At 54.4% G+C, this 56,184-nt stretch carries 54 protein-coding genes, 1 tRNA gene and 1 pseudogene (1 of these 56 only partly in view); 26 read left to right on the top strand and 30 right to left on the bottom strand.

Annotation, left to right across the window (positions count from 1 at the left end):
- Positions 1-135, top strand: partial view of a phosphoadenylyl-sulfate reductase gene (locus ON072_RS14200; protein ID WP_208180849.1) — the final stretch only. It extends 627 nt beyond the left edge of the window; 135 of the gene's 762 nt are visible here — the last part of the coding sequence; its start codon lies off the left edge, out of view; its stop codon occupies positions 133-135.
- 506 nt (positions 136-641) lie between these two features.
- On the opposite strand, the gene ON072_RS14195 is transcribed toward ON072_RS14200, so the two are convergent.
- Both ON072_RS14195 and ON072_RS14190 read right to left on the bottom strand, forming a co-directional pair.
- Complete coding sequence (locus ON072_RS14195) at positions 642-2,117, bottom strand: S41 family peptidase (protein WP_261752922.1); 1,476 nt, start codon at positions 2,115-2,117, stop codon at positions 642-644.
- Between the two features lie 71 nt (positions 2,118-2,188).
- Positions 2,189-3,100, bottom strand: coding sequence for a phospholipase A (locus ON072_RS14190; RefSeq protein WP_037474669.1), 912 nt, complete (start codon positions 3,098-3,100; stop codon positions 2,189-2,191).
- A 384-nt stretch (positions 3,101-3,484) separates the two neighbouring features.
- Here ON072_RS14190 and cobA point away from each other — a divergent pair, with 384 nt between their 5' ends.
- The 5 genes from cobA to cysC are packed head-to-tail and all read left to right on the top strand — an operon-like array spanning position 3,485 to position 9,034.
- Complete coding sequence (gene cobA / locus ON072_RS14185; RefSeq protein WP_025009975.1) at positions 3,485-4,306, top strand: uroporphyrinogen-III C-methyltransferase; 822 nt, start codon at positions 3,485-3,487, stop codon at positions 4,304-4,306.
- 18 nt (positions 4,307-4,324) lie between these two features.
- Entirely contained in the window at positions 4,325-5,233 is a 909-nt protein-coding gene (gene cysD, locus ON072_RS14180) for a sulfate adenylyltransferase subunit CysD (protein WP_208170630.1), read from the top strand.
- The gene (cysN, locus tag ON072_RS14175; protein WP_261752923.1) at positions 5,233-6,648 is read left to right on the top strand and encodes a sulfate adenylyltransferase subunit CysN; all 1,416 of its coding nucleotides are present in this window, start codon (positions 5,233-5,235) and stop codon (positions 6,646-6,648) included. The genes cysD and cysN overlap by 1 nt, the downstream gene beginning before the upstream one ends.
- A gap of 1 nt (position 6,649) precedes the next feature.
- Positions 6,650-8,386, top strand: a complete 1,737-nt coding sequence (locus tag ON072_RS14170; protein ID WP_025009978.1) for an SLC13 family permease — start codon at positions 6,650-6,652, stop codon at positions 8,384-8,386.
- Positions 8,387-8,395: 9 nt separating this feature from the next.
- Positions 8,396-9,034, top strand: a complete 639-nt coding sequence (gene cysC, locus ON072_RS14165) for an adenylyl-sulfate kinase (protein WP_025009979.1) — start codon at positions 8,396-8,398, stop codon at positions 9,032-9,034.
- Positions 9,035-9,048: 14 nt separating this feature from the next.
- On the opposite strand, the gene ON072_RS14160 is transcribed toward cysC, so the two are convergent.
- Both ON072_RS14160 and ON072_RS14155 read right to left on the bottom strand, forming a co-directional pair.
- On the bottom strand, positions 9,049-9,879 hold the full coding sequence (locus tag ON072_RS14160; RefSeq protein ID WP_037436752.1) for a TIGR03899 family protein: 831 nt from the start codon (positions 9,877-9,879) through the stop codon (positions 9,049-9,051).
- 65 nt (positions 9,880-9,944) lie between these two features.
- Positions 9,945-11,147, bottom strand: coding sequence for an MFS transporter (locus tag ON072_RS14155; RefSeq protein WP_025009981.1), 1,203 nt, complete (start codon positions 11,145-11,147; stop codon positions 9,945-9,947).
- A 309-nt stretch (positions 11,148-11,456) separates the two neighbouring features.
- Here ON072_RS14155 and hemG point away from each other — a divergent pair, with 309 nt between their 5' ends.
- Complete coding sequence (hemG, locus tag ON072_RS14150) at positions 11,457-11,999, top strand: menaquinone-dependent protoporphyrinogen IX dehydrogenase (protein WP_025009982.1); 543 nt, start codon at positions 11,457-11,459, stop codon at positions 11,997-11,999.
- 12 nt (positions 12,000-12,011) lie between these two features.
- Positions 12,012-12,536: a cytochrome b/b6 domain-containing protein gene (locus ON072_RS14145; RefSeq protein WP_045283083.1), complete on the top strand. Its 525-nt coding sequence runs from the start codon at positions 12,012-12,014 to the stop codon at positions 12,534-12,536.
- 63 nt (positions 12,537-12,599) lie between these two features.
- Here ON072_RS14145 and ON072_RS14140 read toward each other — a convergent pair whose 3' ends face one another.
- A complete protein-coding gene (locus tag ON072_RS14140) occupies positions 12,600-14,216 on the bottom strand; it encodes an AMP-binding protein (RefSeq protein ID WP_096142370.1) in 1,617 nt (538 codons plus the stop codon).
- Positions 14,217-14,451: 235 nt separating this feature from the next.
- On the opposite strand from ON072_RS14140, the gene ON072_RS14135 reads away from it, so the two are divergent.
- Positions 14,452-15,021, top strand: coding sequence for an NADPH-dependent FMN reductase (locus ON072_RS14135; protein ID WP_107006100.1), 570 nt, complete (start codon positions 14,452-14,454; stop codon positions 15,019-15,021).
- A 48-nt stretch (positions 15,022-15,069) separates the two neighbouring features.
- Here the strand turns inward: ON072_RS14135 and ccoG are convergent, their stop codons facing one another.
- The 3 genes from ccoG to ON072_RS14120 all read right to left on the bottom strand — a co-directional run bounded on the left by ccoG (position 15,070) and on the right by ON072_RS14120 (position 18,709).
- Complete coding sequence (gene ccoG, locus ON072_RS14130) at positions 15,070-16,476, bottom strand: cytochrome c oxidase accessory protein CcoG (RefSeq protein ID WP_071238589.1); 1,407 nt, start codon at positions 16,474-16,476, stop codon at positions 15,070-15,072.
- A 184-nt stretch (positions 16,477-16,660) separates the two neighbouring features.
- Complete coding sequence (locus ON072_RS14125; RefSeq protein WP_446741084.1) at positions 16,661-18,115, bottom strand: sigma-54 interaction domain-containing protein; 1,455 nt, start codon at positions 18,113-18,115, stop codon at positions 16,661-16,663.
- A gap of 51 nt (positions 18,116-18,166) precedes the next feature.
- Positions 18,167-18,709 (bottom strand): thioredoxin family protein, encoded by a 543-nt coding sequence (locus tag ON072_RS14120; protein ID WP_144379921.1) that lies wholly within the window; start codon positions 18,707-18,709, stop codon positions 18,167-18,169.
- A 199-nt stretch (positions 18,710-18,908) separates the two neighbouring features.
- On the opposite strand from ON072_RS14120, the gene ON072_RS14115 reads away from it, so the two are divergent.
- Entirely contained in the window at positions 18,909-19,526 is a 618-nt protein-coding gene (locus ON072_RS14115) for a LysE family translocator (protein WP_144379922.1), read from the top strand.
- Here the strand turns inward: ON072_RS14115 and ON072_RS14110 are convergent.
- Both ON072_RS14110 and ON072_RS14105 read right to left on the bottom strand, forming a co-directional pair.
- Positions 19,515-20,414, bottom strand: coding sequence for a LysR family transcriptional regulator (locus ON072_RS14110; RefSeq protein ID WP_243888456.1), 900 nt, complete (start codon positions 20,412-20,414; stop codon positions 19,515-19,517). The two genes, ON072_RS14115 and ON072_RS14110, sit on opposite strands and share 12 nt — an antisense overlap.
- Positions 20,415-20,614: 200 nt before the next feature.
- On the bottom strand, positions 20,615-20,941 hold the full coding sequence (locus ON072_RS14105) for a DUF3144 domain-containing protein (RefSeq protein ID WP_025009990.1): 327 nt from the start codon (positions 20,939-20,941) through the stop codon (positions 20,615-20,617).
- A gap of 332 nt (positions 20,942-21,273) precedes the next feature.
- Between ON072_RS14105 and ung the strand changes: the two genes are divergently transcribed.
- A complete protein-coding gene (gene ung / locus ON072_RS14100; protein ID WP_025009991.1) occupies positions 21,274-21,942 on the top strand; it encodes a uracil-DNA glycosylase in 669 nt (222 codons plus the stop codon).
- Positions 21,943-22,056: 114 nt separating this feature from the next.
- Here ung and ON072_RS21125 read toward each other — a convergent pair.
- Positions 22,057-24,012, bottom strand: a pseudogene (locus tag ON072_RS21125) (methyl-accepting chemotaxis protein).
- Positions 24,013-24,313: 301 nt separating this feature from the next.
- Here ON072_RS21125 and ON072_RS14080 point away from each other — a divergent pair.
- The 5 genes from ON072_RS14080 (at position 24,314) to ON072_RS14060 (ending at position 30,056) form a co-directional block, all read left to right on the top strand.
- Positions 24,314-25,354 carry an ABC transporter substrate-binding protein gene (locus tag ON072_RS14080; RefSeq protein WP_144379923.1) on the top strand — a complete coding sequence of 347 codons (1,041 nt, stop codon included), beginning with the start codon at positions 24,314-24,316 and terminating at the stop codon, positions 25,352-25,354.
- A complete protein-coding gene (locus ON072_RS14075) occupies positions 25,351-26,358 on the top strand; it encodes a FecCD family ABC transporter permease (protein ID WP_144379924.1) in 1,008 nt (335 codons plus the stop codon). The genes ON072_RS14080 and ON072_RS14075 overlap by 4 nt, the downstream gene beginning before the upstream one ends.
- Complete coding sequence (locus ON072_RS14070; protein WP_037436757.1) at positions 26,355-27,095, top strand: ABC transporter ATP-binding protein; 741 nt, start codon at positions 26,355-26,357, stop codon at positions 27,093-27,095. The genes ON072_RS14075 and ON072_RS14070 overlap by 4 nt, the downstream gene beginning before the upstream one ends.
- 39 nt (positions 27,096-27,134) lie before the next feature.
- On the top strand, positions 27,135-27,944 hold the full coding sequence (locus tag ON072_RS14065) for a class I SAM-dependent methyltransferase (RefSeq protein WP_028780215.1): 810 nt from the start codon (positions 27,135-27,137) through the stop codon (positions 27,942-27,944).
- Positions 27,945-28,052: 108 nt separating this feature from the next.
- Positions 28,053-30,056 carry a TonB-dependent receptor plug domain-containing protein gene (locus ON072_RS14060; RefSeq protein ID WP_221054773.1) on the top strand — a complete coding sequence of 668 codons (2,004 nt, stop codon included), beginning with the start codon at positions 28,053-28,055 and terminating at the stop codon, positions 30,054-30,056.
- A gap of 82 nt (positions 30,057-30,138) precedes the next feature.
- On the opposite strand, the gene ON072_RS14055 is transcribed toward ON072_RS14060, so the two are convergent.
- Together ON072_RS14055 and ON072_RS14050 are read right to left on the bottom strand one after the other, a co-directional pair.
- On the bottom strand, positions 30,139-30,699 hold the full coding sequence (locus ON072_RS14055) for a PepSY-associated TM helix domain-containing protein (protein ID WP_243892328.1): 561 nt from the start codon (positions 30,697-30,699) through the stop codon (positions 30,139-30,141).
- Positions 30,689-31,156 (bottom strand): DUF4920 domain-containing protein, encoded by a 468-nt coding sequence (locus ON072_RS14050; RefSeq protein WP_025009997.1) that lies wholly within the window; start codon positions 31,154-31,156, stop codon positions 30,689-30,691. Before ON072_RS14050 ends, ON072_RS14055 begins: the two co-directional genes overlap by 11 nt.
- A 275-nt stretch (positions 31,157-31,431) precedes the next feature.
- Here ON072_RS14050 and folM point away from each other — a divergent pair, with 275 nt between their 5' ends.
- Entirely contained in the window at positions 31,432-32,139 is a 708-nt protein-coding gene (gene folM / locus ON072_RS14045; RefSeq protein ID WP_261752925.1) for a dihydromonapterin reductase, read from the top strand.
- Between the two features lies 1 nt (position 32,140).
- On the opposite strand, the gene ON072_RS14040 is transcribed toward folM, so the two are convergent.
- From ON072_RS14040 to ON072_RS14030, 3 genes are all read right to left on the bottom strand, one after another.
- Positions 32,141-33,028 carry a universal stress protein gene (locus ON072_RS14040; RefSeq protein ID WP_115389165.1) on the bottom strand — a complete coding sequence of 296 codons (888 nt, stop codon included), beginning with the start codon at positions 33,026-33,028 and terminating at the stop codon, positions 32,141-32,143.
- Between the two features lie 265 nt (positions 33,029-33,293).
- Positions 33,294-33,713 carry a VOC family protein gene (locus ON072_RS14035; protein ID WP_039033140.1) on the bottom strand — a complete coding sequence of 140 codons (420 nt, stop codon included), beginning with the start codon at positions 33,711-33,713 and terminating at the stop codon, positions 33,294-33,296.
- Positions 33,714-33,763: 50 nt separating this feature from the next.
- The gene (locus tag ON072_RS14030) at positions 33,764-34,366 is read right to left on the bottom strand and encodes an NADPH-dependent FMN reductase (protein ID WP_028780205.1); all 603 of its coding nucleotides are present in this window, start codon (positions 34,364-34,366) and stop codon (positions 33,764-33,766) included.
- 139 nt (positions 34,367-34,505) lie between these two features.
- On the opposite strand from ON072_RS14030, the gene ON072_RS14025 reads away from it, so the two are divergent.
- Together ON072_RS14025 and ON072_RS14020 are read left to right on the top strand one after the other, a co-directional pair.
- Positions 34,506-35,144: a helix-turn-helix transcriptional regulator gene (locus ON072_RS14025; protein ID WP_117200354.1), complete on the top strand. Its 639-nt coding sequence runs from the start codon at positions 34,506-34,508 to the stop codon at positions 35,142-35,144.
- Positions 35,134-35,847: a 16S rRNA pseudouridine(516) synthase gene (locus ON072_RS14020; protein WP_261752926.1), complete on the top strand. Its 714-nt coding sequence runs from the start codon at positions 35,134-35,136 to the stop codon at positions 35,845-35,847. The genes ON072_RS14025 and ON072_RS14020 overlap by 11 nt, the downstream gene beginning before the upstream one ends.
- A 15-nt stretch (positions 35,848-35,862) precedes the next feature.
- On the opposite strand, the gene ON072_RS14015 is transcribed toward ON072_RS14020, so the two are convergent.
- Both ON072_RS14015 and ON072_RS14010 read right to left on the bottom strand, forming a co-directional pair.
- Entirely contained in the window at positions 35,863-36,945 is a 1,083-nt protein-coding gene (locus ON072_RS14015) for a methyl-accepting chemotaxis protein (RefSeq protein WP_025886925.1), read from the bottom strand.
- A gap of 137 nt (positions 36,946-37,082) precedes the next feature.
- Positions 37,083-38,618, bottom strand: a complete 1,536-nt coding sequence (locus tag ON072_RS14010) for an MFS transporter (protein ID WP_144135327.1) — start codon at positions 38,616-38,618, stop codon at positions 37,083-37,085.
- A 336-nt stretch (positions 38,619-38,954) separates the two neighbouring features.
- On the opposite strand from ON072_RS14010, the gene ON072_RS14005 reads away from it, so the two are divergent.
- Positions 38,955-39,212, top strand: coding sequence for a putative hemolysin (locus tag ON072_RS14005; RefSeq protein WP_025886927.1), 258 nt, complete (start codon positions 38,955-38,957; stop codon positions 39,210-39,212).
- A 25-nt stretch (positions 39,213-39,237) separates the two neighbouring features.
- On the opposite strand, the gene ON072_RS14000 is transcribed toward ON072_RS14005, so the two are convergent.
- Together ON072_RS14000 and trpS are read right to left on the bottom strand one after the other, a co-directional pair.
- Positions 39,238-39,810: an acyloxyacyl hydrolase gene (locus ON072_RS14000; RefSeq protein ID WP_261752927.1), complete on the bottom strand. Its 573-nt coding sequence runs from the start codon at positions 39,808-39,810 to the stop codon at positions 39,238-39,240.
- Between the two features lie 412 nt (positions 39,811-40,222).
- Positions 40,223-41,224 (bottom strand): tryptophan--tRNA ligase, encoded by a 1,002-nt coding sequence (gene trpS, locus ON072_RS13995; RefSeq protein WP_261752928.1) that lies wholly within the window; start codon positions 41,222-41,224, stop codon positions 40,223-40,225.
- Positions 41,225-41,559: 335 nt separating this feature from the next.
- On the opposite strand from trpS, the gene ON072_RS13990 reads away from it, so the two are divergent.
- A complete protein-coding gene (locus tag ON072_RS13990) occupies positions 41,560-42,159 on the top strand; it encodes a HupE/UreJ family protein (RefSeq protein WP_261752929.1) in 600 nt (199 codons plus the stop codon).
- 74 nt (positions 42,160-42,233) lie between these two features.
- Here ON072_RS13990 and ON072_RS13985 read toward each other — a convergent pair.
- The 6 genes from ON072_RS13985 to yjjX all read right to left on the bottom strand — a co-directional run bounded on the left by ON072_RS13985 (position 42,234) and on the right by yjjX (position 47,306).
- A tRNA-Pro gene (locus tag ON072_RS13985) sits at positions 42,234-42,310 on the bottom strand.
- Positions 42,311-42,422: 112 nt separating this feature from the next.
- Positions 42,423-42,872: a SufE family protein gene (locus tag ON072_RS13980; RefSeq protein WP_025886931.1), complete on the bottom strand. Its 450-nt coding sequence runs from the start codon at positions 42,870-42,872 to the stop codon at positions 42,423-42,425.
- A gap of 3 nt (positions 42,873-42,875) precedes the next feature.
- Positions 42,876-44,090: an aminotransferase class V-fold PLP-dependent enzyme gene (locus tag ON072_RS13975; protein ID WP_096142349.1), complete on the bottom strand. Its 1,215-nt coding sequence runs from the start codon at positions 44,088-44,090 to the stop codon at positions 42,876-42,878.
- Between the two features lie 78 nt (positions 44,091-44,168).
- The gene (locus tag ON072_RS13970) at positions 44,169-45,209 is read right to left on the bottom strand and encodes an NADP(H)-dependent aldo-keto reductase (protein ID WP_096142348.1); all 1,041 of its coding nucleotides are present in this window, start codon (positions 45,207-45,209) and stop codon (positions 44,169-44,171) included.
- Between the two features lie 366 nt (positions 45,210-45,575).
- Positions 45,576-46,577, bottom strand: a complete 1,002-nt coding sequence (locus tag ON072_RS13965; protein ID WP_144379931.1) for a bifunctional helix-turn-helix transcriptional regulator/GNAT family N-acetyltransferase — start codon at positions 46,575-46,577, stop codon at positions 45,576-45,578.
- Positions 46,578-46,769: 192 nt separating this feature from the next.
- Positions 46,770-47,306: an inosine/xanthosine triphosphatase gene (yjjX, locus tag ON072_RS13960; RefSeq protein ID WP_071238566.1), complete on the bottom strand. Its 537-nt coding sequence runs from the start codon at positions 47,304-47,306 to the stop codon at positions 46,770-46,772.
- Positions 47,307-47,539: 233 nt separating this feature from the next.
- Here yjjX and ON072_RS13955 point away from each other — a divergent pair, with 233 nt between their 5' ends.
- On the top strand, positions 47,540-50,101 hold the full coding sequence (locus ON072_RS13955; RefSeq protein WP_144379932.1) for an acylase: 2,562 nt from the start codon (positions 47,540-47,542) through the stop codon (positions 50,099-50,101).
- A 116-nt stretch (positions 50,102-50,217) separates the two neighbouring features.
- Here ON072_RS13955 and ON072_RS13950 read toward each other — a convergent pair whose 3' ends face one another.
- On the bottom strand, positions 50,218-50,667 hold the full coding sequence (locus tag ON072_RS13950; RefSeq protein WP_028780194.1) for a GNAT family N-acetyltransferase: 450 nt from the start codon (positions 50,665-50,667) through the stop codon (positions 50,218-50,220).
- 302 nt (positions 50,668-50,969) lie between these two features.
- Here ON072_RS13950 and ON072_RS13945 point away from each other — a divergent pair, with 302 nt between their 5' ends.
- Complete coding sequence (locus ON072_RS13945) at positions 50,970-52,292, top strand: dicarboxylate/amino acid:cation symporter (RefSeq protein WP_107110214.1); 1,323 nt, start codon at positions 50,970-50,972, stop codon at positions 52,290-52,292.
- An 86-nt stretch (positions 52,293-52,378) separates the two neighbouring features.
- Here ON072_RS13945 and ON072_RS13940 read toward each other — a convergent pair whose 3' ends face one another.
- Positions 52,379-52,792: an META domain-containing protein gene (locus ON072_RS13940; RefSeq protein WP_025886935.1), complete on the bottom strand. Its 414-nt coding sequence runs from the start codon at positions 52,790-52,792 to the stop codon at positions 52,379-52,381.
- Between the two features lie 94 nt (positions 52,793-52,886).
- Between ON072_RS13940 and ON072_RS13935 the strand changes: the two genes are divergently transcribed.
- Positions 52,887-53,096, top strand: a complete 210-nt coding sequence (locus ON072_RS13935; protein ID WP_234520348.1) for a hypothetical protein — start codon at positions 52,887-52,889, stop codon at positions 53,094-53,096.
- Positions 53,097-53,152: 56 nt separating this feature from the next.
- On the opposite strand, the gene ON072_RS13930 is transcribed toward ON072_RS13935, so the two are convergent.
- Together ON072_RS13930 and ON072_RS13925 are read right to left on the bottom strand one after the other, a co-directional pair.
- A complete protein-coding gene (locus ON072_RS13930; RefSeq protein WP_208155777.1) occupies positions 53,153-54,013 on the bottom strand; it encodes a GGDEF domain-containing protein in 861 nt (286 codons plus the stop codon).
- Positions 54,014-54,142: 129 nt separating this feature from the next.
- On the bottom strand, positions 54,143-55,090 hold the full coding sequence (locus tag ON072_RS13925) for a deoxycytidine triphosphate deaminase (RefSeq protein ID WP_028780191.1): 948 nt from the start codon (positions 55,088-55,090) through the stop codon (positions 54,143-54,145).
- 129 nt (positions 55,091-55,219) lie between these two features.
- Between ON072_RS13925 and ON072_RS13920 the strand changes: the two genes are divergently transcribed.
- Positions 55,220-55,756, top strand: coding sequence for a GNAT family N-acetyltransferase (locus tag ON072_RS13920; protein ID WP_144379933.1), 537 nt, complete (start codon positions 55,220-55,222; stop codon positions 55,754-55,756).
- A gap of 26 nt (positions 55,757-55,782) precedes the next feature.
- Complete coding sequence (locus ON072_RS13915) at positions 55,783-56,112, top strand: hypothetical protein (RefSeq protein WP_025010014.1); 330 nt, start codon at positions 55,783-55,785, stop codon at positions 56,110-56,112.
- The last annotated feature ends 72 nt before the right edge of the window (positions 56,113-56,184 follow it).

The raw sequence follows: 56,184 nt of genomic DNA, 5'->3' as shown, positions 1-56,184 counted from the left end.
CACCCCCTCTGGGAGCAGGGTTATGTCTCTGTGGGCGATACCCATTCAAGCAAGCCCCTGGAACTGGGGATGACGGAAGAAGAGACTCGTTTCAACGGGCTAAAACGCGAGTGTGGATTGCACTACGAGATCTGATTTGTGGCCGCTGTCATCAGCGGCTTTTTTTTGCTTGTGGACAAGTTGAAATGATTGTCATCTTGTGGTCATCTTGGGGCATTAGTCTTGGCAATTCTGATTGTTAATGCCTTTGGATAATCGGACCTCATACTTTAGTACATATTTGTTCACAGGGTTATGCACAGGATGTTTTTCTGGTTTATAATCCAAAGTTCCCGCTGGGGAAAGTGTGATATGCCATTCTGTATCGGGTGTTTTTATGAAACATCGGCTTAGCGGCAGGCAGTGAGGTCGGCAATACACATCAAGACGGCTCGCCCTTATGGCATCGGTTGCCCAGGTTTTTCAGCAGTCGGTCGCGAGTGACCCCGAGCTTTGATTGGCTTGCTGGCGCAGCTTCAAAGCACTCTCCGTGTCCCGGATAGCCCGATCACCCTTTCATGGGGCTATCCGGGAATTGTTTCTTCCTTGCTTCAATCCTCTTTGACTCAATCTCCCGCAGGCTTTTATCCCTGCTTGGCTTGTTACTGCTGATCTTTCTCTGCTTGGCCGTCCTCTGCCTGAGTGGTCTCTGTCTGAGTGTCCCCGGATTGCCCCTCTGCAGAATGCTGCAGGCTTTGCTCCGGGGAGATGAGAGACAGCAATCCCTGCCATTGCAAGGGTTCATCTGTTGGCAGTTGCAGATCCGGCTCTGTGCCAACTCCGGAAAGCAACTGGCCATAGCCGTCATAGCCAAGCGAGGCGCTGATACTCAGTTGCAGGCCACTGGCCGGCAGGGTGAAATGATGCAAACGCCCCAGATCGCCACGGGTCGGCTCGCCCACCAACAGCGCCCTGCGCCAGCGTTTGGCTGCATAGGCAATCCATTCACACTCCTGGCGGCAATCCGGGCCAATAAGCAGTACCAGGCGTCCCGAGTCAGGCACAGGCGCAGCAGCCAGCTTGGGGATAGGGCGGGCATACCAGTTACTCAGGCTGGGCAGGGGCTGATTGTCCAGCGCGGCCAGCACCGGCGGAAACGGCGCGAATTGAGTGAGCGGCTCAAAGTGCAGTGGCCGCAGAAAGTCGCGCCGTAGCTGCGGTGAGCGGCGGTAGCGGCCATAGCCCAGAGGTTGGCTGCTGAGCCCATTGTGATAGTTGCCGAGAAATTGCAGCAGGCTGTCGCTGAAGCCTCGGGCGTGGCGCAGATCCAGCACCAGGGTGTGATTGCTCATCGCGCGCAGCAGATCTTGTTGCAGCTGAGGATCTGTCTCTATCGCGTTGAGATCCGTCAGACTAAACAGGGCTGTGTCAGGCGCCAATTGTTGCCAGCTGGCCAGAATGGATAAAGGGGCACTGCGAAACTGCAGCGGTACTTTCACCTCTATGTTTTGTGGCTGGAGAGCGGCGCCATAGAGAGTCAGCAGCACCTCTTCTTTGACCCTGAGTCCCATCTCCCGCCGCAGCAGATCCAGCTGTTGCAGCCAGGGCATCTGCATCTGCACGCTATTTTGCTGCTCCGGTGGCAGGAAGCGATTGGCAATCTTCTGCCAATGGCTGATGGGCAGGCCGTCGATATGGCTGATAAAAGGCGTGTCACTTTGAAGGGGCTCGTCTCTGTCATTGAGGGCCAGCCACTTGTCTTCCATGGGCCTGAGCCTGAGGGGCAAGACGCCGGAAGGCAGCGCCGCTTGGCTGAGTCGAATACCCGGGTCTTTCAACTCTCCCAGCAGCTTGTTGACTTCGGCGGTAAAACGGTTGATGGCAATGCTGTCTCGGTATTCCTGTTTCAGCCGTTGCAGCCGTTTCTCGAGCCGGGATTCAATGTCCGGATCCAGCACCATAAAGGCCGAATGCTGCTGCAATTGTTTGAGCAGCACAGTCAGATCGGCCTTCATTTGCCTCTGGCTAAGCTGCTCTTTTTTCGGTGGTTCCGGTAGCAGGAATCGTCCCAACTGCAGACTGGAAATCAGCAGCAGGAGAATAAAACAGCTAACCACTTCACGGAATCCCGGCTTCATATCACTCCCTGATATCAGCCTCTGAACCAAGAGATGGCGCAGAGGCAGTCATCGAGTTTGTTCTTGGCGGCTCAAAGAATATCGTTGATGGCGACACCTATGCCTATACGCTGGTTATGGGCGTTATAGTCGATAAGGCTTTCGCCGTAGCCATTGAAGTATTGTGCATACAGACGCAGGTTACCCAAGATGGGGTAACTCCAGGTAAATTCCACTGCGCCGCGGTTGGGGCTTTGCAGATTGTTACGCAACATCAGGCTGAATCTGTGGTCGTCTATGCCGTAGACACCTGTCAGCTCGAAGTGGCCGAGATAATCACTGATATCCGGGTTGTCGTCGCCACGGGGATCGCCCTCATATTCTTTTTCACTTTCCGGGATCCGCCACCACACCTTGGCCGCCAGCGCTATAGGGCCCTTGTCGAACACCATGGTGCCGTAAATGCGGTTCCAACTGCGGGAGAGATCGCCTGACTTGCCATTGGATTGATGCACGGCGCCAAAGCCCCAGAAGGAGTTGGTGAAGCCGGCTATTTTCCAGTCGTTGTTGAACAGCATAAAGAGTTCGGGTTCGTGGTTGGTTTCCCGAAACGGCGAGGAGATATCCTTGTTGTATACCTGCCACCAGGATTGGTTGGTATAGGCGAAAAACAGGTGACCATTGTCGCCAAACACGTTGTACATCAGCGGGAATTTAAAGCTTATCTGAAACTTGGCTTCATATTCGTCCAGGGTATAACCCTCTTCAGCCGCTTCCGCCGCAAAGGGAGTCATATTGGGTGACGGGTTATAGGTGACCGGCAGTATATAGTTGACCTTGTGTGGAGTGATCACAAAGGGCCGCTCTGAGGTTTCCAACTCCTCTTTTACCCTCTGATCGACCAGCGAAGGCTTGCTGTCTTCGGCGGCATAGAGTTGGCTGGTCGGCAGTATTGCCAGGGCCAAGGTCAGGCCGCTGAGGCTGGAACGGATTTTGGTATACATATTCTTCCCTGTTGTCTCTGAGGCTTGATGGAGTGCCCGGCTGTTGCTTCGGCTTGAGAGTGTAACATCCCGGCTTTACTGTGCACATTCCCATCCCAAGCCGTTGTCACCGAGATAAAACTATAATTTTTTGCCATAAGTTAGTGCCAAAAGCGGCAGTAGACAATAGGAAATTTCAGCAATCCACTTCCGCTTTGATTTTGTAATCTATTGAAAATAAAAAGTAATGTTTTTTATTAACAGATTTCTCAGTCTCCGGGCGCTTTCTTGTTACCGCGATTCTTGTCTATATATCTAAAAGTAATAACAACTAATGATTCTCTATTTATAGTGGAATATAACTAGCCGCTATATTGCTTACATCAGCAAGATGGGGAATAGCGCATGGAATTACTGACACTGCCCGGCAAGCGGGCCAAGGGCAAAGTTTATCTGCTTGGAGCCGGTCCCGGCGATCCTGAGCTATTGACCGTCAAGGCTTGGCACCTGCTGCAGCGCGCCGATGTGGTGCTGTTCGATGCCTTGGTCAGTCCCGAGATCCTGGCGCTGATCCCCGAAGGTGCCGAGCGCATCGCCGTGGGCAAACGGGCCGGTGAGCACAGTGCTTCTCAGAGTGAAATCAACCGTTTGTTGCTGACCAAGGCTTTTACCCGCCAAACCGTGGTCAGGCTCAAAGGGGGCGATCCCTTTATCTTCGGTCGCGGCGGCGAGGAGTTGCAGACTCTGGCACAGGCCGGCGTCGCCTTCGAAGTGGTGCCGGGCATCACGGCCGCCAGCGGTACCGCCGCCTATGCGGGTATTCCCTTGACCCACAGGGATTTTGCCCAAGGGGTCAGCTTTATTACCGGTCATTGCCAGCTGCAAAACCGCCCCATGGATTGGCAAGGCTATGCCAACCCGGCCAACACCCTGGTGGTGTACATGGGGATCCTCAATGCCGGGCTCATTCAGCAACAACTGATTGCCCATGGTCGCAGCCCGCAGACGCCGGTGGCCATAGTATCCAAGGCCACGACCAGACAGCAGCAGCTTGTTATCGGCACTCTGGAGCAGTTGCAAACCCTGGCTCAGGACCCGCGGGTAGTGATGCCGGCGCTGATGATCATAGGCGAAGTCGTCGCTCTGGCAGACAGCCTCAGCTGGTTTGAACCCGAGGCGGCAAATAATGACCTGCAACTACAACATGATGCTGCTACAGCACTTTGAATCAATTGGAGAAATAAGATGTCAGGGCCAGTGTTGAGTCACCTTGAACAGTTGGAAGCCGAGAGCATCCAGATCTTTCGCGAAGTTGCCGCCGAATTCGACAACCCGGTGATGTTGTACTCCATCGGCAAGGATTCTTCCGTGCTGTTGCATCTGGCGCGCAAGGCCTTCTATCCGGGCAAGATCCCATTCCCCTTGCTGCATGTGGATACCGACTGGAAGTTTCGCGAGATGATACGTTTTCGTGATCAGGCGGCCAAGAAGTACGGCTTCGAGCTTCTGGTGCACAAGAACCCGCAAGGCCTGGCGATGGGCATGAATCCCTTTACCTTTGGCTCGGCCAAGCACACAGACGTGATGAAGACCGAAGGCCTGAAACAGGCCCTGGATAAATACGGTTTCGATGCCGCCTTTGGCGGCGCCCGCCGCGACGAGGAGAAGTCCCGCGCCAAGGAGCGTGTCTATTCCTTTCGCGATCGCCATCACCGCTGGGATCCCAAGAACCAGCGCCCCGAGCTGTGGCATACCTATAACGGTCAGGTCAACAAGGGGGAGAGCATCAGGGTCTTCCCGCTCTCCAACTGGACCGAGTTGGATATTTGGCAATACATCTATCAGGAAAACATCGACATAGTGCCGCTCTATTTTGCCGAGCAGCGCCCTGTGGTGAAGCGCGATGGCAGCCTGATCATGGTCGATGACGAGCGGATGCCGCTCAATGAAGGCGAAGTGCCCGAGTATCGCCGGGTGCGTTTTCGCACTCTGGGGTGTTATCCCTTGACCGGCGCCATAGAGTCCAGTGCCGCGACACTGGCAGAGATTATCGAAGAGATGTTGCTGTCCCGCTCCAGTGAGCGTCAGGGACGGGTCATCGACAGGGATTCGTCCGGGTCGATGGAAAAGAAAAAGCGTGAGGGGTATTTCTAATGTCGGTTGCACAACAAGTCAATGAGCAGGGTATAGAGCAATATCTTAAAAATCAGCAGCATAAATCGCTTTTGAAGTTTCTGACCTGTGGTTCCGTGGATGACGGCAAGTCAACCCTGATAGGCCGTTTGCTGCACGACAGCGCCCAGATCTATGAAGATCAACTGGCGGCACTGCACAAGGATTCCAAGAGCCATGGCACCACGGGCGAAGCCGTGGATCTGGCTTTGCTGGTGGATGGCCTGCAGGCCGAGCGCGAGCAGGGGATCACCATAGATGTGGCCTATCGTTATTTCTCTACCGAGAAGCGCAAGTTCATCATTGCCGACACTCCCGGGCATGAGCAGTACACCCGCAATATGGCGACCGGCGCTTCCAACTGCGATCTGGCGATTATTCTGATCGACGGTCGCTACGGGGTGCAGACCCAGACCCGCAGGCACAGCTTTATCTGCTCTCTCTTGGGGATCAAGCAGTTCATCGTGGCCGTCAACAAGATGGATCTGCTGGATTTCAGTGAGGAGCGTTTCGAGGCGATCAAGGCCGACTATCTGGCGTTTGCCGGCCAGTTACAGCTGGACGATATCCGCTTTGTACCGCTGTCGGCACTCGATGGCGACAACCTGGTGAACCGCTCGGCGCGCACCCCTTGGTATCAGGGCGAAACCCTGCTTGCCATGCTGGAGAGTGCGCCTGTGACCGGCTTTAACCACGCCTTTGATGCCCGCTTCCCGGTGCAGTATGTCAGCCGTCCCAACCTGGACTTCCGCGGTTTTGCCGGTACTTTGGCCTCCGGCAGTCTGCAAGTTGGCCAGAGGGTCAAGGTGCTGCCTTCGGGGAAAGAGTCGACTATCGCCTCGATTGTTACCTTCGATGGTGAGCTCAAGCAGGGCTATGCCGGCCAGGCATTGACCCTGACCCTGAGTGATGAGATAGATATCAGCCGCGGCGATGTGATAGTGCCGGCGGCGAGCCCTGTGGGCGTTTCCAACCGACTGCTGGCCAAGGTGGTGTGGATGCACGAGCAGCCGCTGACACCCGGCAAGCAGTACAACATCAAGCTGGGAACCAAAAAGGTGCCCGCCAGTGTCAGCCGCATACTGCACAGCATAGATGTGAATACCCTGGCACAGGACAGTGTTGCCGAGCTGAGCCTCAACACCATAGCCCTGGTTGAGCTGGAGCTGAGTGAGGCCGTGGTGTTCGATGCCTATAGTGACAATCGCGATACCGGCGGTTTTATCTTTATCGATCGCATCAGCAATGTCACTGTCGGTGCCGGTATGGTGCAGCAGGCGCTTGAGGAAACTGAAAAAACGACCCATTTCAGTGAGTTTGAATTGGAACTCAATGCCTTGATCCGCAAGCATTTCCCCCATTGGCAGGCGCTGGATATCCGCGCTCGGGGAGACTGAATTGTCTGAAACCTGGATCCTGGGGTTAATACTGCTCGCGCTGGTGGCCGGACTCGTCAGTGGTCTGGCATCACCGGCCATGCTGTTTACCATAGCGGCGCTGCTCAGTTACCTCTTGGGTATGCTGGAGCTTGAGTCGCTGCTGGGCAGTTTTACCAACGCCAGTCTGGTGACTCTGGTGCTTCTGGTGCTGGCAACCACGGCACTGGAGAAGACGCCCTTGCTCGGTAGGCTCAGCCAGGTCATAGGCTCAGGCTCCTTGGGGCTGACCATGGCCAAGCTGGGGTTTTCCACTGCGTTGCTGTCGTCTTTCACCAACAATACTGCAGTGGTGGCCTCGCTGATTGGCGTGGTGCGTCGCAATCAGCAGCATGCACCGGCCAAGTTATTGCTGCCCTTATCCTACGCGGCGATTTTGGGCGGCACCCTGACCCTGATTGGCACCTCGACCAACCTGATAGTGAACTCCTTTGTTGAAAACGCCGGGCTGAAACCCCTGGGCTTTTTTGAGTTTTCCTTGATTGGCCTGGCCGTGGTGGTGGCCGGTATCGCGCTTTTGGTGTTGCTGTCACACTTGTTGCCCGATGGCGATGAGCAACATGGTGATGAAAGTCTGCCCTATCTGTTGGAAGCCAAAGTGCTGCCCGGCTCGACCCTGGTGGGCCGCAGCGTGCAGGACAACAGACTCAGAGCCCTGAAAAAGCTCTATCTGGCTGAGCTCGAGCGCAGCGGCATTCGCATCTGCCCTGTGCCGCCGCAACTCGTGCTGGCCGCGGGGGATGTGCTGCGCTTCAGCGGCGCGGTGGAGTCGGTGGAGTTGTTGCATCAATTCGATGGTTTGGAGTGGTTCGGCAAGCAGCAGGCCAGGGGCCAGAATCTGGTGGAAGCCGTGCTGGCGCCGTCTTCGGCTTTGGTGGGCTCTTCGCTCAAGGCCTCGCGATTTCGGGAGCAGTTTGATGCCGCCGTAATGGCGATTCGCCGCGGCCATCATCCACTCAAGGGCGGCTTGGGCGACATAGTGCTGCAGGCCGGAGATGTGTTGCTGTTGACCCCGGGTGATGGCTTTGGCCGTAATCCGCGTCTCAGTACCGACTTTGCCGCGGTCAGCGGCCTGGACTTGAGTGTCAGGCTGGACAGTCGCCGCAGTCAGTGGGTGCTGGCGGGCTTTGTGCTCACCATAGCTGCCAGTCTGCTGGGCTGGCTGCCGCTGGCCAAGGGGCTGGTGCTCTTGCTGCTCAGTTATCTGGCGATAGGTGCGGTGACCCTGGGCGAGCTCAAACGGCGGTTCCCGCTGGAGCTGGTGTTGATTGTCGGCAGCGCCCTGAGTCTGGCCAATCTGATGTTGGATACCGGCTTGGCCAAAGGGATGGCCGATACTCTGCTCGGCGCCTTTTCCGGCTTTGGGGTCTTTGGCGCCTTTGTCGGGGTTTATTTGTTGACCTTGCTGTTGACCGAACTCATAACCAATAACGCGGCGGCGGCCTTGGCTTTTCCCGTGGCCTATGCGATTGCGACCAGCTTCGGGGTCGACAGTCGGCCCTTTATTCTGGCAGTGGTGTTTGGTGCCAGCGCCAGCTTTATTTCGCCCTATGGCTACCAAACCAATCTGATGGTGTTCAACGCCGGTAATTACCGCTTTATTGATTTTGTGCGCTTGGGGCTGCCGCTGTCGCTGCTTTACTCGGCGATAGTTCTGTTTCTGGTGCCCATGCTGTTCCCCTTTGATGCGGGTCTTTAAGGAATGACGATGAAGAATTCTACCCAGCCCAATGCCGATATCGTTTGGCATCAGCATGCTGTCGATCAGGCGGCCAGGGCAGCCCAGAAGGGCCAACAACCTGTGCTGCTCTGGTTCACCGGGCTGTCCGGCGCCGGCAAGTCGACCCTGGCAGGCGCCCTGGAGCGGGCACTGTTCGAGGCGGGGTTTCATACCTATCTGCTCGATGGCGACAATGTGCGTCATGGTCTTTGCAAAGATCTCGGCTTCAGCGCCGCCGATAGGGATGAAAACCTGCGAAGAGTGGGCGAAGTGGCGCACCTGATGGTGGATGCCGGTTTGCTGGTACTGTCGGCCTTTATCTCGCCGACCCGGGCCGAGCGTGATGCCATTCGCTGCCGGTTTGCCGCGGGGCGTTTTATCGAAGTGCATGTTTCCACGCCACTGGCTGTGTGTGAGGCCCGCGATCCCAAGGGCTTGTATCAGAAGGCGCGTAAGGGGGAAATCCGTGACTTTACCGGAATTTCGGCGCCCTACGAAGAGCCGCTGGCTGCCGAGTTGACCATAGATACCAGCAAGGGCGATCTCAATACCCAGGTGCAGGCATTGCTGGATTACCTTTCTGCCTTGGAAGTGATCCCGTCGACGCGATTACAGGCCAGCGCCTGAGGCTCAGTTGATGCCTAACTGATGCTGAAGTCTTTGGTAAACAAGGCCTTCAGCGCATTGATATAGGCTTCGTCTTCCCTTGGACGCACCAACAGTGCCAGTTCATCGCCCACTGGGGTAAAGCGGTAGTAGCTGAACAGCAGGTGGCCTGATTTTGGGGTCAGCTTCAGGTGTTGCTGTTGGATCTGCAGTTGCAGCGAGCTCTTGCTGTCCAATATGCCGGTCTCGAACTCGCCCCTGTGCAGTATGCCGCCGTCCACCAGGGTGAGTATGCTTGAGTAGGGCATGCCGAATTGCGACAACCCCAGGTTGACCGCGCTGTGTTTACGAAAATACTGGCCTATGCCGCCGCTGACTCTGTAACCACTGATAAGCTTGAGTCGGCTCTCATTGTTGACCTTGACCGCCATTCCCAGCGCTTTTTCCAGTATGTGTGCCTCTCTCAAGGTCAACTGTTTCAGGGTTGCCAGGGTACGCAGGCTGAAATTGCCTGGATTGATGATTTCACTTGAGAGTATCCGAGCCCATAGATCTTGCATCTTGCGATTGTGGATCTGCTCGGCCATTTGGAAGAATTGATGTACCCAGTCGGGATCCAGCTCCACCCCGGTCACATCGGACGGGGTATAGCTCAGTGCCATGGCGTAGATGTTTTCCAGGTTGCGTTGGTACTGGGCTTGTTGTTTGTCGATGCGAAAGGCCGCCCGTTCGGCGACGCTGGCATTGGCGGGTTTATAGTCCTGCTCAGAGGCGAGTCCCAGCAGGCGCCCGAGGCGCAGTGCCTTCTTGCGGGCCGATGCCTGACCGGGTTCCTCTATTTCTCTGGGGAGTTTTTCCTCTGCCATCTTGATTATCTTCTCGCGAAAACTGTGCTTCTTTATGCATAATTTTCAGTTAGTTGTCCAGTAATTCAGCCGGCTTCCTGCTGTTGGGTTTCTGTAACGAGGGCCTTGTGCCAACTGAGTTCGCGTCCGGGGGCCGGGTCCTTGGGCACCAGGCGTGCCAGCAACAGCGAACAGGCGGCGAGTCCGGCACCGATATAAAACACTGCCGCCGGTGAACTGAGCCAGAGCACTCCGAGCAATACCGGGATCACCACGGCCGCGATATGATTGATGGTAAAACTGACCGACATGGTGGCGGCAATGTCTTTGGGATCGGCAATTTTTTGGAAATAGGTCTTGATGGCAATCGCCATGGCAAACAGCAGATGGTCTATCACATAGAGCGCCGCTGCCATGTGGCCGTCCTCCACCAGGGCATAGCTGATAAACAGCAGCACCAGACCGATATATTCCAGGGTCAGGGCGTGCCTTTCTCCTATGCGGCCGATAAAGCGACCTATGGCCGGGGCAAACAGCAGATTGACTACATAGTTGATCAGAAACAGAGCCGTGATCTCACTGACGCTGTAACCGAACTTCTCCACCATCATAAAGCCGGCGAACACCATGAAGATTTGCCGTCTGGCTCCCGAGAAAAAGGTCAGTAGGTAATAGAGCCAGTAGCGTTTTCTGAGGATGATTTTCTTGTGCTGAACTTCGCCGGTATCGAACCTGGGGAAATAGCAGTAGAGAGTGATCACCATCAAAAGCCCCAAGGCGCCTATGAGGCTGTACATCCAGACATAGTCCAGCTTGAATACTGTCATCACCAACCATATGCTGCCGTAACCTCCCAGGGCGGCCGCGGCGCGCCATGACATGGCCTTTCCCATAAAACCGGCTGTCTGGGACTTGTCGACCCATTGCAGGGTCAGGGATTGATTGATGGTTTCAAAGTAGTGAAAGCCGACCGACATTAAAATGGTCGTCAGATAGAGCCCCAATACCTGGGGAAAGAAACCGGTAATGCCCACCCCGATACACAGCAGCGCCAGCGACAACAGGGCGAAGGCCTGTTCTTTGATCAATAGCAGCACAAAAATGGCGCTAAAAGCCAGAAACCCGGGAACCTCCCTGAGGCTTTGCAGCATGCCTATTTCGGCGCCGGTAAATTGTGCTCTTTCAATAACAAAGTTGTTCAGCAGGGCCTGCCAGACGGCGAATACCAAGGACATGACAAAGGTCATCCACAGTAGCAAGGCCTGGGGATTGCGTGTTGGTTGCTGCATCTTGTTTCGAACATGGCTGGGGAGTATCAGCTTATGCTAATACCTGAACCTGGAGATAACCAGAAAACTTTGTTGAAAAATATAATCCGCCTGTAAAGCCACTGTAGCGCCAGGGTTCCACTGCCATAGAGGCTTCTTGAGGGGCGGTTACTCAAAGGGTCCCACAGCGGTTATTTTTTGTGAACTACCCGGTATTTCCGCGGCTTGGACAGCGTTTCGCCCTTTGGCCGTGATCTGTTTCATGTAAATAAGCTAATGGATCACCTAAGATGACACCAGTACTAAGAGATTGAACTACTAGGGGTTAAGGTGAGCAAGACTCTTCTGCTGTATTCCAGCGTGCATGGTCAGACCCGCAAGATCTGTGACGTTATGGCAAAGCAACTTGGCGCTCTGGGGCAGCAAGTGACCATGGCGGCGATTGATGATGCGCCGGATCTGGCCGATTTTGATCGGGTTGCCATTGGAGCCAGTATTCGTCACGGCAAACACAATCCCGCCGTGTTCGACTATATCCGCCAACATCAGCAGCAGTTGGAAAGCAAGGCCAATGGTTTCTTTTCCGTGAGTCTGGTGGCGCGCAAGCCGGAAAAAAATACCCCTGAAACCAACCCTTACATGCAGGCGTTTCTTGCCAAGACTGAATGGAAGCCCAAGCAACTGGCTGTGTTCGGCGGTAATCTGGACTATCAGGGCTACGGGGCCATGGACAGAAACATCATACGTTTCATCATGTGGATCACCAAGGGACCGACCGATCCCAATACCTGCATCGAATACACAGATTGGGGCAAGGTGCAGGAATTTGCCGAGCAATTGGCGGCGCAAACTCTGATCTCCAGGGCGGGTTAAAGCGAGGCTGAAATGGCTCTGTTGCAACGTCTTTGGCGCTTCTATAGTGCCCATCAACACTTGTTGTTAATCCTCTTGTGCCTGTTTCTGGTGCTGGGCAGTGGCAGTCTGATGATGATCCGCAGCATCAGGGCCGGCGCCGGCTTCTGGGATCTGAGCCATGTTTATCTCGGGCTCCTGTGCGTACCTTTGTCGCTGACATTTCTTGTGAGCAACTGCACCTCGGGCCGCTGGCGCCAGTATTTCAGCCTGTTTATCGGTGATTGGCGTCAGATAGGCGCCGATATCGGCGGCTTGTTCAAAGGCAAGTTACCGGTCGCCGGCGGCAAGGGGCTGTTCAGCCTGATAGAAGGGCTGGGGATGCTACTGCTGCTGGGTGTGGCCCTGACCGGCCTGCTCTGGTATTTGACCCAAGGCTCCAGTGATGCGCTGTTCTGGCGAGGCTGGCACAAACATCTGGCCCACGGTTTTATTGGCTTTTTGATAGTGCACGCCATCTGTGCCCTCAGTCATCTGCTTGACTTCTTTCGTCAGTAGGGCGCTGAAAGTAAAAAGCTTTGACAATAAAAATGCCGCTTAACAGCGGCATTTTTATCTGACTTATTTACGCAGTTCACGCCTGAGTATCTTGCCGACCGTGCTCTTGGGCAGTTGGGCGACAAACTCTATCACCTTGGGCACCTTGTAGGCCGCGAGCTCCGCTCGGCAGTGTGCCTCTATGGCTGCTTGAGCCTTGGTGGCATCGACCTCAGGTTTGAGCACTATTACCGCCTTGACGGCTTCACCGCTGCGCTCATCTTCAACACCGATAACCGCGCATTCAAGTACCAACTCACAGCGGGCCAGCACGTTTTCGACTTCGTTGGGGTAAACATTGAAGCCGGAAACGATAATCAGATCTTTCTTGCGATCCACTATGCTGTGATAGCCATCTTCACTCTCAATGGCGATATCTCCTGTCTTGAAGAAGCCATCCTCTGTCATCACAGCCGCAGTTTCATCGGGCTTTTGCCAGTAACCACTCATCACCTGAGGGCCGCGCACCGCCAGTTCACCGGCTTGACCCGGTGGCAGCGGCTGGTCATTGCCATCGAGAATTTGCACTTGAGTCTCAATAACCGGTTTGCCTATGCTGCCCAGACGTTCCAGTCCTGGCGCGTTGAGGGAGATAACCGGCGAGGTTTCACTCAGGCCATAGCCTTCAGATATGGTGCAGCCAGTGGTTTGTTGCCAGAGTTTGGCCGCCGCTTCGGTGAGGGCGGTACCGCCTGAAATAGTGATCTTCAGATGGGAGAAGTCCAGTTCACGGAAGGCTTGCTGGTGGCACAGACCGACAAAAAGGGTGTTGAGCCCGGCAAATCCGGTAAAGGGATATTTGGCTAAGGTCTTGATCAGCGAGGCTATGTCCCTCGGGTTGGGAATAAGTACCGTCAGAGCGCCGCGCTCGAAGTAAAGCACCAGATTCACCAAAAAGGCGTAAATATGGTAGATGGGCAGCGGGGCGACGAAGATCTCTTCCCCCTGTACCAGGTTGGCGCCGATACGGGATTCACATTGCAGGGCGTTGGCAATCAGGTTTCTGTGGCTGAGCATGGCCCCCTTGGAAAGGCCTGTGGTACCGCCCGTGTATTGCAGCGCCACCAAATCGTCCAGAGTCAGCTTTACTTCGTTGAATTCCAGCTGACGTCCCAGCTCAAGGACCTTGGTGAATTCGATATTTTTCAGGCCGGTTCTAGGCTGAATTTGCGGCTCGATAAGATCCAGCGGGTGGGTGGAAATCACAGTTTCAATCGGGGTACTGGCAACGACTTTGGCCAGAATGGGCAAGAGATCCGACAGCACTACCAGCGCCTTGGCGCCGGAGTCCTTGAACTGATGGATCAATTCCCGCTCGGTATACAGGGGGTTGGTATTCACCAGCACCAGGCCTGCGCGAATCGCGCCATAGGCAGCAATAACGAACTGGCTGATATTGGGTAGCTGGATGGCGATGCGATCGCCGACTTGCAACTGGGTGTTGTGTTGCAGGAAAGCGGCAAAGGCGCGTGAGTCCCTCTCCAGTTCCCGGAAGCTGATGGCCTTGCCGAGGCAGGCAAAGGCGCTCTTGTCGCCGTAACGCTCACAACTACTGACTATCATATCTGCAAGAGAGTCATAGCGGGAAAAATCCAACTGAGTCTGGCTATCGTATACCTGATTCTGTATCACTCTTGTCATCACCTTTTCCTTTGGGATTTGTTATTGTTATTTGGTTTTGAACGCTTATTTAGCCCTGATATTAACTCTGGCCCCTGTCTCCCCCGAGACTTTCTGCGCTGTGCTGAATGCTGCGCCAAAAAGTTTTGCAACGATCTGGATTCAGGTTAGAGGCAAAGCGCGGCCAAGGCAATGGTGGCGAATGAAAAATCCTGTTCAATAAATGGGTTAATCGACTGTAATTAAGGATAAAAACATGCAGCAACTGCGGATAAAGTTTATTTCCGGTAGCTTGAGAAAAGGCTCGTTTAACACCCGTCTAGCCCATTATGCCGCCGCCGTGGCCGCCGAGCTGGGGCTGGAGTCTGAGGTGCTGGCACTGAATGCGTTTCCCATGCCCCTGCTCAATCAGGATGACGAGGCCGAATTTGGCGCCCCCGAAGCTGCCGTGGCACTCAAGGGAAAGCTGTTGCAGAGCGATTGTCTGGTGCTGGTGTGCCCCGAGTACAATGGCTCCATAACTGCGGTCTTGAAAAATGCCATCGACTGGCTGTCCCGCCCGGCAACTCAACCCGCGGGCAATGTGTTTGCCGGTAAATGGGTGGCTCTGATGGCGGCAAGCCCGGGAGCACTCGGAGGGCTCAGAGGCTTGACCCCGGTCCGCGAGCTGATGTTCAACCTGGGGGCGTTGGTATTGCCCGAGCAGTTGGCGCTTGCCAAGGCTCACGAAGCCTTTACCGAAGATGGTTCTCTGCTGGGAGATTACCAGCAGAGCAAGGTGAAAAGCATACTGCAGGGGCTGATTGCCCAGCAGAGCAAAGGCTAAAAAGCGGGCGGCGAAGCAGGGTGAAACACTTCGCCGCCCTGAGGCAACTCAAGGGGCAAAAAATACCGACTTCTGGCTGACGCTATTATCTGGTGCATCGGCCTCGGTCACTTTAAACAGCAGATTGCTGCGGTTGTTGTCGATTTGCGCCACAGGCACAGTCAGGGTCAGCGGCAATTCATACTGCTCGCCGGCGGCGATGTGAACGCTATTGGTCGACAACTTATAGGGCAGGGCGCCGCTGATCTCTATCTGGTAGTGCTTATCCTGCTGGGTCTTATTGCGTATTTTCAGCAGATAGCTGTTTTCTATGCCGTCATCCAGGGTTTCCCGGTACAGGCTCTGGCGGTCGCGGATCACGTTGAGCGTGATGGGATCCCGCGAGTAGATATCCAGCCCCATGGTGCAGAGTATGACCAGCAAGGCGGCGCCATAGCCAATAAAGCGTTTGCGCTGCCATAGTGGCGGAGTTTGCCCGGTCAGTGACTCTTCACTGGTATAGGAGATGAGCCCGGGGCGATAACCAAACTTGCTCATGGTCTGATCGCAGGCATCGACGCAGGCGCCACAGTTGATGCACTCATATTGCAGGCCGTTACGAATATCTATCCCGGTGGGACACACCTCGACGCAGAGATTACAGTCGACACAGTCGCCAAGCTCTGTGGCTTGCTTGCGCTTTCTTGGGCCACGGCTTTCACCTCGCTGGGCATCATAGGTCACTGTCTTGGTGAAGGAATCGAACATGGCTGATTGGAATCTGGCGTAGGGGCAGCAGTGCAGGCACATCTGCTCACGCATCCAACCGGCATTGAGATAGGTACACAGGGCAAAAAAGTACACCCAGGCGCTATCCCAAAAACCGGCGGAGAAGGTAAAAATCTCCGGATACAGCTGCTTGGCCGGTACAAAGTAGGCGATAAAGCCACAACCGGTGATCAGAGACATTAAAATCCACAGCAGATGTTTGCCGCCGCGCTTGCCGGCCTTACTGACCGTCATGGGCGAGGCATCCAGCTTGATCCTCTGGTTACGGCTGCCTTCCAGCTTCTCTTCTACCCAGGCAAAGCCGAACGTCCAGGCGGTTTGCGGGCAGAGATAACCACACCAGACCCGGCCCCAAAACAGGGTCACAAAAAACAGTGCAAAGGCGGCGGCGATAAAGAACCAAGCCAACAGGGTAAAATCCTGGGGCCAGAGGCTGCTGCCAAAAAAGTAAAACTGTTGATTGGCCAGATCGAACCAAATGGCCTGTCGTCCCTGCCAGTCGATAAAGGGCAGTAACAGAAACAGGGCTATCAACAGGGCGTTGAGGCCGCTGCGCCAACGTTGAAAATAACCGCGTTGGCTACGAAAGTGGATTTTGCCGCCTTTGTGGCTGCTTTTCTTGTCTTGGGGGGAGGGGATAAAAGTGACCGGAATCGCTTCCGATGACTGTCTTGCCTGTTGAACCATGCTACTTCCTGAATGACGACTGACACACGGCTAGGCAATGGCAAGAGGCGTGCCAGTTCCAATACAGGATTAACTTATTGATTTATATCTAATGTTTGTTTGGGTACAGGGGGATTAACTCACGACATAACGTGAGTTGGCGATATGTCGTGACTTTTTCTGCCTTGAATCCCCTGTTGTGGCTTCAACTGTCCTGGCGGCGGATCCCCAGCTTCTGCATCCGCGATCTCAAGGTACTGGGTGGCAGCCCCAGACTGCTGGCCGCACCGCGTGGGCCGGATATTCGCCAGTGGCAGGCGTCCAGTGTCGCCTTGATATGAGCCGTTTCCACTTCGGCCAGAGTCTGACCCACAGTTGGCAGCGGCGTATCGCTGGGCAAGGGAGCGAGATGCAGTATCGGCTCGCGGGCAAGGATGGCTTCGCGCTCCAGCAGGTTTTGCAATTCACGGACATTTCCCGGCCATTGATACTGCATCATCCGCCGCAGACTATCGCCATCAACGCCCGCCAGGGGTTTACCCAGTTTCAATGACAGACTCTTTAGCAGTTGTTGCACCAGCTCAGGGATATCTTCCCGCCGCTGTCTCAGTGCCGGGACCTTGAGCGGAAAGACATTGAGTCGGTAGAAGAGATCCATCCGGAACAGCCCTTGCTCCACCCGCTGCTGCAGATCGTGATGAGTGGCGGCGATCAGTCGAATATCCACCTTGATACTGTCGCTGCCGCCGACGCGTTCAAACTCCTGCTCCTGAATGACCCGCAGCAGCTTGGACTGGGCCTCGAGGCTGAGTTCGGCCACTTCATCGAGGAACAGGGTGCCTCTATGGGCCAGTTCGAAGCGTCCCTTGCGCCGCTGGCTGGCGCCGGTAAAGGCGCCTTTCTCATGGCCGAATAGTTCGCTCTCCAAGAGTCCGGCAGAGAAGGCGGCGCAGTTGACCGAGATCATCGGCTTGTCTTTGCGGCTGCTGAGTCGGTGCAACTTGCGGGCGACCAGCTCCTTGCCTGTGCCGTTTTCCCCCTGGATCAACACGGTACTGTCGGTATTAGCCACCAGGCGCAACTGTTTGAGCAGGGTTTGGATCATCGGGCTGTTACCGGCAATCTCCTGGGTGCCCGTCTTGTCTTCCAGCTCGGCCTGCAGCCAGGAGTTTTCCGAGGCCAGCTGTTCCGACAGCGCCTGCACCTGTTCCAGCGCCTGACGCAGCGACAACTCGGTTTGCTTTTGCAGACTAATGTCGCGAAATATCGCTACTACACCCTTGAGCTTACCGTCCTGCCACACAGGGGTAGAACTATAGTGTACGGGAAAGCAGCTGCCGTCCTTGCGCCAGAAGACCTCTGTGGTGATTTCTCTGGCTTTACCATCTTTAAGCGTCTGATAGATTGGGCAATCTTCGTGGGGGTAGACACTGCCATCGGCGTGGCTGTGGTGGTGAAAGTCGTGGATCTTGCGCCCCAATAGCTCGGCGGCGCTCCAGCCGGTCATCTTCTCGGCGGCCGGGTTGATAAAGACGGCATTACCTTTAAGATCAAAACCATAAATGCCTTCACTGACGGCATTGAGCAAGAGGCGGTTTTCGGGCAAAAAGCTGTTTGAGTCAGACAAGGGCGGCTCCTTCGGCACTGATGACTGCGCCAGTATAGAGCCGCTTACCGGGCTTGTCAGTACAGATGCACGATATATCGTGCCTTACTGGCTGGCTTGAACATGAGCCAGTACCTTGAGCAGATCGTTGACCGTCAGGACACTGGGCATCATGATCCCCTCGGGGACAGCCGGGCCATGGACGCGGTTGTAGGGGGTTCCCACAACGCCTTGGGATCTCAGGTAACTTTCCACAGCCGGATTGGGCGTGCTGAGGTCGCCGCGCATCAGCACTATATTGGGCTCGGCCAGCGCCCTGACTATCTGCTCCCTATGGAGCACATTGGCCTTGTTGGCCTGACACACAAGGCACCAATCGGCCGTTACATCGACAAAGACAGTCTTGCCTTCGGCCACCAAGGCCGGGATTGATTGACTGTCTAGGGGCCGCCAGCGCAGTTCCCGGTAAGCCTCGTAATCTTCACCTCGATACACAAAACTGACCACGGCGGCGACACAAAAAGCCATTCCCCCCAGTATCAGGAGCACCGCCATGGGGATCTTGGCGCCGCGACGCTTTTTGATTAACAGCAGCACAATCACCGCTATCAGGCTGAGTAGAGCCAGTATGCTGAGAGTAAGTATCATCCGGGCCTCAATGGGGTTAGGGAGCTATATAGGCGCTCAGTATAGTGAGCAAGCCTTAAAACTAATTGAAAATTGGCGGCTCGAAAGCGCTGGCATCATAGAGTATATTGACCAACCTGTTGTGGATGGCGTCTGTTATTCGCGGCTAATTGTTCGCACAAGACAGGGCAAAATGGTGTGTTTCATTGAGGGGGGAACAATGAATTGGAGTGATTGGTTGGGACTGGTGGCTATCTCGTGTCTGGGGGCCATGTCACCTGGGCCTAGCCTGGCCATGGTGGTGCGTCACACCTTGGGAGGCGGGCGCAGTCGGGGCATTACCTGCGCCTGGGCGCATTCTTTGGGGATAGGTGTTTACGCCTTTATCACTCTGCTGGGTTTGGCTGTGGTGCTGAAACACACCCCTTTGCTGTTTAACGGCATCGCCATATTGGGGGCGCTCTATCTCGCCTGGCTAGGCGTTCAGGCGCTGCAATCCAAGGGCAGCATGCAGCAAAAACTCAGTGCCGGCAAGCCGACGAGCATGTTGACAGCTGCCCGGGACGGCATTGCCATTTCGTTGTTTAACCCCAAAATTTTGCTGTTTTTCCTAGCCTTGTTCAGCCAGTTTGTCGCCGCCGCCGATAGTCTACTGGGACGAGGCATCATAGTCTTGACCCCCATGCTGGTGGATGGACTCTGGTACACTCTGATAGCCTTCCTGTTGTCTCAACCCAAGGTTCTGCCCAAGCTGAGAGAAAAGGCGCAGTTGATTGACCGCCTCAGCGGCCTGGTGCTTATCCTGTTGGCCGGGCGGGTGATCTATTCACTGCTGTGATTGCAATGCCTGCTCGAGATGTTCCCTGAGGGCGATAACCAAAGGACTGAGCTGACGTCTGTCGGCGCAGAGCATATTGAGTGGCGCTTCTTCACCGCGCCACTCGGGGCAGAGTTGCAGCAGTTGACCGTTTCTCAGCTCTTCGCTGATATCGAGCCGCGACTTGTAGGCTATGCCTTTGCCTGCCACGACCCAGCGCCGCACCAACTCGCCATCATCGGCGACTCTATCGCCTTTGACTTGTACTGTGATTTGGCCCGACTGTGACTGAAAATGCCACCTGCTGTGAGTCGCATCGGCCAGCATAAAGCACAGGCAGTTGTGCTTTGCCAGTTCCTCTGGGCTGCCCGGCGCACCGAACCTGGCAATATAGTCGGGAGAGGCGCACAACACCCTGTCATTTTGACGGCAAAGCGGCAGGGCGATAAGCGCCGAGTCGGCCGGCAGCCCGTAGCGGATCACTATGTCGACGGGTTGGCGGTAGATATCCGTCAGGCGATCGCTTATCTGCACCCTGATACTCACCTGAGGGTGGCGTTCCATAAATTCATCCAATATCGGCAGCAAACGGCTGCGACCGAGATCCGATGGCAATGACAACTGCAACTTGCCCTTGAGCAGGCTCTGCCCTTGTTGAATCGCCTGAAAACCATCGTCGAGAATATTCAGAGCTTCATTGCAGTGCTGCAGAAAGATTTCACCTTCCTGTGTCAGACGCAGGCTGCGGGTAGAGCGAACAAAGAGTACAGTGTTGAGTTGGGCCTCGAGGCGCTTGATGGCGGCGCTGGTAGCCGCAGGAGTCAGATCAAGCAGTTGTGCCACCCGCGACAGGCTGCCCTGTCTGGCGGTTTCGCTGAATATTTTCAAGTCCTGCAATGCTCGTATCATACGTGCTTCCCGATAGTTGTTTCCTGCTGTTACCCCAGCTGTTATTTACGCCTGTAATCGACAGATATTCAAATAAATTTTGAAAGTGTCGCGGGAGAAAGGAAAGGACAGAGACGGTGATGCGCTGACGGGACCGAGAAGGGGAAAGCCGAAATGGTGTAATAGTGCGGGGACACAGGCCCCCGCAGTTGTCAGGAAACTCAGATCTTGAATTGCTGCACGGCGTTGCCTGCCGGTTCGGCAGCTTCTTCGCTGTTGACCACTGGAGGGTTAGCAATGTGATCTTCCAGGTTGTCATCCAGCATGTCGCGATATTCGGCAGTAAACCACTCAAGAGCATTGGCTTTTTCGGCGCCCAGATCGGCAGACTTGATAGCGGCTTCAAAAGCATTGAAGCGGGCGGCGGCAAATCTCAGGGCGGTGCCGACTTTACCTACGTCGCCTTCTTGCTGGGTCAGCTCATTGGCGAGGGCGATAAACTGATCTGCTAACTGGAATATGGTGGTTTGGTTGTTGTCGTCTGACATACTATATTCGCTCTTGCTAAGCCAAAGATTGAGGGCCGATTCTAACCTAAAAAGGCGCTGTGCCAAGGAAAAATATTGGCGATTGGGATCTGAATCCCCGTGCTTGCTTGCCAAGATCCTGGCATTTGGGCAAAAAGTCGCTTCAACAGTGGCTGCAGTTGCTGTCACTCAATTCTGTGTCCGCGGGTTATCTTGGCTTACTCCTCAATAGGTTGGCTTGTAAAATCGACTCAGGTTCCTTTGAATCCAGGCCACAGAGCCAACACTCGGCGCTTGTATCCCGCAGTCGGCACTCTTAAGCTATGGCCTCTTTTACACAGAGGATTATCACCATGGCGCTCCCCACTGACTGGCAGGCATTTATCGCCGCTGAACAACAGGCCCCTTACTTCCAGCAACTCAGTGAGTTTGTTGCCGCGGAGCGCGCCGCCGGCAAGGCTATCTTTCCTCCTGAGGACGAGGTATTCAGCGCCTTTGAGCTGACACCACTGGACAAGGTGAGAGTGGTACTTATAGGTCAGGACCCTTACCATGGCCCAGGTCAGGCTCATGGCCTGTGTTTCTCGGTTAAACCCGGGGTGAAGACGCCACCTTCGCTGGTCAATATGTATAAGGAACTGGCGACCGACATCCCAGGATTCTCAATCCCGGATCATGGCAATCTGCTGAGCTGGGCCAAGCAAGGAGTCTTGATGCTCAACACTGTGCTGACGGTGGAGCAGGGCAAGGCGCACTCCCATGCCAAGGCGGGCTGGGAAACCTTCACCGACAGGGCGCTGCAACTGCTGGATCAGCGTGAAGAGCCGATTATTTTTGTCCTCTGGGGCAGCCATGCCATTAAGAAAGGCAAGCTTATCAAGGCGCCGCAGCACAAGATCTTAAGCGGCCCGCATCCTTCGCCTCTGTCAGCCTATCGTGGCTTCTTTGGCTGCGGCCATTTCTCGGCCATCAATCAGCAACTGAAACAGTGGCAGCAAGCCGAAATAGATTGGCAGGTTTAGAGAAGGGCTTATTTTGCACTTTCTTCGCATTTTCCTTAGCTAGAGAGATAGCAGCTATTTCACAGTATCGAGCAGAAACCTGGGTTACTGCTCGATACTGTGGATTGAATTGCCTCAGACCTTGAACTGAGCGGTGGTGACACCAAGCTGATTCGCCAGTCCCAGCAAGCTGCGGGTGCTTATGGCCACTTGGCTGATGGCGGTGCTGTTTTCCTCGGCCGCGGCACTGAGGCCGGAAATCCCTTTGGCCAAGGTTGCCGATACTGTCGTTTGTTCCTCGGCTGCCGTAGCCGTTTGGCTCATCAAGGACTTGAGTGTCTGCAGCCGGTTACTGATATCATCGACCGCTTCACGCATGCCTTCGGCTTTCTCGGCGGTAGAGGCGGCTTCATCGCTGCAGGTTTGACTGTGGCTGACCAAAGAACCGGATTGGCGCTGGATCCCTTGCAGTACATTGCCTATATCCTGGGTGGCTTCCTGCACCTTGACCGCCAACTGACGTACCTCGTCGGCAACCACGGCAAAACCGCGACCGTGTTCACCGGCTCGGGCCGCCTCAATGGCAGCATTGAGCGCCAGCAGATTGGTCTGCTCGGCAATGCTGTCTATCACTTCAAGCACAGTGCCGATTTTCTGGCTGTCCTGTTCCAACGAGTTAACCTCTTTGTGGATCTCGGCAAAGTTGTTGAGGGTGACTTCCAAACTGGCGCGGGTATGATCCAGGTTTTGCCTCAAGGTTTCACTGGCGACCTGACAGGCGTTCACTTCATCGGCCGCGTGGGCAGTATTCTGGCCCACTTCGGCGGCGGCATAGCTCATCTCTTCCACCGCAGTTGCCAGCATGTCGGTTTCCTTGGCCTGAAGTTGAATGCTGCAATCGGCCTGGGTGATGGCGGCTGAATTTTGCTCTGCTGCCGATTCCAGCTCCTGTCCCATACCTATGAGCTGGGCGATGATCTCCCTGAGCTTGCTCTGCATTCTGGCCAACCAGCTCATTAGATGGCTGTCGCTCTGTGCTACTTGCAGCGTGCTGGTGAGATCGCCGGATGCTATCACTGAGGTGAGCTGACACATGTCGGCAGGCTCGCCTCCCAAGGGGCGCAGTACAAAGTTGCTGACCAGCTTGGCTGCCAGCAGTGCCAGCACTATGGCGCCGAGGCACACCATGGCACCGACATAAACCATATGCAGCGCCGGTGCTGCGACTTCGGCCTGATCGATTTCAGCCAAGAGCGCCCAACGAACCCCGAAGGCATCTATGGGAGCATAGGATGAAACCACGGGATTGCCTTTGTAATCCTTGAGTTGCATGACACCGCTTTGCCCCTTGAGCGCTTGTTCCACCGCTTGGGTATCTATGCCATTTTGCCTGACTGTACCGGCAAAAGAGGCTTTGACTGTGCGATTGACCGGGTCGAGAAAGGAGTCGGAGCGCATGCGCTTGTCGGCGCCCACCAGATAAGTTTCACCGCTTTGGCCCATACCCTCGCGAATTTGCATCACCCCATTGATCCTGTCGATGGAGAGCTGGGCGGCAACCACCAAGGGGCGGCCCTGATATTGAATGCTCTTGCCGATAAAGGCTGCCGCTTCATTGCCCGAGGGGGCATAAGGGCTGAAATCGGCCATCACAGTTGCGCCGTTGCTGTTGATAGCGCTTCTGAACAGGCGGCCGAGACCTGAATCTGCATAAGGCCCGGTTCGCAGGTTACTGCCCCAGTCGGCTTCATGGGTCACAGTGTCTTTCACCAAGCCTGAGTCTTCGATGATGAAAATATCGTAGAAGCCCAACTCTTTGTTGAGGGCTTCCAGCATGGGGCGGGACTGGCTGAGACTGTTGAGTGATTCACTGTTTTGGATCACGGCCGCGATTGCATCCAGATTGTTGCCGAAGTTGGCAAACATGGCATCGAGCTGGCGCTCTTTGATCTCTCTGACAGCCAGCAGCCTTTCTTCGGCCTGATTATAGAGCTCATTTTTGGCGAGTCAACTGACCAATGCCGTTGCCAGCACTAAAGGAACCAGCACGATAAGCAGACTGATGAGCTTGATTTTGGTGGTAAAGCGCATAGGTTGACTCCCTGTCAAACGGCTGAGAGAAACAGCATCCAATTCCATTCGATGTGACACAGCACAAAAGTTTTTGGCTGCTTAAAATTTAGAACAGGAGTGAGCAAGCGGCCAAAAATTTATTGTGTAAATTTTCGCCTTGGGAGTAACGCTATCCTGCCAGTCGCTGATCGCCTTTAAGCAATTGCTGTTGCAAATCTTTTAATTGTGATCTCCATCCATTGCCAAAGTGGGTGGAGAAAGGTAATTTTCAGCGTTATATAATTTTGTATATAACGATTGGCGGCGAGGAAAAACAAGATTGGATAGAAGGAGTGTTATCAAGGCCGGCTTGAGTCTTGGGTTGTTGGCTTGTTTCCCCGCGCTGGCAAATCCTATGCCGGCCTATGGGACTGAGCCGAATCCAAACGGACAATTGGCGCTGCCGCCTGCTGCAGATATCAAGCGGGTGGTCAGTGCCGGAGGGCCGGCGGACCTGCTGTTGTTGGCCTTGAGTCCGGAAAAGCTGCTCGGTTATGCCCACCTCAAGCCGGCCTTGTTACAACAGCATGGCTTTGCTCCAAGCCTGTGGCAAAAGCCCAGGCTGGGCCGTTTGGTGGGCCGCAATGCCAGTCTTTCGCTGGAAAAGCTGATGACTCTGGATGCGGATCTTGTCGTCGACTATGGCAACCTCAGCCAAAACTACTTATCTATGGCGCAAAAGGTGGAACGCATCAGCGGCGTGCCGTTTCTGCTGCTCGATGGTTCACTCACAGGCACCCCGGCGCAATTGAGAAAACTGGGGCAGGTACTGGGAGCTAACGAACGGGCAGATTTTCTTGCCAAGCGCACGGCCGAAATACTCAGTGATGCCAGAGAGTTTGGCCTTAGCCAGGAAGAGCCCATCTCTTTTTATTTCGGCCGCGGTGCGACGGGTCTTGAAACCGGGGTCACAGGTTCCATTCACACCGAAGCCATAGAGCAACTTGGGCTTAAGAATGTCGCCAAGGCCGGTGACTATCGCGGTTTGGCCAAAGTATCTTTGGAGCAATTGATGGCCTGGGAGCCTGAGCTAATCATCAGCCAGGATCCCGCCTTTATCCGCCATATTCGCCAAGATCCTGTCTGGGGCACGCTGGCGGCTGTACGCAACAAGCGGGTCTATTGGGTGCCGAACAAGCCCTTTGGTTGGATTGACTCGCCGCCGGGAATAAACCGGCTGCTCGGCATGAGTTACCTTAGGTTGCTGTTGTCCGGCGCTGATGAGCAGGCCAAGCAAGCATTGGTGAAGGATTTCTACCGCGATTTTTACCACAGTGAGCTTAGCGAGGAGCAGGCGGCCAATCTGCTGCGCCCCGAATGAACGACAGAATCAAATACCCACTGGCGACCGGAATTTGTCTCAGCATTCTCTGTTTTGCCGCAGCCAGTGGCCAGTATCCTCTCAGTCTGGCGCAGCAGGGGCAGGCGCTTTGGCATGCCATCGGTGGCGATGTGGCCGCTCTGGACAGCAAGAGCATCAGTGTCTTTTGGCATTTGCGGCTGCCCAGAATTTTGGCGGCGCTTATGATAGGAGCCGGTCTGGCCGCCAGCGGCGCCGCTTATCAGGGAATGTTCCGTAACCCTCTGGTATCACCTGATATTCTGGGCGTTTCTGCCGGCGCCGGTCTGGGCGCCGTATTGGGCATTTATCTGGACTTATCGGTTTACAACATCCAGCTGTTTGCCTTTCTCGGTGGTTTGCTGGTGGTGGCTCTGGTTTGTCTGCTGGCGCGGCTCAGTCGTCAGGGCGATCCTGTGTTGTCTTTGGTTCTGGTGGGCATAGCTATTGGCGCCTTGTGCGGCGCCGGTATTTCATTGATGAAATTGTTGGCCGATCCCTACAGTCAGCTGCCTTCCATTACTTTCTGGCTGATGGGCGGGTTGTCGGATATCACTCTGGAAGATCTCAAGTCCAGCCTGCTGCCCATGATACTGGGATTGGTGCCGTTAATGCTGCTGCGCTGGCGTATGAATCTGTTAAGCCTGGCCGACGATGAGGCCCGCAGCCTAGGGCTCAACATAGCGAAAACCCGGCTGATATTTATTCTGGCGGCCACACTGCTGACTGCGGCGGCGGTATCCATCGCCGGCATTATAGGTTGGCTCGGGCTGGTGGTGCCGCATATCGCTCGTATGCTGGTGGGCGCCGATTTCAGAAGGCTGTTGCCCATGTCCATGCTGCTGGGCGCCTTTATGTTGCTGCTGACCGACACCCTGGCCCGCACTCTGGCGCCGATTGAGCTGCCGCTGGGGATTTTGACCGCCTGCATAGGCGCGCCCTTCTTTATGTTTTTGCTGCTGAGGGGTGGAGGCCGGGGTCAATGATAGCCAGCATGCAAGGTGTCACAGTGGGCTATGCCGGTAAGCCTTTGTTGGCTAATGTAGAGCTTTGCTTACCGGAAGCTGAAATCGTCTGTTTGCTCGGCTGTAATGGCAGCGGCAAGACCAGCTTATTGAAAACATTGCTTGGCTTGCTGGTGCCGCTTGCCGGTGAGATAAAGATAGCCGGCAGGCAAATTCATCAATGGTCGCAGCGCGAGCTGGCACAACAGATGGCCTATGTGCCACAGGCACAGTTGAGCCGTTTTTCCTTTCGGGTGTTGGAAATGGTGCTCATGGGCTGCCAGTCGCGGCTGGGACTGTTTGCCGTGCCCGGCGCGAATGAGCAGAAACGGGCGCTGGCGGTCTTGAAACAACTGGATATAGCTCACCTGGCCGATTGCGCCATGGATCAGATAAGCGGCGGCGAGCGCCAGCTGGTGTTGATTGCCAGGGCCTTGCTGCAATCTCCAAGATTGCTGGTGATGGACGAACCGGCCGCCAGCCTGGATTTCGGCAATCAAATCAAGTTGCTGGCTCAGGTTAAACGACTCAAACAGCAGGGAATCGCAGTATTGATGTCGACTCACCATCCGCGTCATGCCGAGCTGTTGGCCGACAGTGTGGCGCTGGTGGAACCCGGTCATGGCCTGAGACAAGGCGCAGTGGCCGGGCAGTTACAGGTATCGGGACTGGCGCAGCTCTATGGCGTCAGTGAGTCTGCGATTGCCGAGCACCTTTAAGGTGCCGGCTGAGGGTTAAATCTTAAGCAAGGTGATTTCATGATAATAGAAGAGCTGGACTTTGCCGCCATGTACCGCGAGCACCTGCAAAGGGCGGAACGCACCCACAAGAGTGCCGAACATTGGGACAAACGGGCCGAGAAGATGGCCGAAAACTGCGCCAGACCCAAGGACAGTTACTTGGAGGGCTTTTTCAAGCTGATGGATTTGAGTGATTGCGACACTCTTTTGGATATGGGTTGTGGCCCGGGCTCTGTGTGTCTGGGGCTGGCCGACAAGATGCAGGCCGTCTATGGCCTGGATTACAGCAGCGGCATGTTGGAAGTGGCCAAGCGCCGCGCAGATGCGGAAGGCTTGAGTAATGTCACTCTTATCCAAAGAGCCTGGGAAGATGATTGGAGCGACATCCCCGTGTGTGATATCGCAGTGGCGTCGCGCTCGACTCTGGTGGGCTGCCTCAAGAGTGCCCTGGAAAAGCTCAATCGCCAGGCCCGCAAGCGGGTTTATACCACTCATACCGTCAGCTCAACCTTTATCGATCCCGCCATTATTCAAGCCATAGGCCGTAAGCTAGTGACTCTGCCGAACTATCTGTATGCGGTGAATATTTTGCAGCAGATGGGCATTAAGCCCAAGGTGGAGTTCATCGAGTCCAGTGGTTGCATGAACCAGGCCGAGAGTTACGCCCAGTTTGAAGACAACGTTGCCTGGTCGCTGGGGCCGCTGGATGACGCCGAAAAACTGCGGTTGCAGGAGTATTACCAGAGTCATAAGCAACAGGGCAAACCTCTGCGAACCGGCGATCGCAGCTGGGCCATGGTCTATTGGGATGTGATACCCCAGGCCTGAGTCAGAGTCTGATTAGTTATTGCCCGGACTCGCATCGAGCTCCGGGTATTTTTTTAATAATCGATATATAAAAATTTATACATCGATTGAGTATTGAAGGTCTGTAGTATGAAACCAAAGCACTATTACTCTATTCTGCCGCTGATGCTGGCTTCTCCGCTGGCGCTTGCCGATGGCAGCGTGGCTGAGTCTGAGAATAAAAACGAAACCAAAATAGAAAGGATCAGTGTCTGGGGCAGCCCGGTTGCCGCCAATCAGGACAGCGTCAATCAAGACACCATCAAGATGCTGAACAAGCAAAACGTGGCCGAGGCGCTGAATATTATTCCCGGGGTCAGCCTGCAAAAATCCGGTCGTCGTAACGAGGTTCAGGTTAAGGTTCGGGGTTTTGACAGCAAGCAGGTGCCGCTGTTTTTTGATGGGATCCCGATTTACATCCCTTATGACGGCAATCTGGACTTGGGGCGTTTTCTGGCGTCGGATCTGGCCTCGGTGGAAGTCTCTAAAGGTTATGCCTCTTTGCTGCAGGGGCCGAACATGATGGGCGGTGCCATCAACCTGACGACCCGCAGACCCAAGAAGAGCTTTGAAGCACAACTGAACGCCTCCCAAGGCTGGGCCCGCGGAGAGGACAACGGTTATAGCCTGGATGCCAGTCTGGCCGGCAGCAATGATTGGGGCTTTATCCAATTGAGCGGCAACAAGCTGGACAAAGACTTTGTCGGCCTGTCCCACGACAACGACAACCCGATCGCCGGCAGCGACGGCAAACGCGTCAACTCGGCATACAGCGATAGCCGCGGTACCGCCAAATTTGGTCTGACTCCCAATGAAACAGACGAGTACATCTTTACCTATATCCGCCAGGAAGGGGAAAAGAACAGTCCGCCCTATGCCGGCACTGAAGCCGATATTCGCCCTACCTATTGGCAATGGCCGCAGTACGACAAACAGAGCTTTTACTACAGCGGCTATACAGAGTTCAGCCCTGGAGTTGTGCTGCACAGTCGCCTCTATCGCGATGAATTTGAAAACACCCTGAGGATATACAAGAGCCTGGAAAACCTGCAGCAACAAAAAGGCCCCTACAGTCATTATGACGATGCCAGCAATGGTGCCGGCCTGCAGCTCAGTATCGATATGCGCAAAGACGACATCTTGTCGTTTGCCGCTCACTGGAAGGAAGACCTGCACAAGGAGCAAGGGGAGCCTGACGGGGAGTTTGACAAGTACAAGGATAGAACCCTGTCGGCGGCAGTGGAGTATCAATGGGCACTGAGAGATAACCTGGATCTGGTTGGGGGCATCAGCTACGACTCCCGAAAGAGCCTTGAAGGCTACAAGCATGAAAAGGATGGCAGCCTGACCCGCTATGAAGACAACTCGCAGCACGCCTTCAACTGGCAAGTGATGGCCCGCTATGAATTGGCAAACCTGGATACACTGCAACTGTCTCTATCCCAGCGTAGCCGCTTTCCGACGCTGAAAGAACGCTACACCACTTTCAGGCCCGCCTATGGCCAAACTGCCATAGTCAACCCGCATCTGGAGCCTGAGCGAGCGACCAACCTGGAGCTCAGTTATAAGGCGACATTGGCGACTAACTGGCAGTTGGACAGCAGTGTCTACTATAACCGGGTGTCCGATGCGATTTTGACCCATAACATCACCCCGACACTTATCCAAAACCGCAACAGCGGCAGGGTAGATTACAGCGGGCTGGATCTGGGGCTTTATGGTGATCTCAGCGATTGGGCCAGTGTTGGCCTGAGCTACAGCTATATTCACGCCGATGTTGAGGATGAACAGCTCGATGTTACCGGCCTGCCGGATCATCAACTCTTTGCCTGGGTTAAGCTGACTCCGCTGGAGGAGCTGGACATCATTCTGAGTCAGGAAGCTCGCAGCGACAGCCTCAGCAATTCAAATGGCAATCAGGTCGCCAGTGGTTTCGGAGTGACCGGCATTCGCTTCGACTATCGCATCTGGCAGGGGCTGAGTGTTAATGCCTCGGTCAACAATCTGTTTGACCGCAACTACGCCTATAGTGAGGGCTTCCCCGAGGAGGGACGTAACTATTGGCTGGGGGTGGAATACCGTTTCGGTCACTAAGCCTTTCAAGGAGGCAGAAAACAGAAGAACCCGGCCATGAGCGGGTTCTTTGTTATCTGATAGCGTTTGTGCTCAGAGTGCGTTAGCGCAGCAGAATGAACAGCAAAGGCAGCAGGACGCCTGTGAGCGCCAGCCAGGTCTTGCGGCTCTTGAGCAGGTTGCCACTACGCAACATCACCAGCGCCGATAGCGCCAAAAACAGCAGCATGGCGGCATAGATGTCGGCAATCCAGGTCCAGGCGTCACGGGCATGGTTAAGATGCAGATAATTGAGTGCCTGCAGTAATGGCCTGCTGTTTACCATCTCGGCCGAGACTGTGCCGGATACCAGGTTAGCGCTCAGTTGGCTGCCATCTTTGAGAAAGACTTGGTACTCATTGGCGCTGGCACGATAACCGCTGCGGATATTATCCTGCAGCGAAAAGTGGCGGCTCAACAGGCTTTGAATGTCACTGTTACCCAATGAAGGATTCAACCCTTCGACACGGCTCTCACTCTGGGTTATCTGGTAGTTGGGGTTCCAGTCATTGATGTGATTGACGGCAATCCCCGAAATGGCATACACCAGAGTCATGCCTATGCACAGATACCCTATGTCTCTGTGCAATAAACGGATCCTTTTGCGCAGCTTGTTACTCAGCATCACGGATTTCGACTCCGTATGGATGCAACTGATAGAAAGTCACTGCTTGAGTTACGGACTCAGGATCGAAGGGCTTGTTGTGTTGCTGGGCCTGATGCCCGAGATAAGCGCGGGTCTGTTCGAGATCCAGCTCAATTGCCTCTAACGCTCCGGTAGCATAGGCTTTTTGCCCACGGGCACTGACGGGAAAGACCATCTCGCCGTCGCGAACCTTGACTCTCAATCGATCAAAGCTGTCGTCGGTTGCCAGTTCCATCCAGCAGCCCCGCTTGCTGCACACTGAGACTATGGTGCCTTCTACCGTGAGCTCCTTACCCACATAGTCATTCGGCGATGCCATCAATGTGGAAATGGGCACGAAGATATTCAGATCGACCGGTTCGCCGAACTTGCTGTCGGCACTAAAGGCAAGAGGGGTAAACAGGGCTGCCAACAGGATTAACTGATTGATACGCATGGGAGTAACCTTTGTAGTTGAATATGACTTGTTGAGAATAGTTATTATTTAATGTTGCGATATTATTGAAGCCTGAAGCGATATTCAAGTATTCAGGGCATTGAAATCCCAATATGCGAGCTGGTCGGCATTTTGCCGATTAATCAAGATTATCTGTCTATTTTCAATAGGGTTTCCAAGAGGTGATACTCAGTTGTTGGGCCCGGATGGCGAGACTGGCCAGAGTGCGGCCGAACGTGAAACAATAGCGCAACGGACAAATGGAAGGAAAACACATGCAGCCTATTTTGATCACCGGCGTCGGAAAGCGTCTGGGACTGGCAATGTCCAGGGACTTGATGGCTCAGGGCTATCCACTCATCGGCACCTATCGCAGCCATTACGCCGCCATCGACGAGCTCAAGGTCGCGGGCGCCGAGTTGCATCGAGTGGATCTCTTGCAAAATAGCGAGATCAAAGCCTTTATTGCCGATGTAAAAAGCAAGCATGAGTCTCTGCGGGCAATCATTCACAACGCCTCGGATTGGATGCCGGAGCAGCCTGACACAGATGCCGCAGAGGTTTTTGACAGTATGATGCAGATCCACGCCTCCGTGCCCTATCAGTTGAATCTGGCACTGGCGCCGCTACTGGAAACTGATGAGATAGGCAGCCGGGATATCATTCATATCAGCGACTATGTGGCGCAGAAGGGCAGTAAGAAGCACATAGCCTATGCCGCCAGTAAGGCGGCGCTGGATAATTTGACCCTGTCATTTGCCGCCAAGTTGGCGCCGGGCGTCAAGGTCAACGGCATAGCGCCGGCACTGATGCTGTTCAATAAGCAGGATGATAGCGCCTACCGGCAAAAGGCGCTTGCCAAGGCATTATTGCCCAAAGAGGGCGGCGAGCAGGAGATGCTGGCCGCCGTGAAGTATCTGATGACCAGCCGTTATATGACGGGCCGCACTCTGTCACTCGATGGTGGGCGGCCGCTTAAGTGATTCAATGCAGCAAGGGACAACTGGGCTTTAAGGCCAGCACATCGCACTGTAGTTGATTGAGCATCTGCTCAGAGGCGTGGCCGTTGAGTTCGCTCAGCAACCCTCTGTGCTCTGCCGCGCCCATGATTACTATGTTGCTGTGCCATTTGTGGGCGGCCTCCGGTACCACATGATCCGGCATGCCGCTGGCCAGATGCAACTGCTCGTCACTCAAGGCCAAAGGTCTGGCGACCTGCCGCAGTTTTTGCCACTGATTGTCTTTCTGAGAGCGACAGCCGGGTTGCTGGTTATCGAAGGCCATACTGATGTCCGCTTCCTGATAGCAGTTGAGCAGATGCAGCCTTTGTTGCAGCAAACCGGCAAAATCAAAGGCCTGTTGCAGCAACCTGTGATTGAAATGGGAATGATCTTCCGTGTCTTCATCCAGCTCCAAAGCCGCCAGTAACGACCCTTGTTGCTCCCAGGGAGAGTCGCTGACAAACATCACCGGCAGGGACACCCGTTGCAGCAGTTGCCAGTCATCTGTATGACCCAATTCACACTGCAGGGCTGAGTAGCTGTGATGTTCTACCAACAGCAGATCGTAATGCGCCTGTTTTAGCTCGGTGAGAATGGCGGTCGGCAGATCCTTGGCCTGACACTGCTTCAAGCAAAGGTTCAGTTCCCTCGATGGGTAATGTGGACGCTTTTCCCTTAGATGGGAAACCAAGGGCTGTGGATGCACTTTTTGTTGTAGCCACTGACCAATACCCTGATATTTAGGGGTTTTGACTCTGAGCAGTGTGAGCTCGGCATGGCTGGCATTGGCCAGTTGCACCGCTTTTCTCAGGGCCAGTTTTCCTCTGTTACTGTCGTCCGAAACGGCCAGCAAGCGTGTAAATACACTCATGACTCTATCCTCGAGGCCAAGTCTAATATTGGCTTCGTATAAGTCTAGCCATACCGCGCCACGCCATCAGATCCTTTTGCTCTTGAAATGCCCGTCAATAGCGGCTTTTGGGTCTTTATGCCGGTCTACTTTGAATTCGGTCTTACGGCAAGGTGCCGTCACCCTGGGCTGGTTGTACAGTCTGTTTGCCAAGAAGTGAATCAAGGCGGCTCCCCCACCCAGTGAGCGAAGGCGAGGGAGCCTGTAAGGTTATTTATGACAGCCCTTAGCTTGGGCGATTGCGCTGTTTTGGCAGGTCGCTCAGGTACTGGACAAACTCCACTTCAAACCCGGCCGGGTCGATAAAGTACACATTGCGGCGCCAGGGCTCGTCAGCACCGTCTTTATCTATGCTATAGCCTGCGTCCTGCAGGCGCTTGATCACCCCGTCAATGTCTGCAGTGACAAAGGCGAAGTGGGCCAGCCCGGGTTGATGACCGCTCAAGTCGCGGTTATTGCCTTCACCGTTATCGCTGAAAGCCAGGTATTGATAGTCATCACCGAAGTGGAGCCATTTTCGTGGCTTGCCATACCAGCTTCCTTCTCCTTGGCAGCGGATCTGCCAGTGAGGAAAGGCGGCGCGGTAAAAATCCAGGGTCTTGGGGAGGTCTGCGACCACCAGGTTCAGATGTTCCAGTTGTATCATTTGCGTTCTCCTTGATAATTGTCCCTTTTACTGCTTGTTTGGGCCTTTGTTTACATGCCGTAGCAATATTCCTGTTGTTTGGGAAAGGGGGCGTCCCTGTGGGCAAAACGTATCTGTGCCAGTGCTGCTGCATACTGGGCCAACATATGCAGGCTATAACCGATCCTTTCTCTTAATCTGGCATCGCGGATGCTGTCGCATTCGGGGTTGAGCATTTTCTCGACATCGCGGACGATCAAATGATCCGGAACGGCCACCAGTTTGTTGTTTTTCATGGCGTTCATTCTCAATTCACTGATGGGATAGGCGCCGCTTATGCCTGAGACAACTGCAACCAGCAGCACAGGCTTATGGGCCGTATGTTGGCTGTCACACATCAGCAGAAAGTTCTTCAACAAAGGTGTCGCCATGCCGCCCCATTCCGGAGTGATAAGCACCAGAGCATCGGCTGCTGTCACCTTGGCTTCTATCCGTTGCCAGTCGGCGCCCTTGTTTTGTTGCTCACCATCCCAGAAGGGAAGATTGAAACCGCAGAGCTCCAAATGCTCCGCCTCCGCGAGTTGCTTGGTCTTTATTTCCCGGGTGATGAATTCTGCGACCTTGGCACTCTGGGATTGGAAACGTTGGCTGGCGCTGACGACTAGGTATTTCATGTTAAGTAAACCTTTTTGTTTATTTATTGTTTTATAAGGTATGTGCTTTACTTAATAATGTAAAGATAAAATAAACAAAAAAGTTTATTTATTCTGGATGCGGCGTCCTGAACCGGGCATAATCAGCGCTGGAGGTGCCATGAAGACCACAGACAAGATAGTCGACATTCTCAAGTTGAACGGAGCCCAGACGGCCCAGAGCTTGGCCGCAGAGCTGGGGCTGACCAGTATGGGGGTGCGTCAACATCTGCAAGCCCTTGAAGCCGAGGGGCTGGTGCGGACTGAAGACAGGGCCGAAGGCCGCGGCAGACCTGCGCGTTATTGGACGCTGACCGAGCAGAGTCGCTCGCTGTTTGCCGACCGTCACGATGAGCTGAGCCTGCAGCTGATAACTTCAGTGCGTCAGGTCTTTGGTGACGAGGGCTTGGATAAACTCATCAGTCACAGGGAGCAGCAAAGCCTCGAGAGCTATTCGAGCCAGATGGCCGCTGCCGCTTCCCTGGCCGATAAGCTGGAATGCCTGGCCGAGATCCGAAGCCGTGAAGGCTATATGGCGCAGATTGAAGTGGACAGTACCGGCTTTTGGCTGCTGGAAAACCATTGTCCTATTTGTGCGGCGGCCACGAGTTGCCAGAACTTTTGTCGCTCTGAGCTGGCATTGTTCCGGCAGCTGCTGGGGCCTGAGGTGGAAGTCAGTCGCCGCGAACACATTCTGGATGGTTCACGTCGCTGTGCTTATCGGATTGAAGCTAAAGGCGCCTTAAACGATGCGCAGTAAGAGGGGGCGACTGGACAGGTTTCTCGCCGGGCAGCTGAATATTCCCCGCAAACAGGCCAGGCAATTACTTGCCGATGGCCGAGTTTGGCTCGATGACGAGCAGGTGTTTGCCGCAGACAGACTTATCCATGAGTTCAGTCATATTCGTCTCGATGAGCAATGGCTGCAGCGGCAAAACCCTGTCTACTGGATGTTGAACAAGCCTGCCGGAGTAGTGAGCGCCACCCAAGATCCCGAGCATAAAACCGTGCTCGACTGCCTGCCCCCGGCGGCGTTGGTGCCGGGGCTGCATATCGCCGGCCGCCTGGATAAGCAGAGTACCGGGCTGGTGCTGCTCAGTAATGACAGCCGCTGGACCCAGGCGTTGACCCTGCCTTCATCGAGTAAAGCCAAGCGTTATCGGGTGCGTCTGGCCAATCCGATGGATGACACTTATATCGAGGCTTTCAGGGGCGGATTTTTCTTTGAGTTTGAAAACGTCATCACAGCGCCGGCCGAACTGAGAATTTTGGCAAGCCATGAGGCCGAGGTGATACTCACTGAGGGCAAATATCACCAGATAAAACGCATGTTCGGCCGCTTTCGTAACCCTGTACTGGCGCTGCATCGCAGCCAGATAGCTCAGATAGTGTTGGATGACTCTCTGGCCGAGGGCGAAGCCAGAGAGTTGACCCGGGAAGAGGTGGAGTCGGTCGCTTACTGACGATTTTACTGACGGCTACTGAACTGCGGCGATAATGCTATCTATGGCCTGCACCACCTGCATACTGGCATCTTCCATCCGTTGCAGCGCCATTACCTGCTCTGTGGTGTCGCCGGCTGCGGCGTGTTCCAGCGCCAGGCGGCCACTCTCGTGCACCAATGCATGCGGCGCTTCCAACTCGCGGAACCCCGGGAGTGAGCTATAGAGGCTGGCGCCTTGTCCTTCGTAGTACCACTTACCCAAACGGCAGTCATGGTGGCTGTTTACCGGCTGATCAAAACACTGGTTTTGCAGCAGTTCATAGATATTCTGCTTCCATACCGCATGATCCAGCTTGGTGGTGTTGAGGAAAGACACAGTCGCGGCATGGCTGATCACCTGCTGCATCTGCGCCGATTGCGCCAACACCTGAGTGACCACAGTGTCTATCTGTACCGCCGAGCTGGCCACTTCATCGGCGCAGCCTTGGTTGTCATCTGTCAGAGTTCGTATGCTTTCCGACTGAGTGATGATCTGCTGCACCAACTGCTCTATCTGTTGGCTGGCGTCACTGGCCTTGGCCGCCAACTGCCGGACTTCATCGGCCACCACGGCAAAGCCGCGACCAGCCTCTCCGGCGCGTGCGGCTTCGATGGCTGCATTGAGCGCCAACAGGTTGGTCTGTGCCGAAATACCCTGAATGGCGCTGACAAACTGGCTGATGCTTTGGGTACTGGTATCCAGCTGCGCCACTGTCCCCAGACTATGCTGTGACTGTGAACTGAGCAGATGGGCTCGCTCTCCCAGCCTGGCAACGGCGCTGCGGGTTTGCTCGAACAGGGCGTTGAGCTGCTCCAGCTTACCTTGCTCCTCAAGCAGACGTCCGGCGTCTTCGGCCATGGCCTCGCGTACCGATTGCAACATAAGCCCGCCCTGGTTCTGGCAGGCCAGCATGGCGGCGAAGTCGCGGTTTTGCGCCAGTGCCTGGTCCCTTTCCTGTTTGAGCTGCCCCAGTTGCAACTGCAATTGCTCCAGTGTCGCCTGGTGCTGCTGGCCCTGTTCCTCGAGCCGTTGTTTCAATGAATCTATCTGCCGGTGAAGACGATGGTTAAAAAGCATAAGACTTCCTTGGATACAAATAGTTGCATTCTATTTATGGCTATTTTAAGCATAGACTTTGGCCCGTTCCCTTGGCGGGATCAAGCTCTCATTCACAATCAATATATAAAAACGCCACCCTGAGGTGGCGTATCAAATCAGGCTTGGGCCTGCTGCATTCTCAGCAGCCACTTACCGTAGATATAGATGCCGACGGCGGAAATGGTGCCTATGGCGCCTATGATGTACCAGGCCATGCCTATGTTGTGGCTCTGGTAGAGGATCTCGGTCAGCTCGCGGCCACTTTGGCCGGTGAACTCAACCAGTTTATGAAAGGCTTCCCCCTGCGGAATGGCGGCCACGTCGTTCTGTGACATACCCTTATCCAGCAGCATCTCACGGGAGAAGATCTCTTTGGAGGCAAAGATTTCATAGAGTTTGGGGCCGAAATAGCCTTCCAGGCCCCAGCCTATGCCCTGTGGCAACATCACAAAGCCGAGGTACATGGCCTTCTTGCCTTCGGGGGCGATATTGCCCATAAACTCATTCTTCTTGGGACTTATCATCATTTCGCCGAGGGAGAACATGGCGATAGCCAACACGATAAACCAGGCCGCATGGGTGGCACCGATCAACACAAAGGCAAATATAGACAGCAGACAGCCGGCCAGCATGGCGCTGGTGATGCGGTACTTGGCGGTCAGGGCGGCTATCAGGAAGCAGCTGGTCATAATCAGACCCGCGTTGAGGTTGAGCATGCCTTCCGGCATGACCTTGGTGCCTTCGTTGTTCAACCCGAGCCAGAATTGCAGTATGCCGTTGCTGGTGCCTTCAGGACCAAACAGGCTGGTGACAATCACGCTGGTATCCACCCATTCGGCGATATGAATAGGCAGCACGTCAAACAGGGAGTTGAACAGGAACCAGAAGCCGGAGAACACCAGCATATAGTAAATGACTACCGGCTTTTTCAGCTCGCTCCAGGCATCTTTCCATAGCATTTCCTGCTTGAGTTCGCCGGACTTGATCTTACGTTGCCGTTCCAGGCGTTGCTCTTTACCCGGCTCTTTGTACGTCAGCAGGAACAGGAAGTTGAGCGAGATAATGGCGGCGCAGGCGTAGAACACATTGTCCCAGGACAGCTGCCGCATATGCACTGCCACCAAGGGACCAAGGAAGCCACCGATATTCACAACCTGATAGAAGATACCCCAGGCCATGGAGGTGTTGTTACGGTTGGTGGACAGCACCAGCGTTCCCTGGATGCCGGGTTTGAAGATGCCGGTGCCGGCCGCCAGCAACATGGCGCCGAACAAAAAGCCCCAGAAGCTGGGGAAGAAGGCCATACAGAGGTAGCCACAGATCTTGATAATAGTTGAGGCAAAGATGGTCTCTTTGTAGCCCACCCTATCTGAGATCCCGCCGGTAAATACCGGCACAAAGGTCTGCAGTAAGGCCCAGACTGAAATAATGATACCGTAGTCGCTGAGGCTGATACCTAGGCCACCTTCGGAAGCCGGTGCCTTGGCATAGAGTCCGGCACTGGCCTTAACGCCGTAGTAGGCGATACGTTCAACCAGTTCCATGCCGCCGACCAGCCAGAAGATATAGCTTAAACTGGCGATGGAAGCCCACATCCCCAGTTGCTTGACTTCGCGCAGGTCATTGCCCGCACAGGAGTTGGAGTCGCTCATACTCTTCCCTTGTCTGTATTATTATGTTTGTAGGTCTTTTATCAATCGCAGGCTAATGCCTTGTATCAAAAAAGGTGATAACCGCGACACTTTACCCGCTTTACTGTCAAACACCAAAAAACAAGCCTGATCAAATTGGAAAAATCACGATCTGCCTGGCAAAAATTGCTGCTTACTTTTAACAATATTCATAACTTTCAAATCATTAACTTGGATAAGTGACTCATTCGCTTGCAGACCTTGCTATCTCCTTGTAGCTTGGAGTTTGTTTGAGCTGATACTGGAAAGTCTGCGGCGGCAATTGAGCGCGCCCAAGGGACTGAGTAAGGAGCCAAGATGCGAGTATTAACTGTAATGACTGTGGGCACTCTGTTGCTGTTGGCGGGCTGCTCTGAAGAGGCGGCAAAAACCGAGTCCGAGAGTCTGAAAGATACTGTGGGAAGCCCTAATCCGGCAGCGGTATTTTGTGTCGAATCCGGCGGTAAGCTGGAGCTGGTTCAGGAACAAAAGGGCACTGTAGGCTATTGTCACCTGCCGGATGGCAGCATTGTGGAAGAGTGGACCTATTTTCGGGCCAATCATCCGGTAAATTGATTGGCCCGACTCCCTAAAAGGGGGGTTAGAAGCGGTAGCTGTAGGCCAGGTTGACAAAGTTGAGCCCTGGGTTGGGCTTGCTGAGGCCGGCATTGGAATAATGCAGGTAGGTGATGGAGACAGTCTGTTTGCGCTGACGGCCAAATTTGAAGGCAAAGCCCAATCTGTCTTCAAACTGATAGTGTGAGCCGACATCCTTACCGGCAAATTGGCTGTCATCCAAGAGGGCAAAGCCGATCCCGGCCTCGAGATAAAAGTCCAGCCATTGCCCCCTCATCAGCGGGTATCTCAATATGGGTGACATGGCCAGCACATGATTGACATCATGCTGGTTATCCTCGCCGTATTCCCAAAAGTTGATACTGGCTTCCAGGGTCAGTTCCAAATCTTCACTGATAGGTTTCAGGGTATCCAGATACAGCTGATAAGCCAGTTTGATACCGTTGGCCTGGCCTTCGCCATGGATATAGTTGATTGCCACGCCCTGTTCGGCGGCGTTGGCATCTCCCGGCAATAAACTGCCCGGCAATAAACTGCCCGGCAATATCAAGCTGAGCATGAGTGTAAGCAGGGGGAATAGTCTCTGTGAGTGTTTCATCTCGTTTCTGCCTCTCGAATCAATGTCGGCAGTTTAAATCCGTAAAATTAGAAAAAATATCGCAATAAAAGCGAGTTAATTTTCTAAAAAATGGAACTGTTAGTCTGTGCCAAGCCGAATGCAAACCAAACTGTATTTGCTGGTAAAAGCAAACCAAGTGGTCAGATTCAGCTGGTTCAAGCCAGTCGGATTTAATGCCTTAAGGGGTATTACAGAGGGAATATCGCTGTACTTGGTTATTTTAACCCTATAGTCATGCCAGGATTAGTCACTCAGACAGGGACAGTGTGTTGCATCTTGGCGGGCAATGCCGGCCGGTGAAAAATCCGACCGATTGCGCTGCGAGAGGCTCAGCCAAGGGGCGGGCTTATGGCCCCTTGGGCTGAGCTAGTACAGCTGAGTGACCCATTGGTTAGCGAAACAGATTAAGTCCCATGGCGGCTTTGACATCTTGCAGTACGGCATCACTGATGGCTCTGGCTTCTTCCGTGCCCCGCTGCAGTATCGCCAGCAGTTGCCCCTTGTCTGCCATAGCCTGACTGCGCCGTTCACGCATGGGCGCGAGTAACTCCTGCAGGCAGTCATTGAGTATCCGTTTGCACTTCATGTCCCCGAGGCCTCCTCGGCGATAATGGGCCTTGAGCTCGGCTACCAGCGCCTTGTCCGGGTGGAAAGCATCGAGATAACTGAACACCGTATTGCCCTCGACTCTGCCCGGATCTTCCACCCTCAGATGGTTGGGATCCGTATACATGGAAAACACCGCTTGCTTGAGTTCGTCACTGCTCATTCCCAGTTCTATGGTGTTGCCAAGGGATTTGGACATCTTGGCCTTGCCGTCGAGGCCTGGGAGGCGGCCTGTGTCACTGAGAATTGCCTGACACTCCTTGAGCACTTCAGCCCCCACCAGATTGTTGAAGCGACGGACGATTTCATTGCTTTGCTCCAGCATGGGCAACTGATCTTCACCCACAGGCACATGAGTGGCGCGAAAGGCGGTAATATCGGCGGTCTGACTGGCGGGGTAGACCAGAAAACCCGCCGGAAGGCTGCGCTCAAAGCCTTTTTGCTGGATCTCCGCCTTGACTGTGGGATTGCGCTCAAGCCGGGCAACCGTCACCAAGTTCAAGTAGATGCAGGTGAGTTCCGACAGCGCAGGTAGCGCGCTTTGCAGGCAAAAACGTGTCTTGGCCGGATCCAACCCGGCCGCCAGGTAGTCGGCCATGACTTCGAGAATATTGTCGGTCACCTTGGCCGGGTTATGGCCGTTGTCGGTCAAAGCCTGATAGTCGGCGATCATTACGTTCTGATCGAATTCGTCCTGAACCTGGACTCTTTGCCTGAGCGAACCGACATAGTGGCCGATATGCAGTTTGCCTGTGGGTCTGTCGCCTGTGAGTATGATCTGTTTCATCTTGTTCTCCTTGAGATTGCCGGAGCCATAAGACGTACAGATACACAAAGGCCGCCTTATGGCGGCCCGGAAGATATGATTTTACCTATGTTTAATCCTGACGCCGCCGGTTTGGGCTGCGCCACCAAGTCTGTTGCATGAGCAATGAGTCGATTGGGGAATACATAGGATTAATCAAAAATACATTTAAAGACCCAAGGATAGTAAGTCCTGAGTCTGTGTTATGCAAGTCAATTAAAGGTCGGTTTTTTGTCAGGAATTTGTGCCAGGTCAAGCATTTTTTTACCGTAAGGTATAAGGTTAAAGCGTAGTCACTCGGCAAGTGAGAGGTGCTTATGATGCGGTCCTTGTTTGCTGGCAGATCTTGGCTGTTCCTGGGTATTGGCGCCAGTCTGCTGTTTTCGCTGGGGGTTGTGGGACGCTTTCCCGAGCAGGTGATGCAACTCAACCCCCTGATGCTGGTAGCCAGTCTGCTGGTGGCCGTTGGCGTCGGTGTCTGGTCGGCGCAGCTTGGCGGTAAAGCCTTGTGGGCGGTGCCGCTCTCGTTTGTGCTGGTGATGTTAGCCGGTACCCTGATGGCACAAACCTCGGTGGCGCTTATCGTCAGCAAGTCCTTTGTTCTCCTGTCCATGTTTGTGCTCGGCATGTTGATTGCCGGCAATATCTGTTTTGCTACCCATGTCGCCGCGGCCATGGTCGCCATGTTGGCATTCGCCCATGGCTATACCCTGGGCAGTGCCAATCTGGGTGTGGCCGACTGGACCCTCAGTGGTTCCAATTTGTTTTTGGGCTATCTGGTGGGAATAGGCGCAACGGTATTGATCCTCAGCATGGTGGGGGAGGTAACCTGTAAAGTGTTGGCCAAGAAGCAGCTGCAATACGTGCTCGGCACTTGCTTGTTGCTGGCCGGCTTGATGATGGTTGTGGCAGTGTGACGGAGCAGAAACAACAAGGGCAAGTTCGATGAACCTGCCCTTGAGTTTTTATGCCGCTTGGATAGCGGTTTGATTGGTCGGAGCGACAAGATTCGAACTTGCGACCCCTGCCTCCCGAAGACAGCGCTCTACCGGGCTGAGCTACGCTCCGACTCTGGAACCAGATGGTAAGGGAAGCTTAATTGGAAAAATGCCGACCAGGCCGCAAAATTATTCTCCGATGTGAGCTTGATAGTTGAAGCGCTGAAAAAAGCAGCATGGCATTACCCTCGGCTGAGCTCGATGATTCTGCTTATCAGGGCATAGAGGCCGTTGCTGCGGGATGGGCTCAGTTGCCCCTCCAAACCCAGTTGTTTGAGATAAGCCTTGGGCTCAAATTGCGCCAGGGTTTGGCTGTCGCTGTTATTCACCGCATGCAGCAACAAGGCGATCAGCCCCTTGACGATGCGGGCCTCGCTGTCGGCAATAAACAGATGCTTACCATCGACTTGGCAGTGGTAGAGCCAAGCGGCGCTTTCACAGCCGCGTACCCGGGCGGCTTCTGTTTGCAATTCGGGTGGCAGGGCCGGCAACAGCTTAGCGCCTTGCATCAACTGGCGGTATCTGTCCTGCCAATTATTGGCCGAGGAGACGGCTTCAAATAAGTCGGCCAGGGGCGCCTGGGTTTGCTTGGCAAATTGAATAAAGTCGGCAGCAGTGAGTGTTTCTGTCATGGTTCAATATCCCAGTAGCTCGGCGCTTGCCCTCAGGGCATCGAGAAAACGTTTGATATCTTGCTCATCAGTGTAGATCCCCACAGAGGCCCGGCAGCAGCCCTTGATACCCATCAGCGACATCAGTGGCATGGCACAATGATGGCCGCAGCGTACCGCTATGCCTTGTTGATCCAGCAGTATGCCTACATCCTGGTGATGCTCACCCCTGAGGTTAAAGGCCACGGCGCCCAGATTATCCCCGTGGGCGCCGTAAAGTTCGACCCCGGCAATGGCGGATAACCCCTGTTGCAGCTTGTTCAGCAGTTTTTGTTCGGCAAGTGCCAGGGCTTGTCTGTCCTGCTGTTCGAGAAAGGTAACGGCCTCTCCCAGACCTATGACCTCGGCTATCGGCGGGGTGCCGGCTTCGAGGCGGTTGGGCAAGTCGCCAAATGTACTGCCTTGGAAACTGACGGTTTTTATCATCTCACCGCCGGTCAGCAGTGGCTCCAAGGTGTCGAGCAATTCATAGCGGCCCCAGAGTACGCCTATGCCGCTGGGGCCATACATCTTGTGGCCGGAAAAAGCATAAAAGTCGCACCCCAGTTGCTGCATATCCAACTGCAGATGGGCGACGGCCTGGGCACCATCCACCACACTGATGGCGCCGGCGGCGCGAATATCCTGACACAAGGCTTGTATGTCATTGACCGTACCCAATACATTGGAAATATGGCTGAGGGCCACCAATTTGGGCTTTTGCTGGAGCAGCAGACTAAAGGCCGCCTTATCGAGGCGCAGATCTTTATCCAGCGGAATGGGTTCCAGCCTGGCACCACTGCGTTTGACCAGTTGTTGCCAGGGCAGCAGATTGGCGTGATGAGCGCAGCTGTCGACCAGAATGAGGTCATCCTTGCCAAAGCGCTTGCCAAGGCCCCAGGCCAGCAGGTTGATGGCTTCGGTGGTGCCGTGGGTGAAGATGATCTCTTCCCGCCGGGCGGCATGGATAAATTGTTGCAAGGCATCACGCACAGCTTCGTAGGCCTGGGTTGCCCGGGCGGAAAGCTGATGGGCCGCTCTGTGCACATTGGCGCAATCTTCACGGTAAAAATGCGCCATCGCTTCCAGCACCCGCCGGGGTTTTTGGCTGGTGGCGGCCGTGTCGAGATAGACCAGGGGATAATCCCCCAACATCTGGGTGAGCGCGGGAAACTGGGCGCGCAACTGTGGAGTGCTCATTGCTGTGGATCTTCAATCAAAAGGGCGCACAGATCTTTATGGATTTGTGCGCCCAATGCAAGGCGAAATATCTAGCCCTTAAGGACAGGGCAGGCGAAAGCGGCTCGATAGCGAGTTGAGTTCACCGAGCAGTTCATCACTCAGCTTAAGCTGCGAGGCGGCAATGTTCTCCTTTAACTGCTCCAGATTGGTGGCGCCTATGATATTGCTGCCCACAAAGGGACGGGAGTTGACGAATGCCAGTGCCATCTGTGCCGGGCTCAGGTGGAATTTTTGGGCCAGCTTGACGTAGGCCTCGGTGGCCTCAAGCGCCAACTCGGTGCCGGTATAGCGGGCGAAGCGCTTGAACAGGGTCAACCTGGCGCCTTCTGGCCATTGGCCATTTAAGTACTTGCCTGTGAGGGTACCGAAGGCCAATGGCGAGTAGGCCAGCAGCGGTAACTCTTCGCGGTGGCTTATTTCACTCATGCCCACTTCAAAGCTGCGATTCAGCAGGTTATAGGGGTTCTGCACGCTGACAATCCGCGGCAGGCCGTGTTTCTCAGCCAGTTGCAGGTATTTCATCAGGCCCCATGGGGTTTCGTTGGAGACCCCGATATAGCGCACCTTGCCGGCGCGGATCACTTCGCTCAAGGCTTCTAGGGTATCCAGGATGGGGGTCATCGACTCCTGCTCCTGCTGCTCATAGAAGAGTTCGCCGAAGAAGTTACAGTTTCTGTGGGGCCAGTGGATTTGGTAGAGATCGATACAGTCTACGCCCAGGCGCTGCAATGATGCATCCACCGCCAGCTGGATATTGCGCCAGTCCAGTGCCATCTTGCTGCGGATATAGTCACTCTTGCCGCCGGGAGCCGCCACCTTGGTGGCAATCACCAGGTTATCTCTGTTGCCTCGGGCCTTGAGATAGGCGCCAAGGATGCGTTCGGTCTCACCCTGAGTCTCGGGTTTGGGCGGCACCGGATACATCTCGGCAGTGTCGATAAAGTTAATCCCTTCGGCTAGGGCCATATCCAACTGGGCGAAGGCGTCGGCCTGGCTGTTTTGCTCGCCCCAGGTCATGGTGCCGAGGCACAGTTTGCTCACTTCCAGAGTGGAGTGGGGGATACGTCTGTATTCCATTGAAAGCTCCCGCTAATTTCCTTATCTGCAAGCTAACAAGTGACAGAGGTTGATTGTCAATAAATAAAACCGTTTTCGTGTCACTTTTGTTGTTTTTCAGTTTGTTGAGCGGGAAGTGCAGGAATGGGAAGTATGGTTTGGATTTCAATCTGTTGCATAACGCCATTGCTGACGAATCAATCAAGGGAGAGGTGGTAATTGAGGACTTTGGGCAGGCGAACAGATTGCCAAAGTCACACTCCGGGAATAGCTGCAGCAATCACAGCGGCATTGCATCTATTGTGTTGGTGCGCTTTTTCAGCGAGGGCCGTAGCTGCCACCAGAGCCTCCGGTGGCAGCGGCTTGCTTGGTTAGAGGCTTGCTCGGCTAGAGTGTCAGCAACATGGGAATTTCACAGGCGCTGTGGCCGGTATTGCCAAGGGGCTTGGGCAGGACGGTAAAGCCCAGACTGGCATAGAGGCCGAGCGCTTCCGGCAACAGTTTAGTGGTTTCCAGATAGCAGGCCTTATATCCCTGCTCGCGGGCAAAGCTGAGGCATTGCAGTGCCAAACGGCGGGAGAGCCCCAGGCCTCGCAGTGCGGGCATAAAGTACATCTTCTGCAACTCACATACGCCCTTTTCGCCGGGCAAGGGTGCTATGCCGGCACCGCCAAGCAGTTGCTGCTGTTTTTCAATTACCCAATACCGGCTGCCTGGCTGGCCATATTGGCGACTCAGGTGATCCAGGGTCGGGTCGGCCACACTGTAACCCTTATCGGGAGTCAGGCCATATTCGGCCGATACAGCACGTATCACGGCGGCCAGCCCGGCATCGTCTGCCGCCTGAAGTGGCCTGATTACCACCCCCTGTTGGCTCTTGGCTTTGGTAATCGCCTTGTTGTAGCAGCGCAGGCTGGCTTCCAGCTGGGTCACTTCACTCGGTGCCAACTGGGCAAGAATGTCAGCAAATTGATTATCCTGCTGGTTATCCAGCTGTTTCAACATCTTATGCCCGGCCGGAGTCAGACTGACCTGCAGACAACGATTGTCTCTGGGATTGGCCTTGGTTTGGGCCAGTTGTTTCTTGACCAGATGACTGACGGCACGACTGGCATTGGATTTATCGATATTGAGCAGGCTACTCAGTTCTTTAATGCTGAGATCTTGCTGTCCCAGCTCCAGTAGTGTGTGTGCCTGCACAGGTGTCAGCGGCAGTTGCCCGCAGGCACCGGACAACATACCCAGCTGCCGTACCAGATGACGAGACAGGTGTCTGAGCACAGGGCTGACCTGGGCCAGTTCATCCTGAGATGCTTCCTGGCGATTGCCCGGCTCTTTAACATCAGGCTTGGATGAGCCCGAATTTAGCGGTTTTGTACTGAGGGACATCTAAGGGGATACCTCGCAAAAAGATAAAATGGTTGCGATAAGCAACTAATTCTGAATTCAAGTTAGCTCAGTCTGTATCTATTTGCAACAGCTGGGTTTGGTAATTGTCCCGCATTTACACAGGTCGCTTGGGAAAGATTGAGGTGGGGCGGTCAACAACACCGCCGTTATTAATAACAGCGGTGACTGGTATCAGTAAAGCTCCGGGTAACGCAGTGGCGCCGATGCGAGCAGCAAGGCCGAGTGATAAATACTCTCGCGAGTAGCATGCCCCTGGGTCAAGAGCCCTATGGCGCCACCTGCCTGTTTGACATTGACAGTATTGAACAGCGAATCCATCACATCCCCCAGTTCTTCACCGGCCTTGAGCGCGGCATAAACCTTGGGCGGCAGGGGCAGGTGAGCACTGCGGCCGACGCAGAGGCGTTTTTTGGTGGCTATGACGACATAGGCAAAGGTGGCCGGCCCCTGGGGAAAATTATCCACCCCACCTTCCATTGCCAGATAGTAATCGGCATCTGCATTCGCCTTGCACCATTCCACCCTGTTGATGGCTCCCTGGCGGGTATCGGCATCTGTCATGGGTTGCTCCGCCACACCGGATGGCGCCTTCATGGCTTGGCAGTGGATTTCGGCGTCGGGATGCAGGGCGCGAACCGCATTCTCTGCGGCTTTGAGTTTTACCGGGTTGGTAGAACCCACCACTATCTGTAACTGTTTTTGTTTCATGTTTGTTTATTTGATGGATCTTTAATGTGGACGACCGTTTAAATCATTGTTTAAATGGTCGGAGGTGCGACCTTGAGTTGGGCGTCATTGTGACGTGCCATAAATCACAACGCAAGATGCACCGAGGGACACGACATAAGCGCCACGACAGACCCGTATGGCTTTTGGGGAGTTGTATTGTTCAAGGGGCTGGGCCTTGTCGGATAAATGGCATTAAAAAAGAGATAATTATAATGAAATTCAACAAACTCATGTACGCCATGGGGCTGGCAGGCACCCTGGCACTCGTTGGCTGTTCGGATGACGACAATGATCAGAACCCGCCTCCGGTCGACAACACACTGCAGGCATTTGCACCGGACGGCAAGCTCTCGGTCAGCGTTCGGCGCACCAGTTTCGGTGTACCTCACATTCAAGCCGACAATTTGGAAAGCCTGGGATTCGGTAACGGCTATGTGCAGGCTCAGGACAATCTGTGCATCCTGGCCGATGGCTTTGTTAAGGCCAACTCAGAGCGTTCCATGTATTTCGGCCCCCATGCCAGCCTGGACTTCACCACAGGGATCCCGGTCCGGGAAGACAATGGCAACCTGATCTCCGACTTCGCCTACAAGGCGCTCAAGGTCAGAGCTCAGGCCGAGGCCAAATGGCCTGAATTCAGCGAAAACTCCCGGGCACTGATCAGCGGGTTTGTCGCCGGCTACAACCGGTATTTGAGCGATGTGGCCGAAGGCAAGCAACAGGCCGAGCCCTTCTGTGCCGGGCAGCCCTGGGTCAAGCCTATTGAAGCTGAAGATGTGGTGACCTACCTGTTTTCAATTGCCCTGTTACCGGGGGCGGCCAACTTCCTGGATCTGATCTTTTACGCCAATCCGGGTGATGGTGATGAATATTTGCCGCGAATAGTCGGCCCGGCTCCTGCCTCTGCCGCCCAGACCGCTTTTGTCAATGACATCAACAGCAAGCTGATTGCCAGAGCCGCCAATATTTTAACCCCGGAGACCAACCCGGGTGAACTGGGCTCCAACGGCTGGGGCCTTGGCAAAGACAAGACGGAAAACGGCAAGGGTATGGTGCTGGGGAACCCGCACTTCCCGCATACGGGTAACCTGAGGTTCTGGCAGTCCCATGCCACCATTCCCGGACACCTGGATGTGATGGGCGGCTCTCTGGTCGGCATGCCGGGCCCAATCAATATTGGTTTCAACAAAGATCTCGCCTGGACCCATACTTTCTCCACCGCCGAACATTTTGTGGTCTATAACCTGGAGCTGGTTTCCGGCGACCGAATGCAGTATCTGTTTGACGGTGAGCCTATGCCTATCAGCAAGGAAACCGTGCAGGTGCTGGTCAATGCCGGTCCGGCGGGTATGCTGGTAGCCGAAAAAGATATCTATACCACTCCCAAGGGACCTATAGTCGAAGCGCCTGCCACCCAGGCACCTTTTGGCTGGGATGATGGCCAGGCCTTTATGTTGCAGGATGCCAACATGGCGACCATGGATCCCGTGGATCACTGGCTGGCGATGAACATGGCCACCAACAAACAGGAGTTTGTGCAGGCATTTAAAGACTATGACGGCATGATCTTCAATAACACCATGTATGCCGACAGGGAAGGTAACGCCTTCTATATCGATGACTCTACCGTGCCGGGATTATCCGAGGCGGCTGTGGTATTGCTGAAGACTTCCCCTGAGATCAAGGCGGCCAAGGCGCAGGCGGGCTTTACCATATTGCCGGGCAATACCTCACTGTTCGCTTTCGATGGCCCCACGCCTTTCGAGCGGGCGCCCAAGTTGGAACGCACAGACTTTGTGCAAAACTCCAATAACTCCTTCTGGTCTACCAACCCGGCCGAGCCGCTGGAGTATTTCTCCCCCATGTACGGCCCGGAGCGTGGCCAACTGAGTATGAGAACCCGCATGGGGCTCAAGCTGCTTGGTGATGCCGCCGGTAGTGATAGCAAGTTCAACCTGGATGAACTGGAGGCGGCAGTGCTCAACAACCGCAGCTATCTGGCCGAAATGGTTTTGGATGATCTGATTGCCCAGTGTGAGGCCAAGGGCAGTGAACCTGTAATGGTCGGTACCTTTGCCAAGGATATCAGCGCTGCCTGCGCGGCGCTCAAGGCCTGGAATGGTCATCAGGACAACGACAGTAAAGGTGGCGCCTTGCTTCGGGAATTCGCCCACCTGTTCAATGACAAAACCATGTTGACCCAAGGCTTTGATTATTTGCAGCCGGCGACCACTCCCACAGGACTGAGTTCTGACGGTTCGGCGCTCATCGCGCTGGCACATGCCGCGCTCAACCTGGAAGCGGCCGGTTTTGCCGTCGATGCGCCCCTTGGCAGTGTGCAGTTTGTCGAGCGTTCATTGCCGGATGGCAGTGCCAGTGGCGTGCGTTTGCCCTGGCCCGGCAGTCATCATGCCGAGGGTGGTTTCAACGTATTTTCCACCAAGACCAGTGGTGACGACACGCTTATCCCGCAGCACTCTTACGCTCCGGCAACCGATATTCTGAGCGGCAAAGCGCTGGATTCCGGTCTGAGCGCCAAGGGCTATCAGGTTCGTTATGGCTCCAGCTGGATGATGGCGGTGAGCTTTGCCGATGAGGGCCCGGAGGCGAGAGGGATACTGACCTACTCAGAGACCAGCAATATTCTGCGTCCCGAGTTTGCCGATCAGACCGCGCTCTACTCCAGTGAGAAACGTTTCCGTCCCTTGCTGTTCAAAGAAGCGGATATTGATGCGGCAACCGTATCCAAGATGGAACTGACGCTCGAGCGTTAAGCGCTATTCTTTCAGCTTCAATGCCGATCATCTCGATGAGCGGCATTTTTTTACTTGTGGTTGCCAACTCAGTCAAAGTGGCCTGGTTAACGTGACAACCTATATTTGCGCTGAACTTAGGCAGGCTTTTCCTCGTACATGAGGTAGTGGCTCTGACTCATGCCCAGTGATTGGTAAGCTTGTTGGGCTCGGGTGTTTTCCTGCTCCACATAGAGCCTGAAGCTGGCTGCCCCACCTTGCTTTTCGGCCAGCGTCTTGACTTCCTGATACAGGGCGCGATAGATGCCTTTTTGTCTGTGCTCCGGCTTGATATAGACGCTCTGGATCCAGTAGTAGTCTGCGGCGCGCCAGTCACTCCACTCGAAGGTAACCATCAAGGAACCTGCGATTTCACCTTCGATTTCTGCTACCAGATAAAAACCTTTGGCGGGATTTTCCAGCAGGGTGCTGACGCCCCTGCTCAGGGTGTCACTGTCCAGTGCCAATCCTTCTGTTTCCTGAGCCATCGCCTGGTTGAAAGCCACCAGGGCCTCGGTGTCTTTTGGGGTACCTTTTCTTATTAGCATAGTTATTCCTTTGAGTTCTGTTTGCTTGCATGCTCGTAGGGGCGGGCACAATTTATCAGCAGTTCTATGTTGGTGCAAAGGGGGACTGGATTAAAAGTCGTCATTTCCGGTTTTACCTGGATTACCCTGGCTCGGCTCAAGATAACGGCTCAAGGTAACTCAAACCTGCAACCGGGCAGCGTGATACAGATCATCCTTGCTGCAGGCGAGCTGTGCTAAACTCGCGCACCGGCCTTGATGTCTGATCTCGGCCATCCGCCAAGGATATGGCCCCTCTCTTTTTCAAATATCAAGGTTTACACATGTCAAAACACCAACCTTCACTTGTCGGCCGTCTATGGTCACGCTGGTCGGGGCTGCCGCTGTGGCTGAAAATACTGATAGGTATGGTTCTGGGGATGAGTACCGGACTGATACTGGGTAAAGATGCCATCTATCTCAAGCCCATAGGGACTCTGTTCGTCAACACCATCAAGATGCTGATAGTGCCATTGGTGTTCTGCTCGCTGATAGTGGGTGTGACCTCAATGCAGGATACCGCCAAGATGGGGCGGATAGGCTTCAAATCTTTTGCCTTCTATCTGGGGACCACTTCCATTGCCATCAGCCTGGGGTTGATAGTCGGTTCTGTCATACGTCCGGGCTCAGGGCTGAATATGACCCCTGAGGTCGGTACCGAAAAGGCTGCCCAGGCGCCTTCTGTAATGGAAACCCTGATCAACATAGTGCCCACCAACCCGGTATCGGCTCTGGCCGAAGGGCAGATACTGCAGGTGATAGTATTCGCCGTGGCACTGGGGATAGCCCTGGTGTTGATTGGTGAGCATGGCAGGCCAGCGATTCGTGTATTCGAGAGCCTGGCGGAAGCCATGTACAAGCTGACCGATATGGTAATGAGTCTGGCGCCCTATGGGGTGTTTGGCTTGATGGCCTGGGTGGCCGGTGAGTACGGCATGGAGATGCTGCTGCCGCTCATTAAAGTGATTGTTGCCGTTTATATCGGTTGTTTCCTGCATATTGTCGGCTTCTACAGCCTGGTATTGAGTGTGTTTGCCCGCCTCAATCCACTGCAGTTCTTCAAGGGGATCAGCAATGCCATGGCGGTCGCCTTCACCACATCCAGCTCGGCGGGCAGTCTGCCTGCCAGTATGAAGTGTGCCAGCGAATACCTGGGAGTGAACAAGAAGATTTCCAGCTTTGTGCTACCGCTGGGCACCACAATCAACATGGATGGTACCGCCCTCTATCAAGGGGTGACCGCGCTGTTTGTGGCACAAGCCTTTGGCATAGACCTTACCTGGGTGGATTACATCACCATTATTCTGACCGCGACCTTGGCTTCCATAGGTACTGCGGGTGTGCCCGGTGCCGGCTTGGTGATGCTGACGCTGGTGCTGACCACTGTAGGCTTGCCGCTGGAAGGGGTGGCGATTATTGCCGGTATCGACCGTATTCTGGATATGGCCCGAACTGTCGTGAATGTGTCCGGCGACTTGGTGGCAACCACTGTGATTGCCAAGTCGGAAAATGAGCTGGATATAGAGCACTATAACGCCGATATGCAGCAGAGTGCTCTGATAGCCGAGCAGAATGCCGTCAGCGCTGCAGAGGAAGGTCGCAGCTGAATTTTGCAATATGAGCGCGACTGAGAGTGTGTTGCAGTCATAAAAAAACCGCCGGAGGGCGGTTTTTTTATGACTTGAGGCAGAACTCAGAGGCTGCTGAGTTGCAGTAACACCTTGCCGTCATCGCTTTTGAGCAAGAGTTTGCCATTGCTGACTTCACCTTGGGTTACCTGAGGCAAAGCTTGCATCACCAATTGCTCCTGGGCCATCAGGGCATCGACACAGGCTTTCATTGTGCTGCCGGCCGGGGAGAGTTTCAGCTTCTGACCTTCCTGGGAATAGGTTCCGAAGAAGTTATTGCAGCTATTGTTGCCGGACAGTTTGCCGTCATTGGTAAAAACCAATTGGGCAGGGCTGTAATCTATAGTGGGTTGTCCCATAATGCTTTCTACATGCCAGCTGCCTTCCAGTGGCAGATACTGACCTTGGGTATCCGGGGTGGTTTGGCATGCAGCCAGACCAAATAGCAGCGCAGCGGCTACGAAGGTTTTCTTAATCATGGTCATTTTTCCATTAGTCTATTAAGCCTCTATAGTGTGACAAGAATAGCGCGGATTAAAAAGGGGGAGAAGGGTGATATCCAGGGCTAACTCAGTGATAGGCCTTCTGAAATTGTTACATTGGATAGGTGTGTTAATGCTGCTTGGCGGCATTGGGCTTTACATGTTGACCGATATGGCACTTGAGGTCAGCGGAATGTTGACCATTGCCTCACTGATAGGCTTGGGGTTGGTATTCATGTCCCCTTATCCTGTGGTTATTTTTATCCAATGGGCCAAGGCTCAGGATCAAAAACCGCAATAATCGCCCAAGTTCGCAGCTTGGTTTACTCAACATAAGCGGCTTATCCCGGATTGGCGTTAAGTTTTATATTGCAGCAGATCTTGCTCTGCTTGTTCCAACATGGGTGAGAGTTCGAAGTGGGAGTCCGGTGCAAAGAAGCTTTGCCCCACCAATAACTGCAGGCCACAATCACTGCGGCTGACCTGCTTTTTCAGGCGACTGGCGAGGATATCCAGGTGCGCCTGGCTGTCCACAAATGCCAGAATAATGAACTGGTTGTGATTCAATCTGGCACAGATGTCGGCTTCGCGCATGTTCTCCAGTATCACCCGTGCCAGCATTTTCAGGGATTGATCCTGCTGCAGTCCGCCAATGCGGTTTGAATCCAGCTCCTTGCCTTCCAGCAGCATAAGCCCGGCATGGGAGCCCAAACGGCGACTGAGGCTCAGTTGCCTCGGCGCCAACAGATTAAAGCCTCTGGGGTTGAGCATACAGGTGAGTTCATCCTGCAGAGATAGAGACTCCAGCTGCTCCATCAGTTGCAACTGTCCAAGCTCGGCCTTGAGCAGCGCCAGCATAGGCTCGAGCAAAGACTGCAACTGCTCTAATGCCACCTTGGGTTTGCCATTGAGGATCAGTAATTCGCCAAACAGCTTGCCATCGGACCAATGAAGTGGGTACTTGATGGTCTCCGCCGGGTTAGCTGCAAAGTGTTGCAGCAGGGAGGCGATACCTTCAAATTCAGTTGGGATTTCAGCCGCCGGGCTGTGGCTCAGGACCTGCAGCTTGGTATCTGGCATATGTTGCAGTAACAGCACAGTTTGGGCGTGAAACATCTCTCTGACAGTAACCAAGCGACTCTGCCAATGGTCGAGCTGCAAAGGGTCGTTGGGATGGTCTCTTAAGCTGCTGGTTCTTTCCGTCAGTTGCGCATGCATATAGTTATAGTATTTGTGATGGCAAGGATTGCCTCAGAATACCCAACTGCGTGCGTTAATAAAATGAAAAAATTCGGTTATTGGATTTGGGTCTTTTTAACGTCTCTTCTGTGCTTTGAATCAAGGGGCTCATGCTTCTTTCTTTTGCTGTTTGGATGACTTGAGTCCCGCCCTGGCACTTTCCAGCATAGGCGCCAGCTTGGCGGCAGAGTCAGGGCTGAAAAAGCAACTGCTGGAGTCCAGTTGTAATGGGGCCGAAAACTGGCTCATCTGCCGTTCAAGGCGTTTGATGATATGCTCCAGATCCCGCTCCAGATCGACAAACACCAGCAGGACATATTGGCTGTCGTTATAGTGGGCAGCGATATCTGCGGTTCTTATGGTATTGAGGATCAGGTTGCCGAGTTCTCTATGGTGACGTGCCAGCGTTTCGGCATCCATATTCATCCCGGGTATCAACTCGAAAAAAATAATGCCTGAATGAGCACCGAAGCGGCGGCCGAGATTGAGCTGCCTGGGTGCCATCATGATAAAGCCGTAGTGGTTGAGCATGCCGGTTTCCCGGTCGCGCATGGACAGCGACTCAATTCTGTGACTCTGGCATAAGAGCGCCAAGTCTTGCTGCAGCAGAATTTGGAACGGCTCCAGCATATAAGGGCTTATGTGTTGTTGTTCGTTGGCATGGGCATTGATGACACACAGGCAACCGAATACCGAGCCGTCGGGCCAGAGCACTGGCCGGGATAGAATCCCCAGGACATTGCTGAACTCTTTTGGGTTGTCATCATTGGTGGAACGGGTGAGATCCAGATTAACGCCCTCGGGTGGGCTATCGACCATACGCTGGAATACACTTTCATCGGCAGAGAATACCTTGCCGGGCGGGAACCTGTGGCTGGCATCGGCGGCGCTGACAATGACTTCGAATCCCTGATCTGTCTTTTGCAGCACAAAGACTTTGTCGGCCTGGTAGTAACGTTTCATTAGCTCACATTGATGCATCCAGCGAATAAGGTTGAGTCTGTGGCTTTCATTTTCCAATAGGCTCTTGCCTGGGTCTATGGTATCCGGGAGCATATCTCTTCCTGAGTCGAGTGGCTTAAGTTCAACTTTAAGTGTGGAAGCAGTATGGGAATTTCGCAAATCGAGTGCGGCTGCAACAGGCTTTGGCTATAATGCGGCTTCTTTTATTGCTGAGCCTTTTTGATGCCAGAAACCATGCAATACCGCCAGGCTGAGGCGGCCGATGTTGAGACGATTGCCAGCCTGGAGCAGCGCTTCGGCCAAGACGAATTGAGTGCCAGAGAGCGTACACGGGGCATGCAAGGGCAGGGCTTTTCGGCCAAGGAGCTTGAACCTCTGGTGGCCGCCGGTCATGTGTGGCTGGCGTTGGACGCGACTAAGGTAGTCGGTTATCTGATAACCGGCAGTTGGGATAAACTCAAGCATTCGCCTTTATGTCAGGCCCTCAGTCGGCAACTGGCCCAGAATCGCTTTGACCTGGGGCTGAACTGGCAGCAGACTCTGCATTACGGCCCGGTTTGGGTGCATCCTGATTATCGTGGCAAGGGCGTGTTTGATGAGCTTTACGGCGCCGCCAGAGCCAACATCAGTGCGCCTTGGCTGGCACTGATCGCCGAGGACAACGAGGCGTCTATACGTGCCCATAGCAGGGATGGCCGCATGCACACCCTGGACTTTGTCACCCTTTGCGGCAGGGATTTTTATCTGCTGCTGGGCTAACAGCCGCTTTGACGCGGGAGAGCAAGATGCAAAACACGCCAGAAACCCTACTGCAAGCCTGTGAGTCGCTAAGGTTATCTGCCTGGGATAATGTCAGATACCTGGTGTCTGTTTTGGCGCTGCAGGGCGAACAGGCAAAGGCCTTTGAAGCCCAAATCGATGGCAAGCCGCATTATCTGCTGCAAGCCTTGGGCGTCTGTTTCGACTGTGGGCGCAGCAACAGTTATCAGGTGCAGATCCGTCTGTTGACCGATACCGAATTCACTCCAATGAAAGTGTTGGATATCACGCCGCTATCGGCCGAGCAGTTGGGTTACCTCTGTATGGAAACGGCCCATTTCGATCACTGCTACTGAGTGTCAGTTCGACAGATGTAAAAAATCCACCTGCATAGCAGGTGGCTTTGAACAGCCCCCTAGAAGGGGGCT

Origin of the sequence: Shewanella sp. K8 (assembly GCF_028823715.1) — a bacterium.
Taxonomy (GTDB): domain Bacteria; phylum Pseudomonadota; class Gammaproteobacteria; order Enterobacterales; family Shewanellaceae; genus Shewanella; species Shewanella algae.
The sequence above is the reverse complement of the archived record's forward strand: the minus strand, read 5'-3'. Positions and strand labels throughout refer to the sequence as shown.

Excerpts from the sequence above, each read along its gene's own strand:
- ON072_RS13970 (WP_096142348.1), bottom strand. The coding sequence starts at position 45,209 with ATGGAATACAGACGTATCCCCCACTCCACTCTGGAAGTGAGCAAACTG.
- yjjX (WP_071238566.1), bottom strand. The coding sequence starts at position 47,306 with ATGAAACAAAAACAGTTACAGATAGTGGTGGGTTCTACCAACCCGGTA.
- ON072_RS14015 (WP_025886925.1), bottom strand. The coding sequence starts at position 36,945 with ATGCTTTTTAACCATCGTCTTCACCGGCAGATAGATTCATTGAAACAA.
- ON072_RS14195 (WP_261752922.1), bottom strand. The coding sequence starts at position 2,117 with ATGAAGCCGGGATTCCGTGAAGTGGTTAGCTGTTTTATTCTCCTGCTG.
- ON072_RS14065 (WP_028780215.1), top strand. The coding sequence starts at position 27,135 with ATGATAATAGAAGAGCTGGACTTTGCCGCCATGTACCGCGAGCACCTG.
- ON072_RS14060 (WP_221054773.1), top strand. The coding sequence starts at position 28,053 with ATGAAACCAAAGCACTATTACTCTATTCTGCCGCTGATGCTGGCTTCT.
- ON072_RS14055 (WP_243892328.1), bottom strand. The coding sequence starts at position 30,699 with ATGCTGAGTAACAAGCTGCGCAAAAGGATCCGTTTATTGCACAGAGAC.
- folM (WP_261752925.1), top strand. The coding sequence starts at position 31,432 with ATGCAGCCTATTTTGATCACCGGCGTCGGAAAGCGTCTGGGACTGGCA.
- ON072_RS14035 (WP_039033140.1), bottom strand. The coding sequence starts at position 33,713 with ATGATACAACTGGAACATCTGAACCTGGTGGTCGCAGACCTCCCCAAG.
- ON072_RS14025 (WP_117200354.1), top strand. The coding sequence starts at position 34,506 with ATGAAGACCACAGACAAGATAGTCGACATTCTCAAGTTGAACGGAGCC.
- ON072_RS14010 (WP_144135327.1), bottom strand. The coding sequence starts at position 38,618 with ATGAGCGACTCCAACTCCTGTGCGGGCAATGACCTGCGCGAAGTCAAG.
- ON072_RS14145 (WP_045283083.1), top strand. The coding sequence starts at position 12,012 with ATGGCTCTGTTGCAACGTCTTTGGCGCTTCTATAGTGCCCATCAACAC.
- cysC (WP_025009979.1), top strand. The coding sequence starts at position 8,396 with ATGAAGAATTCTACCCAGCCCAATGCCGATATCGTTTGGCATCAGCAT.
- ccoG (WP_071238589.1), bottom strand. The coding sequence starts at position 16,476 with ATGGTTCAACAGGCAAGACAGTCATCGGAAGCGATTCCGGTCACTTTT.
- ON072_RS13940 (WP_025886935.1), bottom strand. The coding sequence starts at position 52,792 with ATGATTAAGAAAACCTTCGTAGCCGCTGCGCTGCTATTTGGTCTGGCT.
- ON072_RS14105 (WP_025009990.1), bottom strand. The coding sequence starts at position 20,941 with ATGTCAGACGACAACAACCAAACCACCATATTCCAGTTAGCAGATCAG.
- ung (WP_025009991.1), top strand. The coding sequence starts at position 21,274 with ATGGCGCTCCCCACTGACTGGCAGGCATTTATCGCCGCTGAACAACAG.
- ON072_RS14005 (WP_025886927.1), top strand. The coding sequence starts at position 38,955 with ATGCGAGTATTAACTGTAATGACTGTGGGCACTCTGTTGCTGTTGGCG.
- ON072_RS14020 (WP_261752926.1), top strand. The coding sequence starts at position 35,134 with ATGCGCAGTAAGAGGGGGCGACTGGACAGGTTTCTCGCCGGGCAGCTG.
- ON072_RS14050 (WP_025009997.1), bottom strand. The coding sequence starts at position 31,156 with ATGCGTATCAATCAGTTAATCCTGTTGGCAGCCCTGTTTACCCCTCTT.
- ON072_RS13990 (WP_261752929.1), top strand. The coding sequence starts at position 41,560 with ATGATGCGGTCCTTGTTTGCTGGCAGATCTTGGCTGTTCCTGGGTATT.
- ON072_RS13950 (WP_028780194.1), bottom strand. The coding sequence starts at position 50,667 with ATGCTAATAAGAAAAGGTACCCCAAAAGACACCGAGGCCCTGGTGGCT.
- ON072_RS14030 (WP_028780205.1), bottom strand. The coding sequence starts at position 34,366 with ATGAAATACCTAGTCGTCAGCGCCAGCCAACGTTTCCAATCCCAGAGT.
- ON072_RS13915 (WP_025010014.1), top strand. The coding sequence starts at position 55,783 with ATGCAAAACACGCCAGAAACCCTACTGCAAGCCTGTGAGTCGCTAAGG.
- ON072_RS14075 (WP_144379924.1), top strand. The coding sequence starts at position 25,351 with ATGAACGACAGAATCAAATACCCACTGGCGACCGGAATTTGTCTCAGC.
- ON072_RS13955 (WP_144379932.1), top strand. The coding sequence starts at position 47,540 with ATGAAATTCAACAAACTCATGTACGCCATGGGGCTGGCAGGCACCCTG.
- ON072_RS14160 (WP_037436752.1), bottom strand. The coding sequence starts at position 9,879 with ATGGCAGAGGAAAAACTCCCCAGAGAAATAGAGGAACCCGGTCAGGCA.
- ON072_RS14120 (WP_144379921.1), bottom strand. The coding sequence starts at position 18,709 with ATGATACTTACTCTCAGCATACTGGCTCTACTCAGCCTGATAGCGGTG.
- ON072_RS13945 (WP_107110214.1), top strand. The coding sequence starts at position 50,970 with ATGTCAAAACACCAACCTTCACTTGTCGGCCGTCTATGGTCACGCTGG.
- cysN (WP_261752923.1), top strand. The coding sequence starts at position 5,233 with ATGTCGGTTGCACAACAAGTCAATGAGCAGGGTATAGAGCAATATCTT.
- ON072_RS13925 (WP_028780191.1), bottom strand. The coding sequence starts at position 55,090 with ATGCTCCCGGATACCATAGACCCAGGCAAGAGCCTATTGGAAAATGAA.
- ON072_RS13930 (WP_208155777.1), bottom strand. The coding sequence starts at position 54,013 with ATGCATGCGCAACTGACGGAAAGAACCAGCAGCTTAAGAGACCATCCC.
- ON072_RS14000 (WP_261752927.1), bottom strand. The coding sequence starts at position 39,810 with ATGAAACACTCACAGAGACTATTCCCCCTGCTTACACTCATGCTCAGC.
- ON072_RS14110 (WP_243888456.1), bottom strand. The coding sequence starts at position 20,414 with ATGATACGAGCATTGCAGGACTTGAAAATATTCAGCGAAACCGCCAGA.
- ON072_RS14140 (WP_096142370.1), bottom strand. The coding sequence starts at position 14,216 with ATGACAAGAGTGATACAGAATCAGGTATACGATAGCCAGACTCAGTTG.
- cobA (WP_025009975.1), top strand. The coding sequence starts at position 3,485 with ATGGAATTACTGACACTGCCCGGCAAGCGGGCCAAGGGCAAAGTTTAT.
- ON072_RS14115 (WP_144379922.1), top strand. The coding sequence starts at position 18,909 with ATGAATTGGAGTGATTGGTTGGGACTGGTGGCTATCTCGTGTCTGGGG.
- cysD (WP_208170630.1), top strand. The coding sequence starts at position 4,325 with ATGTCAGGGCCAGTGTTGAGTCACCTTGAACAGTTGGAAGCCGAGAGC.
- ON072_RS13975 (WP_096142349.1), bottom strand. The coding sequence starts at position 44,090 with ATGAGCACTCCACAGTTGCGCGCCCAGTTTCCCGCGCTCACCCAGATG.
- ON072_RS14070 (WP_037436757.1), top strand. The coding sequence starts at position 26,355 with ATGATAGCCAGCATGCAAGGTGTCACAGTGGGCTATGCCGGTAAGCCT.
- trpS (WP_261752928.1), bottom strand. The coding sequence starts at position 41,224 with ATGAAACAGATCATACTCACAGGCGACAGACCCACAGGCAAACTGCAT.
- ON072_RS14135 (WP_107006100.1), top strand. The coding sequence starts at position 14,452 with ATGCAGCAACTGCGGATAAAGTTTATTTCCGGTAGCTTGAGAAAAGGC.
- ON072_RS14190 (WP_037474669.1), bottom strand. The coding sequence starts at position 3,100 with ATGTATACCAAAATCCGTTCCAGCCTCAGCGGCCTGACCTTGGCCCTG.
- ON072_RS13920 (WP_144379933.1), top strand. The coding sequence starts at position 55,220 with ATGCCAGAAACCATGCAATACCGCCAGGCTGAGGCGGCCGATGTTGAG.
- ON072_RS14040 (WP_115389165.1), bottom strand. The coding sequence starts at position 33,028 with ATGAGTGTATTTACACGCTTGCTGGCCGTTTCGGACGACAGTAACAGA.
- ON072_RS13980 (WP_025886931.1), bottom strand. The coding sequence starts at position 42,872 with ATGACAGAAACACTCACTGCTGCCGACTTTATTCAATTTGCCAAGCAA.
- ON072_RS13965 (WP_144379931.1), bottom strand. The coding sequence starts at position 46,577 with ATGTCCCTCAGTACAAAACCGCTAAATTCGGGCTCATCCAAGCCTGAT.
- ON072_RS14155 (WP_025009981.1), bottom strand. The coding sequence starts at position 11,147 with ATGCAGCAACCAACACGCAATCCCCAGGCCTTGCTACTGTGGATGACC.